Source organism: Mesorhizobium sp. M8A.F.Ca.ET.161.01.1.1, from assembly GCF_004792105.1.
Taxonomy (GTDB): Bacteria; Pseudomonadota; Alphaproteobacteria; order Rhizobiales; family Rhizobiaceae; genus Mesorhizobium.
In genome coordinates, this window is the sequence record NZ_SRTD01000003.1 from 352065 (window position 1) to 408792 (window position 56728).

At 63.9% G+C, this 56728-nt stretch carries 55 protein-coding genes and 2 pseudogenes (1 of these 57 running past the window's edge); 14 read left to right on the top strand and 43 right to left on the bottom strand.

The genetic code is table 11. The features are described 5' to 3' along the window. Positions 1 to 174: 174 nt before the first annotated feature. A complete protein-coding gene (locus EN804_RS10320) occupies positions 175 to 1164 on the bottom strand; it encodes a sugar-binding protein (RefSeq protein WP_127280594.1) in 990 nt (329 codons plus the stop codon). Between the two features lie 446 nt (positions 1165 to 1610). Between EN804_RS10320 and EN804_RS10325 the strand changes: the two genes are divergently transcribed. The 11 genes from EN804_RS10325 to EN804_RS10380 all read left to right on the top strand — a co-directional run bounded on the left by EN804_RS10325 (position 1611) and on the right by EN804_RS10380 (position 11895). After that, positions 1611 to 2354 carry an ATP-binding cassette domain-containing protein gene (locus EN804_RS10325; protein ID WP_135919313.1) on the top strand — a complete coding sequence of 248 codons (744 nt, stop codon included), beginning with the start codon at positions 1611 to 1613 and terminating at the stop codon, positions 2352 to 2354. A gap of 52 nt (positions 2355 to 2406) precedes the next feature. Continuing rightward, positions 2407 to 3405, top strand: a complete 999-nt coding sequence (locus EN804_RS10330) for an ABC transporter permease (RefSeq protein WP_135916686.1) — start codon at positions 2407 to 2409, stop codon at positions 3403 to 3405. A gap of 175 nt (positions 3406 to 3580) precedes the next feature. Further along, positions 3581 to 4408 carry an AraC family transcriptional regulator gene (locus EN804_RS10335; RefSeq protein ID WP_127278864.1) on the top strand — a complete coding sequence of 276 codons (828 nt, stop codon included), beginning with the start codon at positions 3581 to 3583 and terminating at the stop codon, positions 4406 to 4408. A gap of 113 nt (positions 4409 to 4521) precedes the next feature. Further along, positions 4522 to 4965 carry an SRPBCC family protein gene (locus EN804_RS10340; protein WP_127278865.1) on the top strand — a complete coding sequence of 148 codons (444 nt, stop codon included), beginning with the start codon at positions 4522 to 4524 and terminating at the stop codon, positions 4963 to 4965. An 11-nt stretch (positions 4966 to 4976) separates the two neighbouring features. Further along, positions 4977 to 5771 carry an FAD binding domain-containing protein gene (locus EN804_RS10345; RefSeq protein WP_135919314.1) on the top strand — a complete coding sequence of 265 codons (795 nt, stop codon included), beginning with the start codon at positions 4977 to 4979 and terminating at the stop codon, positions 5769 to 5771. A gap of 109 nt (positions 5772 to 5880) precedes the next feature. Further along, a complete protein-coding gene (locus tag EN804_RS10350) occupies positions 5881 to 6363 on the top strand; it encodes a (2Fe-2S)-binding protein (protein WP_135919315.1) in 483 nt (160 codons plus the stop codon). Positions 6364 to 6375: 12 nt separating this feature from the next. Beyond that, positions 6376 to 7743 carry a xanthine dehydrogenase family protein molybdopterin-binding subunit gene (locus EN804_RS38655; RefSeq protein ID WP_127278868.1) on the top strand — a complete coding sequence of 456 codons (1368 nt, stop codon included), beginning with the start codon at positions 6376 to 6378 and terminating at the stop codon, positions 7741 to 7743. Position 7744: 1 nt separating this feature from the next. Then, positions 7745 to 8746, top strand: a complete 1002-nt coding sequence (locus tag EN804_RS38660) for a molybdopterin cofactor-binding domain-containing protein (RefSeq protein ID WP_135919316.1) — start codon at positions 7745 to 7747, stop codon at positions 8744 to 8746. A 9-nt stretch (positions 8747 to 8755) separates the two neighbouring features. Beyond that, a complete protein-coding gene (locus tag EN804_RS10365; protein ID WP_135919317.1) occupies positions 8756 to 9637 on the top strand; it encodes a MoxR family ATPase in 882 nt (293 codons plus the stop codon). A gap of 234 nt (positions 9638 to 9871) precedes the next feature. Then, the gene (locus EN804_RS10375) at positions 9872 to 11008 is read left to right on the top strand and encodes a VWA domain-containing protein (protein ID WP_135919318.1); all 1137 of its coding nucleotides are present in this window, start codon (positions 9872 to 9874) and stop codon (positions 11006 to 11008) included. Then, positions 11008 to 11895 (top strand): amidohydrolase, encoded by an 888-nt coding sequence (locus tag EN804_RS10380; RefSeq protein WP_189524139.1) that lies wholly within the window; start codon positions 11008 to 11010, stop codon positions 11893 to 11895. Before EN804_RS10375 ends, EN804_RS10380 begins: the two co-directional genes overlap by 1 nt. Positions 11896 to 11948: 53 nt before the next feature. Here EN804_RS10380 and EN804_RS10385 read toward each other — a convergent pair whose 3' ends face one another. The 12 genes from EN804_RS10385 to EN804_RS10440 all read right to left on the bottom strand — a co-directional run bounded on the left by EN804_RS10385 (position 11949) and on the right by EN804_RS10440 (position 26747). Next, a complete protein-coding gene (locus tag EN804_RS10385; RefSeq protein WP_135919319.1) occupies positions 11949 to 13214 on the bottom strand; it encodes an ABC transporter substrate-binding protein in 1266 nt (421 codons plus the stop codon). Positions 13215 to 13240: 26 nt separating this feature from the next. Beyond that, positions 13241 to 14071, bottom strand: a complete 831-nt coding sequence (locus EN804_RS10390; RefSeq protein ID WP_135916696.1) for a carbohydrate ABC transporter permease — start codon at positions 14069 to 14071, stop codon at positions 13241 to 13243. Continuing rightward, entirely contained in the window at positions 14068 to 14991 is a 924-nt protein-coding gene (locus EN804_RS10395; RefSeq protein WP_135919320.1) for a sugar ABC transporter permease, read from the bottom strand. Before EN804_RS10395 ends, EN804_RS10390 begins: the two co-directional genes overlap by 4 nt. After that, positions 14984 to 16141 carry an ABC transporter ATP-binding protein gene (locus tag EN804_RS10400; protein WP_135919321.1) on the bottom strand — a complete coding sequence of 386 codons (1158 nt, stop codon included), beginning with the start codon at positions 16139 to 16141 and terminating at the stop codon, positions 14984 to 14986. The genes EN804_RS10395 and EN804_RS10400 overlap by 8 nt, the downstream gene beginning before the upstream one ends. After that, positions 16138 to 16974 (bottom strand): metallophosphoesterase, encoded by an 837-nt coding sequence (locus EN804_RS10405; RefSeq protein ID WP_135919322.1) that lies wholly within the window; start codon positions 16972 to 16974, stop codon positions 16138 to 16140. Before EN804_RS10405 ends, EN804_RS10400 begins: the two co-directional genes overlap by 4 nt. A 239-nt stretch (positions 16975 to 17213) precedes the next feature. Further along, complete coding sequence (locus tag EN804_RS10410; RefSeq protein WP_127873198.1) at positions 17214 to 17624, bottom strand: carboxymuconolactone decarboxylase family protein; 411 nt, start codon at positions 17622 to 17624, stop codon at positions 17214 to 17216. Positions 17625 to 18014: 390 nt separating this feature from the next. After that, positions 18015 to 19511 carry a sugar ABC transporter ATP-binding protein gene (locus EN804_RS10415; protein WP_127873199.1) on the bottom strand — a complete coding sequence of 499 codons (1497 nt, stop codon included), beginning with the start codon at positions 19509 to 19511 and terminating at the stop codon, positions 18015 to 18017. Then, a complete protein-coding gene (locus EN804_RS10420; RefSeq protein WP_127873200.1) occupies positions 19511 to 20566 on the bottom strand; it encodes a hypothetical protein in 1056 nt (351 codons plus the stop codon). Before EN804_RS10420 ends, EN804_RS10415 begins: the two co-directional genes overlap by 1 nt. Then, entirely contained in the window at positions 20563 to 22686 is a 2124-nt protein-coding gene (locus tag EN804_RS10425; RefSeq protein ID WP_127873201.1) for an SMP-30/gluconolactonase/LRE family protein, read from the bottom strand. The genes EN804_RS10420 and EN804_RS10425 overlap by 4 nt, the downstream gene beginning before the upstream one ends. A 256-nt stretch (positions 22687 to 22942) precedes the next feature. Further along, a complete protein-coding gene (locus tag EN804_RS10430; RefSeq protein WP_135919323.1) occupies positions 22943 to 23968 on the bottom strand; it encodes a sugar ABC transporter substrate-binding protein in 1026 nt (341 codons plus the stop codon). Between the two features lie 87 nt (positions 23969 to 24055). Then, on the bottom strand, positions 24056 to 25042 hold the full coding sequence (locus tag EN804_RS10435; protein WP_127278341.1) for an ABC transporter permease: 987 nt from the start codon (positions 25040 to 25042) through the stop codon (positions 24056 to 24058). Between the two features lie 271 nt (positions 25043 to 25313). Beyond that, positions 25314 to 26747, bottom strand: coding sequence for a DHA2 family efflux MFS transporter permease subunit (locus EN804_RS10440; protein WP_127278340.1), 1434 nt, complete (start codon positions 26745 to 26747; stop codon positions 25314 to 25316). 113 nt (positions 26748 to 26860) lie between these two features. Between EN804_RS10440 and EN804_RS10445 the strand changes: the two genes are divergently transcribed. Next, positions 26861 to 27862 (top strand): ornithine cyclodeaminase family protein, encoded by a 1002-nt coding sequence (locus EN804_RS10445; protein ID WP_135919324.1) that lies wholly within the window; start codon positions 26861 to 26863, stop codon positions 27860 to 27862. Next, positions 27859 to 29376, top strand: a complete 1518-nt coding sequence (gene hutH / locus EN804_RS10450) for a histidine ammonia-lyase (RefSeq protein ID WP_135919325.1) — start codon at positions 27859 to 27861, stop codon at positions 29374 to 29376. Before EN804_RS10445 ends, hutH begins: the two co-directional genes overlap by 4 nt. Here hutH and EN804_RS10455 read toward each other — a convergent pair. The 14 genes from EN804_RS10455 to EN804_RS10520 all read right to left on the bottom strand — a co-directional run bounded on the left by EN804_RS10455 (position 29341) and on the right by EN804_RS10520 (position 43590). Further along, positions 29341 to 30141, bottom strand: coding sequence for a 3-methyl-2-oxobutanoate hydroxymethyltransferase (locus EN804_RS10455; RefSeq protein WP_135866230.1), 801 nt, complete (start codon positions 30139 to 30141; stop codon positions 29341 to 29343). The two genes, hutH and EN804_RS10455, sit on opposite strands and share 36 nt — an antisense overlap. A 34-nt stretch (positions 30142 to 30175) precedes the next feature. Next, complete coding sequence (locus EN804_RS10460) at positions 30176 to 30490, bottom strand: MocE family 2Fe-2S type ferredoxin (RefSeq protein WP_127280341.1); 315 nt, start codon at positions 30488 to 30490, stop codon at positions 30176 to 30178. A 28-nt stretch (positions 30491 to 30518) separates the two neighbouring features. Continuing rightward, positions 30519 to 31601, bottom strand: a complete 1083-nt coding sequence (locus EN804_RS10465; protein WP_135866429.1) for a fatty acid desaturase family protein — start codon at positions 31599 to 31601, stop codon at positions 30519 to 30521. A gap of 85 nt (positions 31602 to 31686) precedes the next feature. Beyond that, positions 31687 to 32868 carry an aldose 1-epimerase family protein gene (locus EN804_RS10470; protein WP_135919326.1) on the bottom strand — a complete coding sequence of 394 codons (1182 nt, stop codon included), beginning with the start codon at positions 32866 to 32868 and terminating at the stop codon, positions 31687 to 31689. 10 nt (positions 32869 to 32878) lie between these two features. Next, on the bottom strand, positions 32879 to 33661 hold the full coding sequence (locus EN804_RS10475) for an ATP-binding cassette domain-containing protein (protein WP_127280339.1): 783 nt from the start codon (positions 33659 to 33661) through the stop codon (positions 32879 to 32881). A gap of 2 nt (positions 33662 to 33663) precedes the next feature. Continuing rightward, positions 33664 to 34668, bottom strand: a complete 1005-nt coding sequence (locus tag EN804_RS10480; protein ID WP_246693407.1) for an ABC transporter permease — start codon at positions 34666 to 34668, stop codon at positions 33664 to 33666. Positions 34669 to 34724: 56 nt separating this feature from the next. Beyond that, complete coding sequence (locus EN804_RS10485; protein ID WP_135919328.1) at positions 34725 to 35669, bottom strand: substrate-binding domain-containing protein; 945 nt, start codon at positions 35667 to 35669, stop codon at positions 34725 to 34727. Positions 35670 to 35725: 56 nt separating this feature from the next. Next, positions 35726 to 36640 (bottom strand): sugar phosphate isomerase/epimerase, encoded by a 915-nt coding sequence (locus EN804_RS10490; RefSeq protein ID WP_127279317.1) that lies wholly within the window; start codon positions 36638 to 36640, stop codon positions 35726 to 35728. A 75-nt stretch (positions 36641 to 36715) separates the two neighbouring features. After that, positions 36716 to 37813: a Gfo/Idh/MocA family oxidoreductase gene (locus EN804_RS10495; RefSeq protein WP_135919329.1), complete on the bottom strand. Its 1098-nt coding sequence runs from the start codon at positions 37811 to 37813 to the stop codon at positions 36716 to 36718. A 35-nt stretch (positions 37814 to 37848) separates the two neighbouring features. Further along, on the bottom strand, positions 37849 to 38919 hold the full coding sequence (locus tag EN804_RS10500) for an ABC transporter ATP-binding protein (protein WP_135919330.1): 1071 nt from the start codon (positions 38917 to 38919) through the stop codon (positions 37849 to 37851). 3 nt (positions 38920 to 38922) lie between these two features. Next, positions 38923 to 40014: an ABC transporter ATP-binding protein gene (locus tag EN804_RS10505; protein ID WP_135919331.1), complete on the bottom strand. Its 1092-nt coding sequence runs from the start codon at positions 40012 to 40014 to the stop codon at positions 38923 to 38925. After that, positions 40011 to 40970, bottom strand: a complete 960-nt coding sequence (locus EN804_RS10510; protein ID WP_135919332.1) for a sugar ABC transporter permease — start codon at positions 40968 to 40970, stop codon at positions 40011 to 40013. The genes EN804_RS10505 and EN804_RS10510 overlap by 4 nt, the downstream gene beginning before the upstream one ends. Continuing rightward, entirely contained in the window at positions 40967 to 41827 is an 861-nt protein-coding gene (locus tag EN804_RS10515) for a carbohydrate ABC transporter permease (protein WP_135919333.1), read from the bottom strand. The genes EN804_RS10510 and EN804_RS10515 overlap by 4 nt, the downstream gene beginning before the upstream one ends. Before the next feature lie 149 nt (positions 41828 to 41976). Then, positions 41977 to 43590: an extracellular solute-binding protein gene (locus tag EN804_RS10520; protein WP_135919334.1), complete on the bottom strand. Its 1614-nt coding sequence runs from the start codon at positions 43588 to 43590 to the stop codon at positions 41977 to 41979. A 357-nt stretch (positions 43591 to 43947) separates the two neighbouring features. Here EN804_RS10520 and EN804_RS10525 point away from each other — a divergent pair, with 357 nt between their 5' ends. After that, on the top strand, positions 43948 to 44976 hold the full coding sequence (locus EN804_RS10525) for a LacI family DNA-binding transcriptional regulator (RefSeq protein WP_135919335.1): 1029 nt from the start codon (positions 43948 to 43950) through the stop codon (positions 44974 to 44976). Between the two features lie 56 nt (positions 44977 to 45032). Here EN804_RS10525 and EN804_RS10530 read toward each other — a convergent pair whose 3' ends face one another. From EN804_RS10530 to EN804_RS10610, 16 genes and pseudogenes are all read right to left on the bottom strand, one after another. Further along, positions 45033 to 46052, bottom strand: coding sequence for an aliphatic sulfonate ABC transporter substrate-binding protein (locus tag EN804_RS10530; RefSeq protein ID WP_127873218.1), 1020 nt, complete (start codon positions 46050 to 46052; stop codon positions 45033 to 45035). A gap of 35 nt (positions 46053 to 46087) precedes the next feature. Further along, positions 46088 to 46993, bottom strand: coding sequence for an ABC transporter permease (locus tag EN804_RS10535; RefSeq protein ID WP_135919336.1), 906 nt, complete (start codon positions 46991 to 46993; stop codon positions 46088 to 46090). A gap of 12 nt (positions 46994 to 47005) precedes the next feature. After that, positions 47006 to 47842, bottom strand: a complete 837-nt coding sequence (locus EN804_RS10540) for an ABC transporter ATP-binding protein (protein ID WP_135919337.1) — start codon at positions 47840 to 47842, stop codon at positions 47006 to 47008. Between the two features lie 13 nt (positions 47843 to 47855). Continuing rightward, positions 47856 to 48182, bottom strand: a complete 327-nt coding sequence (locus EN804_RS10545) for a ferredoxin family protein (RefSeq protein WP_135866199.1) — start codon at positions 48180 to 48182, stop codon at positions 47856 to 47858. Then, positions 48179 to 49804 (bottom strand): FAD-binding protein, encoded by a 1626-nt coding sequence (locus EN804_RS10550; protein WP_135919338.1) that lies wholly within the window; start codon positions 49802 to 49804, stop codon positions 48179 to 48181. Before EN804_RS10550 ends, EN804_RS10545 begins: the two co-directional genes overlap by 4 nt. A 34-nt stretch (positions 49805 to 49838) precedes the next feature. Then, positions 49839 to 50435, bottom strand: coding sequence for a thioredoxin family protein (locus tag EN804_RS10555; RefSeq protein ID WP_135919339.1), 597 nt, complete (start codon positions 50433 to 50435; stop codon positions 49839 to 49841). 261 nt (positions 50436 to 50696) lie between these two features. Then, complete coding sequence (locus EN804_RS10560; protein ID WP_189524479.1) at positions 50697 to 51137, bottom strand: DUF126 domain-containing protein; 441 nt, start codon at positions 51135 to 51137, stop codon at positions 50697 to 50699. Then, positions 51134 to 52384, bottom strand: a complete 1251-nt coding sequence (locus tag EN804_RS10565) for an aconitase X (protein ID WP_135919341.1) — start codon at positions 52382 to 52384, stop codon at positions 51134 to 51136. Before EN804_RS10565 ends, EN804_RS10560 begins: the two co-directional genes overlap by 4 nt. A 237-nt stretch (positions 52385 to 52621) precedes the next feature. Next, positions 52622 to 52867 (bottom strand): annotated as a pseudogene (locus EN804_RS10575) (TOBE domain-containing protein); the annotation flags it as partial. Beyond that, positions 52758 to 53300, bottom strand: a complete 543-nt coding sequence (locus EN804_RS10580) for a hypothetical protein (RefSeq protein WP_245464536.1) — start codon at positions 53298 to 53300, stop codon at positions 52758 to 52760. The pseudogene EN804_RS10575 and the gene EN804_RS10580, both read right to left, overlap by 110 nt. After that, a pseudogene (locus EN804_RS10585) lies at positions 53300 to 53436 on the bottom strand (ABC transporter permease); the annotation flags it as partial. The gene EN804_RS10580 and the pseudogene EN804_RS10585, both read right to left, overlap by 1 nt. 270 nt (positions 53437 to 53706) lie before the next feature. Further along, positions 53707 to 53871: a DUF3309 family protein gene (locus tag EN804_RS10590; RefSeq protein ID WP_127280942.1), complete on the bottom strand. Its 165-nt coding sequence runs from the start codon at positions 53869 to 53871 to the stop codon at positions 53707 to 53709. A 232-nt stretch (positions 53872 to 54103) separates the two neighbouring features. Continuing rightward, complete coding sequence (locus tag EN804_RS10595) at positions 54104 to 54454, bottom strand: hypothetical protein (RefSeq protein ID WP_246693408.1); 351 nt, start codon at positions 54452 to 54454, stop codon at positions 54104 to 54106. A 118-nt stretch (positions 54455 to 54572) separates the two neighbouring features. Then, a complete protein-coding gene (locus EN804_RS10600; protein ID WP_246693409.1) occupies positions 54573 to 55394 on the bottom strand; it encodes an isoprenylcysteine carboxylmethyltransferase family protein in 822 nt (273 codons plus the stop codon). Positions 55395 to 55432: 38 nt separating this feature from the next. Continuing rightward, positions 55433 to 56449 carry an ABC transporter substrate-binding protein gene (locus EN804_RS10605; RefSeq protein ID WP_135919342.1) on the bottom strand — a complete coding sequence of 339 codons (1017 nt, stop codon included), beginning with the start codon at positions 56447 to 56449 and terminating at the stop codon, positions 55433 to 55435. Beyond that, positions 56442 to 56728 carry the final stretch of an ABC transporter ATP-binding protein gene (locus EN804_RS10610; RefSeq protein WP_135919343.1) on the bottom strand. The gene runs 481 nt beyond the window's last position, so the window shows 287 of its 768 coding nt (coding positions 482-768); the start codon falls outside the window, past its right edge; it ends in the stop codon at positions 56442 to 56444. Before EN804_RS10610 ends, EN804_RS10605 begins: the two co-directional genes overlap by 8 nt.

Sequence of the window (56728 nt, forward strand, 5' to 3'; positions counted from 1 at the left end):
GTCGGCCGTCTGTCGCCCGGATTGATCCGGAGCCGCGCGGCGTGCCGATCCCGTTGCCGAAAAACCAAACCATGGGCGCGACAAAGCCGGAGCCGCTGGCCCCTGAAGCGTCTGCCCAAATCATCCGACGAGGTGGAGGGGCGCCCGCTTGGCGGGCGCCCCTGATCGAAAACCCTACTTCTGGATGCAGGTGTCGACCGTGTCCTTGGTGCATTCGTCGAGGCCGGTGAACACCGGATCGTCAACCTTCTTGCCCGTGACCAGGTCGATCATCACCGATGGCGCCTTGTAGCCCATTTCGAAGGGCCGCTGGCCGACCAGCGCGGTGACAAGGCCGTCCCTGGCGATCGCCACCTCGTCGCCGATCGTGTCGGCGGCGCCGATGACGAAGTCGTTCTTGGCCAGCCGGTCCTTCAGCGGTCCGACCAGGTCGCGATAGGGCTGCGGCGCGCCGAACAGCGGCCAGCCGCCCATGATGCCGAACGCGTCGAGCTTGGGATTGGCGGCGAGGATGTCGGTCATCGCCTGAACGCCCTTGGCGCCGTCGTCATTGGTGAACACCGGGCAGCCGGCGACTTCCGTCCAGCCGCCTTCGCCGGCAAGGGCCGCGAGGCCCTCCTTGCCCGTCAGCGCGTCGCGCATGCCTTGCGCGCGGCGCAGGATGTTGTCGGCCGCCGGATTGCCCTCGATGGTGCAGATCGTGCCGCCGTTCGGCTTGGCCTTCTTGATGTACTCGCCGATCTTCTTGCCCATCAGATAGTTGTCGGTGCCGAGATAGGTCTTGCGCAGCGCCGCGTCTTCCTTGGCGAGGTCGGCGTCGACGGTCATGATCGGGATCGACGGATTGGCGCTCTTGATCGTCTGCGCGATCAGCGGCGCGTTGGACGGCGAGATCGCCATCGCCACCGTGTCGGCCTTGCTCAGCATATCCTGCACGATCTGCGCCTCGCCGGCCTCGTCGGAAGTCGATGCCGGGCCGGTGTAGAAGCATTCATATTCCGAGCTGGCGTTTTCCTTGTTCCACTTCTCGCAGCCCTGGTGGATGGCTTCGAAGAACGGATTGTCGAGACCTTTCACCACGATGACGAGCTGCTTCTTGGCCAAAGCCGGCCCGGCGCCCAGCGCCATGGCGGCGACGGCGGCGAGCAATACTGTTTTCCTCATGTCAGTCCTCCCTTGGAAACAGACGGACACGGCGTGCCCGCCACACAAACCAGCCAGGATGCGAGATGACTGAGACGCGTGCGCTCATTCAATCCGGCCAGGCCGATAAGCATTTTCAGATGCGACCAGTTCAGCGATGACGCCGCACGATCGCCAAAACCTTCCGAACGGTGGCGCCGCCGATGGCGTCGTCAAGGCCCGCATGTCTTCCTCCGACGCTCAACTAATAACGGCTTGCCGCCAACGTCAATTGCTATTTGTCCTACAAAACTGATTTTTCAAAAACAGCGCGCCACTATTCGTCTGACAATTGCCCGTCGACAATTGACGCCCGCGACGCCATTCGCGTAAATGACGGCATCGCTGTCCCGGGAGGAGTTGGGAAGGCGAATGGATGCCGTCGCCTGTCCGCGGGCGGATGGGCCTGATATGGGAGGCAAAGACTGGTGGCGGTTCTCGAACTCACCAACATCTCGAAGCATTTCGGCGCCATCCAGGCGGTCAACGACGTGTCGCTGTCGATCGAGCCCGGACAGGTTGTCGGCCTGATGGGAGACAATGGCGCCGGCAAATCGACGCTGGTCAAGATGATGGCCGGCAATTTCCGGCCGAGCCATGGCACGATGCGGATGGATGACAAGGAGCTGATCCTGCATAAGCCGGTCGAGGCGCGCCAGCACGGCATCGAGATCGTTCACCAGGACCTGGCGCTCTGCAACAATCTGACTGCGGCGGCCAACGTCTATCTCGGCCGCGAATTGCGCCGCGGCGTCGGCCCGTTCCGCATCCTCGACTACGCCGCCATGTACAAGCGCGCCGGCCAGATCTTCGCCGAACTGAAATCCGAGACCCGCCCGCGCGACCTCGTCAAGCAGATGTCGGGCGGCCAGCGCCAGGCGGTGGCGATCGCCCGCACCATGCTGTCTCAGGCCAAGATCGTGCTGATGGACGAGCCGACGGCGGCGATCTCGGTGCGGCAGGTCGCCGAAGTGCTGAACCTCATCCGTCATCTGCGCGACCAGGGCATCGCTGTCGTGCTGATCAGCCACCGCATGCCCGACGTCTTCGACGTCGCCGACCGCGTCATCGTCATGCGGCGCGGCCGGAAGGTCGCCGACAAGGCGATCGCGTCGAGTTCGCCCGAAGAGGTCACCGGGCTGATCACCGGCGCCATCGAGCAGGTGGCATGAGAATGGCGAACCCGGATTTCACCGCGCATCGGCAGCGCAGGAAAGGTCGATAATGGCAGTCACCCTTGACCAGACGATCGCGCAGAAGCAGCACACCTTGCTGTCGCGCCTGTTCTCCAGCCAGACTTTCTGGGTGGTGATCGCCGTCATCCTGGCCTGTATTTTCCTGTCCTTCGCCACCGACGCATTCGCCACCTCCAAGAACCTCTACAACATCACCCGCAACATCACCTTCGTCGCCATCGTGGCGCTCGGCATGACCTTCGTCATCATCACCGGCGGCATCGACCTGTCTGTCGGTTCGGTGCTGTGCCTGTGCTCGATGGTGCTGGCGGTCACCATGCATGCCGGTTATTCGATAGAGATCGGCATTCTGGCCACTATCGCCACCGCGCTCGTCATCGGCGCCTTCAATGGCATTTTTATCGCCTACCTGGGCTTTCCGCCCTTCGTGGTGACGCTCGGCATGCTGTCGATCGCCCGTAGCCTTGCCATGGTCGCCTCAAACAACACCGTCGTCTTCCAGTTCGGGCCGGACCACAACAAGCTGCTGGCGCTCGGCGGCGGCGCCTGGGTGTTCGGCATCGCCAATCCGGTGCTCTACATGATCATCCTGGCGCTGATCACCGGCTTCATCCTGCGCTGGACGAAGTTCGGCCGCCATATCTTCGCCATTGGCGGCAACGAGCACGCGGCGACGCTGACCGGCGTACCGGTCAAGCAGATCAAGGTCGCCGTCTACATGATCTCGGCGCTGTCAGCCGGCATTGCCGGCATCATCGAGACCGGGTGGCTCGGCGCCGTCACCACCAATCTCGGCAACGGCATGGAACTGCAAGTGATCGCCGCCACCGTCATCGGCGGCGCCAATCTGGCCGGCGGCGTCGGCACCGCCTTCGGCGCCATTGTCGGTGCTGCCCTCATCGAGGTGATCCGAAACAGCCTTGGCCTGCTTGGCATCAACGCCTTCTGGCAAGGCACCTTCATCGGCGGCGCCATCCTGCTGGCGGTTCTGTTCGACCGCATCCGCAATTTCAGGCGCAGCGACTGAGAGCACGTCGTCGAAGCGCAATTCGTTCTGGTTCCTATCGCTCAGTCTGAAAATCGGCTGAAGCCGACCGCCATTGGTTCCGGCCAACAACCGATGCCTTGACGGATACCGAAAACCGGCCGCACAATCCCCCTGCAGGCGAAGGGAGGCCAGTCGCCTGCGGGAGGATATACCCATGACGGAAGCGATCAGGCTCTACTGGGGCCGGTTCGGACATGTTTCTGTCCTGAATGTCGCGAGCGACTTCGTCACCCATGCCCATGTCGAGGCGCATCTGATCATCTGGCTCGAAGGCACCGCCGGCGAGATGACCATCGGCCGTGAGACGGTCCGCCTCGGCCCGGGTACCGCCGCCGGCATCAACTCGCTCCAGCCGCATAGCCACGTCCTGTCTCAGGACGGACGGCCGGGCCTGTTCCTGGCCTTCTACATCGACCCGGACTGGGCGCGCCGCCGCCGCGACCTGCCGTCCAGCGCGCCGCTGTTCTCACAGGCGGCGATCGCGCTCGAGCCGTGGCTGCACCAGGCCGCCGCCAGCCTGCTCGATCATCTCACCGACAATGAAAGCGTCGACGACGTCGCCAACTACGAGATCGAGCGCTTCATCGACTCGGTGCTCGATGCCGCCGACGCCTCGGCGCCGCAGGAAGCGCGCGGCCGCATCAGCACCATGCAGGATTTCCGCGTCCGCAAGGCGATCCAGCTGATGAAGGCCAATGTCTGCGAGCGCATCTCCTTCGACGATGTAGCCCGCAGCGTCGGCCTGTCGCGGCCGCATTTCTTCGCCTTGTTCAAGGAACAGACCAATCTGACGCCAAACGTCTACTGGAACACGCTGCGCATGGAGGAAGCGGTGCGGCAGCTGCAATGGTCGCAGGAGCCGCTGATCTCGGTCGCCTGCAATCTCGGCTTCACCACGCAGGGCAATTTCTCGCGCTTCTTCCGCGACCATGTCGGCGTGCCGCCGACGCTCTACCGCGAGGCCGCGCGGGCCACGGCCTGAGTCGGCGCCATCTGTTTTTCAGACTGGTTGATACGCGCTCAAGACGCATTGATAAGCGCTGCCCGCTCCAGCGCCCTACCCTTGCCGCAACGAACTCCGCAAGGGAACACCATATGCCCAAAGTCACCATCTCCAGCGTCATCGACGCACCGGTCGAAAAGGTCTGGGCGCGCATACGCGACTTCAACGGGCTGCCGGGCTGGCACCCGCGCATGGTCGAGAGCCATATCGAGGACGGCAAGGATGCGACCACGATCGGCTGCGTGCGCAACTTCCAGCTCGCCAGCGGTGCCCGCCTGCGCGAAAAACTGCTCGACTTTTCCGATGACGATTTCCTCGTCAGCTATTCCATCCTGGAGACGCCGCAGCCGCTCACCAACCACAAGGCGACGCTGCAACTCAGGCGCGTCACCGACGGCGACCGCACTTATGCCGAATGGACCGCCAGCTTCGACGCGGCCCCCGAGGATGCGGACAAGCTGGCCGAGGGCATGGGCGCCAATGTCTTCCAGGGCGGCTTCAATGCCCTTAAGACCCATTTCGCCGGCCAGAGCTGAAGGAGCGGGCCATGGCACTGGCGCTGCAGACTTTTACAACGGTAAAGGACGCCAATGCTGCGCTGACGGCGGCTGGCAGCCGCTATCTCGGCGGCGGGACGCTTGTAGTTCGAGCCGCCAATGAAGGCGATATCTCCGTCGCCACTCTTGTCCGCGCCACCGACCCAGCCCTGTCCACCATCGCCCTGTCCGGCGGCAAGGTCCGCATCGGCGCCTCGGCGACCATGGCGGAGATCGCCCGCCATCCGGAGCTTGGTACCCTTGCCAAGGCCGCGCGCGCCGTCGGCGGTCCGGCGATCCGCAACATGGCGACTGTCGGCGGCAATCTGTTCGCGCCGTCGCCCTATGGTGATTTTGCCGTAGCCCTGCTGGCGCTCGACGCAACGGTCGGCACCGATGACGGCGACACGCCCATCGAAACCTTCCTGGCCGGGCGGGACAACAGCCGCGCCATCGTCACGTCGGTCAGTTTCATGCTTCCGAGGGCCGGCAGTTTCCGCTTCCTCAAAGTGTCTCGGGTCAAGCCCAAGGGGGTCTCGGTGCTGAGCATTGCGATCGTTCTGGAACAGGCTGGAAACGGGACCGTCTCCTCGGCGCGGATCGCGCTCGGCTGCATGGCCGATCGGCCGGTGCGCGCCAGGGCGGCGGAAAACGCACTGCTGGGAAAAACGCTTGATCAAGACGGCATCGCGGCAGCGCTGGCCGCCGCCACCGAAGGCGCCGCGCCGATCACCGATCCCATCGCCAGCGCCTGGTACCGCGCCGAAGTGCTGCCGGTCCATCTCGGCCGGCTGCTGCTCGGCTGATGCCTGTCGCCCAAAAGTGTGAAGCGGTTCTGGGAGAACGACAAGCACAAAAATGAACACGTCGGGGGGCGCGCGCTTGCCCTGCGGGGCAGGCGCGCAAGGAGGAAGAATGGCAAAGGTCCCGGTTCAATTCACGCTCAATGGCTCTGAAAAGGCCGAATTCGTCGACAGCGGCACGACGCTGCTCAATGCGTTGCGCGACAAGATCGGCGACACCTCGCCAAAGGGCGGCTGCCACCAGGGCACGTGCGGCGCCTGCTCCGTCATCGTCGACGGCGAGTTGAGGCTCTCCTGCCTGACGCTGGCCCAAACCTGCAACGGCGCAACGATCACCACCACATCGGGCCTTGCCGAAGGCGGCGTGTTGCACCCGCTGCAGCGCGCCTTCCTCGACACTTTCGCCAGCCAATGCGGCTTCTGCACGCCGGGCATGATCATGGCCGCCAAGGTGCTGCTCGACCACACGCCCAACCCCAGCCGCGACGAGGTCGTCGAAGCGCTGTCCGGGAACATCTGCCGTTGCACCGGTTACGAGCCGATCATCCAGGCGGTGCTCACCGCCGCCCGCGCCAACTCGCAGAACGCGGCCTGAGGGACCAAAAGAATGGAACTGCGCAAGAGCTACTTCGCCGATGTCCGCAAGGACGATCTGCACGAGATCGGCCAGGCCCGGCCACGCTCGGATTCGCCCGGCCATGTCACCGGCAAAACCACCTTTTTCGCCGACCGTAACTTCCCCGGCATGCTGCATCTGAAGATGGTGCGCAGCCCGCACCACCATGCCCGCATCCGCTCGATCGACACCTCCGAGGCCGAGATGCATCCGGGCGTCGTCAAGGTGCTGACGGCCAAGGACGTGCCGCACAATGTCTACACCATCCTGATCCTCATCCAGATCGGTCCCGAGGATGAGACGGTCCTGGCCGACGGCAAGGTGCGCTGGAAGGGCGAGGCCGTGGTGGCGGTGCTGGCCGAAACCGAACGGGCCGCCCAGGAAGCCGCCGCCAAGGTCAAGGTCGACTACGAAGTGCTGCCGGCGGTCTTCGACATGGAGGAAGCGCTGAAGCCCGGCGCGCCCATCGTCAACGAATATCACGGCCAGAATTATTACCTCTATGATAGCGGCGAGTGCCGCAAGGTGCGCTTCGGCGATGTCGAGGCGGGGTTTGCCGGGGCCGATCACGTGCTGGAGCAAAGCTATCAATCCTCGCCCATCGAGCACGCGCCGACCGAGACCACCGGCTGCGTCGTGGCGCCCGAAGGCAACGACCGCTTCACCTGCTACACCAACACGCAGGCGATGTTCTTCACCTTGGACAACACTTCGATCATCCTGCAGATGCCGGGCTCGAAGCTGCATTTCGTCGGCGGCACCGTCGGCGGCGGGTTTGGCGGCAAGGTCGACGTCATCGTCGAGCCGATCGCCATCCTCGGCGCAAAATTAACCGGGCGACCGGTCTGTTTTATCTACAGCCGGGAGGAGGAGATGCAGATCTCCTCGCCGCGCGCGGCCGAAAAAGTCGTCATCAAGGACGGCGTCATGAAGGACGGCCGCATCGTAGCGCGCAAAGTCACAGGCTACACCGATGCCGGCGCCTACTCTCGCCACTCGCCCTATGGCGCGCAGAAGGGGGCCGGGCACTATCCCGGCCCCTACACCATCCCCAATGTCTGGATCGACACCTACTGCGTCTACACCAACCGCACACCGTCGTCGGCCATGCGCGGCTTCGGCGTCACCATCGGCGACTTCGCGCTGGAGGTGCAGATGGACAAGCTGGCCCGGCTGATCGGCATGGATCCGCTCGAATTCCGCTTCATCAACGCCTATCGCGACGGCGACATGAAAGCGCATCGCCAGCCGACCGAGGGCGCGGCACTGATCGAGTGCATGCAGGAAGCAGCGCGCGCCGCCAACTGGCCGGTGGCGGAGAAATACATGGCGATGTCCTCCTACAAGAAAGGAGCCTGAGATGGCGATCCGGCGTGGACGCGGCGTCGCCGCGATCAACTACCCCACGGGCATGAATCTCGGCGGCGATCCGACCCAGGCGCTGGTGCATTCGACCCCGACCGGCAATTTCATGGTGACGCTTTCCAGTGTCGATCTCGGCCAGGGCATGAAGCAGATCATGGCGCAGATCTGCGCCGAGACGATCGGCGTGCCGACCGACCGCGTCGTCGTCGACACCGCCGACACCGACACCGGCCCGCACTGCATGGGCACCTTCGCCTCGCGCGGCACCCACCGCGCTGGCAATGCCGTGATCCAGGCCGCCAAGGAGGCCCGTCAGGTGATGCTGGAAGTGGCCGCTGAAGAGCTGGAGGTGAATGCCTCGGACCTCGAAACCGACGGCCAGGGCAACATATTGGTCAAGGGCGCGCCGCAAAAGTCGATCTCGATCTTCGACGTCGCGCTGTCGGCGCATTTCAAACGCGGCCGCTCGATCTCCGGCCGCGGCATGTTTTTGATCCCCCGCTCCTATCCGGAGAAGGAAACCGGCGCGATGAAGCCGTCGACCTGCTACGCGCATGCGTGCACGGTCGCTGAAGTCGAGGTCGACGACGAGACCGGCGAAGTGACCGTGCTCACCGTGAAGAACGTCTTCGAGATCGGCCGCGCGCTGAACCCGAAAATGGTCGAGCAGCAGCTGGTCGGCGGCTCCTGGATGGGCATCAGCCACGCACTCTACGAGACGACCGAGCCCTATTATCCCAACCGCGACCATGGCGGCACCGATTTCAACCAGTATTTGATGCCCGGTCCCGGCGACCTCGCCGAGACCGAAATCATCGTTCTGGAGCGTCCGTCCGCCGACGGACCATATGGCGCCAAGGGGCCGGGCGAAATGTGCGCCAACCCGCAAATACCGGCGGTCGCCAATGCCGTCTTCGACGCCGTCGGCGTGCGCATCGACACGCTGCCGATCACGCCGGAGCGCATTTTGCGGGCGCTGAAGGCGCAAGCGAACTGAGTGCCGAAAATGCCCGAGGTGAACACCGAGACTGTCGCGACCTCGCCGGAGGCGGTGGCACAGCATCTCGCCGCCTCGCGCTATCTGGCCGACGAAAGCCTCGCCACCGCCATCTTTCTTGCTATCCGGCTCGGCAAGCCGCTGCTGCTCGAAGGCGCGCCGGGCGTCGGCAAGACGGAAGCGGCCAAGGCGATCGCCGCGCTGCTCGGGCGCGATCTGGTGCGGCTGCAATGCTACGAAGGCATCGACGCCGCGCACGCGCTCTACGAATGGAATTATCAGCGCCAGTTGCTCGCCATCCGTCATGCCGGCGAGCACGAGATCGACATCTATGACGACCGTTTCCTCATCGGCCGTCCCCTGTTGCAAGTGCTGAAGGCGCCGCAGCAGCGCGTGTTGCTGGTCGATGAGATCGACCGCTCGGACCATGAATTCGAAGCGCTGCTGCTGGAGTTCCTCTCCGACTTCCAGATCAGCATTCCCGAGCGCGGCACCATCCGTGCCGAGGCACAGCCGATCGTCGTGCTGACCTCGAACCGCACCCGCGAACTCGCCGAAGCGCTGCGCCGCCGCTGCGTCTATCACTGGATCGGCTATCCCGACGCCGAACGCGAGGCCGCCATCATCATGCTGCGCGCCGGCGATGTGGCGCAGGCCACTGCTCGCGCCGTGGCGGCGGCTGTACAGACCATCCGAGCACGCCCACTCGCCAAGCCGCCCGGCATCGCCGAGGCGGTCGAATGGGCCAATGCCGCGACCATTCTTGAAAAAGGCGGTAGCCCCTGGCCGGAAGCCTTCCGCCGCGCCATCGGCGTGCTGATCAAGGACGAGGAAGACCTGTCCTACATTGCTCCGGAGCTCGGCCGCATCGTCAAGGAGGCGCTGGCGTGATGCGGGGAGTCAACAAGCCTCTGTCTCTAACGTCGGCGGGACAGCGCCCCCCTCTGTCCTGCCGGACATCTCCCCCACAAGGGGGGAGATTAGCAACCTCGGCGCTTCGCTCAATCCTACTACGTTGGAGGTTGGCGAAAGCCGGGATGACATCCGATCTCCCCCCTCGTGGGGGAGATGTCCGGCAGGACAAAGGGGGGCGCGAAGGAACGCAACGGTCGGAATATTTCTGCCATGCCGCGCGACCGTAGCCTACCTCCGGCCTCGGCACCCTTCCTCGGCTTCGCCCGGCTGCTGCGCCAGTACGGTTTCGCCATTGCCCCCGAACAAGCCTCCGGCTTCATGCAGGCGATAACCTTGCTTGGCCCCCGCTCGATGGGCGACATCCGCGACGCCGCCCTTGCAACACTGGCGCCACCGCCCGACCGCCGCGACGAATTCGAAGCGCATTTCCAGAGCCATTTCTATGGCAACACTTCGGCCGTCACCGAAGGCGAGGCCGACGAGGAAACCCGCATCAAGGATGATGGCGGCGCCGACGACGAACGGATCGAAGCCGAGCAGCAACAGGAAGGCGGCGAACTGTCCTCGGCGCTGGAGCAGTTGAGCACCCGCGACTTCCAACGCGACGATGACAGGCTGACCGCCTTTCACCGCCAACTGTCATCCGCGCTCCCCGCGCGCCGCTCGTTCCGCACGGTGCGCACCCATTCACGCGGCAAGCTCGACCTGCGCCGCTCGCTCAGGGAAATCGTCAGCGCCGATGGCGATGTCCCCTCGCCGCTGCTGCGCCGCCGCCAGACCGTGCCGCGCAAGCTGCTGATCCTCATCGACGTTTCAGGCTCGATGAAGTTGCACACAGCGGACTATCTCAAGCTGGCGCATGCCGCCGTTCAGGGTGCTGACCGGGCAGAAATATTCACCTTCGGCACGCGTCTGACCCGCATCACCACGGCGTTGCGCGTCCGCGACCGGGACCAGGCGCTGGCGCGCGCGGCCGCCCAGGTCGACGACTGGGACGGAGGCACCCGCATGGGGCCGACGCTGCTTGCCTTCCTCTCCGTGCCGCGTTTCTCCTCCTTTGCGCGCGGTGCAGCCGTCGTCATCCTGTCCGACGCGCTGGAGCGCGGCGATCATGCCGAACTGGAAACGGCCATCCGCCGGCTGAGCGCCCGCGCCTTCCGGTTGTCGCTGGCGACCCCTTTGGCCGGCGACCCTCGCTTCCGGCCGGAGACCGCCGCGCTCGGCGCCATCCTGCCAGTGCTTGACGATCTGGTCGACGGCTCGTCACTTGCCGGTCTGACCGATTTCATCCTGTCGCTTGCCCGCCCCGCGCCCGTGGCGGCGGCAATCTGGAAGAGGGTATCGTGATGCAGAAAGCCATCGACGCGCATTTCCACATCTGGCGCCAGCAGGACCAGCCCTGGCTGGTCGGGCCGATGGTGCCGCGCATCTTCGGCCCTTACGAGCCGATCCGCCGCGATTATCCGATCGGGGAGTTTCTTGCCGACCAGCAGGGTTCCGGCGTAGAAAAAGCGGTCTATGTCCAGACCAACTGGGCCAAGGAGGATTTCGAAAAGGAAGTCGCCTTCCTGCAGAAAACGGCTGACGAGACCGGCTGGCCGCACGCTATCGTCGGCTATGCCGACATGACGGTCGACGATGTCAGGCCGCAGATCGACCGCTTGAAAAAATATCCGCTGCTGCGCGGCGTGCGCATGCAGCTGCACTGGCACGAGACGCCGGCCTTCCGCTTCGCTGCCTCGGCCGACCAGGTGATCGACCCGAGAGTGCGCGCCAATGTCGCGCGGCTGAAAGATTACGACCTGTCCTTCGACCTGCAGCTCTTCCCCGCCCAGATGAAGGACGGACTGGCGCTGGTCGGCGAGAATCCGCAAACCAAATTCATCCTCACCCATGCCGGCATGCTGACCGGCATGGACACGGAAACCACCGAGGCCTGGAAGGCCGGCCTGCGCACGCTGTCGGCTGCGCCCAATTTCTATGCCAAGCTCTCCGGCCTCGGCACTTTCGTCCACCGCAACGACCCGGCTCTCATCGCCTATATCGTCGACAACGCGATCGACATTCTCGGAACCGATCACCTGATGTTCGGCTCGAACTTCCCGATCGAAAAGCTGTGGACCAGCCACGCCGAACTGATCAAGGCGCACCGCGATGCGGTGGCGAAGCACGGTCCGGCCGCCGAGGCGGATATCTTCTGGAATACGGCGGAGCGGGTGTATCGGCCGGCTTAACGCAGCGGTCTTCCTTCCCCCCTTGTGGGAGAAGGAAGAGCCGCCGTGCTTCCTTATTGCGTGGGCAGCATGCCTTCGACGTCGCTTGCAGCGTCGCCGAGCGCCTCCTTGGGCGTTGCCGACTGGTCGACGATCCGCGACAGATTGTCGACGATGGTCTGTGTCACCTTCACACCGTTGGTGCCGGGGAAAGCATACCACGGAACCATCAGCGGCATTTGGCTCAGACCAGCCTGGAACAGCGGGTTCTTCTTGTAGAAATCGCCGAGATATTCCGGCGATTTCGCCGCCAGTTCGTTGTTGGGGACATAGCCCGTGCCGGGCACGACGACCGACGCGCCATAAGGACCAGCGGCGAACTTCGCGAACTTCCAGGCGGCGTCCTGCTTGGCCGCGTCCTTGGTCAGGATGACCGCGGCGTTGCCGCCGGTCGGCAGATGGCCGTTGATCGGATCGATCAGCGGGATCTTGGCCGTGCGCAGCGTGAACTTGTCGCCGACATTCTTGATCGTGTTGACCAGGGCGCCGGTGGTCTGGAATTCGAAGCCGACCTTGCCGGCCGCGAACGCTTGCTCGCCAGCCGGCTTGGTGAAGACCGGCATGCCGCCCTCCTTCACCATCCGCTCCAGGATCTCGACGGCCTTCTCGCCTTCCGGCCCATTGAAGGCGACCTTGCTTTCGTCCTCGTTCAGCATCTTGCCGCCGGCGCCGAACAGCAGCGCCGAGAACATCCAGTCGTCACCCTGCCAGCGGAAGTCGATGCCGTCGACGCCTTTGCCGAGCGCCTTGATCTTGCCGCCGAGCGCGATGACCTCGTCCCAGGTCTTGGGCGGGTTGTCCGGATCGCCGCCGGCGGCCTTCACCAGGTCGGCATTGTAATACATGATCGGGTTCGAGGTGGCGAAGGCGAGGCCGATCTGCTTGCCGTTGACTTGCGCCAGCTTCAGGATCGTGTCGGAAAAGCCGAGCTCCGCCATGTTGCCTTCCTTCTTGACCAGCGGGCCAAGATCGACGGCAACGTCGCGCTCGTTCAGCATGCGCAGGCGATTGAGGCCGATGAAGGTGATGTCGGGCATCTCGTCGGTGCCGGCCTGGCGAAGGATGGTCTGGATGCCTTCCTCATAGGTGGCGGACGGGCTGGCGAACTGGATCTTGATGTCGGGGTTTTCTGCCATGAACTTCTTCGAGATCGTGTCCATCACGTTCTTGAAGAAGCCGGGCATCGGATAATGAACCGTCAGCGTCGTGTCGGCATAGGCCGGAAGGGCGAAGGTCAGCGAGACCGCCGCCGCTGCAAGAATCCTGGGAAGTTGCTTCATGTGCTCGTGCTCCTGGTTCGACCCGGTCAGCCTTTGAGACCGGTCATGGTGATGCCTTCGACGAAGCGCTTCTGTGCGAACAGGAAGGCGACGACGAGTGGGAGGGTGATGATCAGCGTTGCGGCCATCAGTGCGCCGTAGTCGTCGCCCGCCTCCGCGGCGCGGAAATACATCAGGCCGAGCGGCGGCGTGGCGTAGGCCTGCTTGCTGACGACGATCAGCGGCCAGTAAAGGTCGTTCCAGTGCGCGACCACAGAGAAGATCGCGAAGGCGGTGACGGCCGGCCAGGCGTTGGGAACGATGACGCGCGCAACGATGCCCAGTTCTGACATGCCGTCGAGCCGCGCCGCGTGGATGAGATCGTCGGGCATGGCGCGGAAGAACTGCAGGAACATGAAGATCGCGAACACCGAAATGGTGAAAGGCGCCACCAGCGAGGTATAGCTGTTCAACAGCGACATCCTGTCGAAGGCGACATAGAGCGGCAGCGCCGTGGCGTGGATCGGCACCAGCAGGCCGAGCATGACCAGCACCATCATAAATCGCGCCGCGCGGAATTTCAGTTTGGCCATGGCGTAGGCGCAAGGGATGGCGACCAGCACCTGAAAGAAGAAGATCAGGCCGCACACGATGACGCCGTTCCACAGCAGCGTTGCCATCGGCACCTTGGCAAACGCCTTGGCGAAATTCTCGGCGAAGTAGAAATGCTCGGGGATGAGCGACAGCGACGAGGTGAAGATGTCGCTCTGCGTCTTGCCCGCCGTCGAGATCATGAAGATATAGGGGGCAAGGATCATCAGCGCGCCGAGCGAAAGCAGCGCGAAGCGGATGAGGCGGCCGGCCGGGATGCTGGTCATGTGTAGTGCACCCGTCGGTCGAGCACGCGGTACTGGAGAAGCATCAGCACGACCAGGATCGCCAGGAAGACGACCGTCATCGCCGAGGCATAGCCGACGCGCAGATAGACGAAGCCTTCCTGGTAGATGGTGAACAGCAGCACTTCGGACGCCTTGTTGGGACCGCCATCGGTCAGCATCTTCACGGTCTCGAAAACCTTCACCGCATTGGTGATGCTGATGGTGACGACGAACAGCGTCGTCGGTCCGAGCATCGGCCAGGTGACCAGGAAGAACCGATCGAGCGCCGATTTCGCGCCATCGACGTGGGCGGCGGCGTAGAGCTCGCGCGGGATAGCCGTCAGCCCCGCCAGGAACAGCACCATGTTGAAACCCACCGACTGCCAGATGCCGATGATCGACAGGCTGTAGAGCACGGTGTTCGCGGCCCCGAGCCAGTTCGGACCGGGAATGCCGGCGAGGGAAAGCAGCGCGTTGATCGGCCCGATCGTCGGGTGGAAGAGATATTGCCAGACCGTCGCCATGGCGACGATCAGCGAAGCCACGGGGAGGAAATAGACGGTGCGGAAGAAGCCGCGCGCACGCGGTTCACCTTCGATCAGCAAGGCGACGCCGAGACCGAGCCCGATCGAGACCGGTGCCACGATCGCCGTATAGACCGATGTGTTCCACAATGATTTGCGGAAGGTTCGATCGGTGATCAGATGCGCGTAGTTCTCGAAGCCGACCAGGCGGAATTTGCCATAGCCGAGTTCGAAGTCGGTGAAGCCGAGGAAGATGACGGCAACCACCGGCAGCAGCACGAACAGCAGCAACAGCACGATCGCCGGAGCCGCCAGCAGCCAGGCGGTGCGGTCTTCGCTGCGCCGATGAAGTGCCGCTGCATCCGAAGCGCGGCGCGCCAGCACGATGCTAGACATAGGCCGGCTCCTGCCGCGTTGGCGCGGCACTTGCCGTACGCAGCCGCCGTCCCTCCGGCCCGAAGACCATGGCCTGTTCGGGGGACAGAAGGATACCCACCGGCATTCCCGCAATCAGGTCCCTCGCCTCATGCGGCGCAAGCTTGGCGATGACGACGTCGCCGGAAGCGTCGAGCCGGCAATGGGCAATGACTTCCGACCCGAGGAATTCCAGGCGCTCGATGCGTCCGGCAAGCCCGCTCCGGCCGCTGGGCGACAGCTTGACGAATTCAGGCCGGATGCCGAGGCTGACCGGGCCGTTCGCCACTTTCTCCAGCAGGGCAAGCCGGATGCCCGAGAAATCGACGCGGCCATTCTCGGCGAGCGCCGAGATGATGTTGATCCTCGGCTGGCCGACGAAGCGGGCGACCTCGATATGAGCGGGATCGTTGTAGATCGCCTCGGGCGCGGCGAGTTGCAGCAGATTGCCGCCGATCATCACCGCCACGCGGTCGGCCATCGACAGCGCCTCCGCCTGGTCATGCGTCACATAGAGCGTCGGCACGCCGGCGCGCCGGTGCAGTTCGACGATCTCGCCACGGGCATGGACGCGCAGATTGGCGTCGAGGTTGGACAGAGGTTCGTCCATCAGGAAGATGCTGGGATGGCGCACCATGGCGCGCGCCAGCGCGACGCGCTGCCGCTGCCCACCTGACATCTGACCAGGCTTGCGGTCGAGCAGATGATCGATCTTGAGCACCGTCGCCATCTCGCGGACATCGCGCGAAATCCCGGCCCGGATCTCCTTCTGGCCCGGCAGGGCCGAGCCGACCAGCGGCAGGCGCTGTGTCCGGCTCAACCGCTTCATGGCCAGCGGAACGGCAATGTTCTGGCCGGCCGTCAGATGCGGATAGAGCGCGTAGGACTGGAACACCATGGCGATGTTGCGATCGGCCGCGGCGACCGCCGACATGTCCTTGCCGCCAACGAAGATCTCGCCGCTGTCGGCATGATCGAGCCCAGCAAGGATGCGCAGCAAGGTGCTCTTGCCGCAGCCCGAGGGGCCGACGAGAGCGATGAACTCGCCCGCTTCGGCATCGAGGCTGACGCCGTTCAGGACGGCGTTGCCGCCAAAGGCCTTGTTCAGGCCGCGAAGCGAGAGCGCGCTCATGACGCGACCTTCCCGCGGACCTTGCGCGCCTCGTGCGGGTAGACCTCCTCGACCACGTCATCGAGGACATGGACGGTCATGCCGGGAATTGCGACGATCTCGCTGGTGACCGTGTCGCCGAACTCAAGCACGACGGCGCCGAGCAACCGCTCGCCCGGCATGTCGCGCTCCATGTCCCCGACGACGAAGGCAGCCGACGGACCCCATATCAGCGAAGTGTTTTGGTATTTGCCTTGCCATGCCCGGTGCAAGTGCCCGCTGGCGAACAGCGCGACATCATGGGCGGCGATCAGATCGTAGAGACGCTGCCGCTGTGCCGGGCGGATGCTCCAGTAACCGGTGTCGCCCTCGCCCGGCTCATCGATGAACAAGGGCTTGTGGGCGAAGAGCGCGACGCGCCGGCCGCCTCGGCTTTCCAGCGCCGCACGCAGCCATTCGAACTGGTTCTCTTCTTCGGCATCATCAAAGCCCATCAGCAGGCTGTCGAGGCCGATGAGCCGCCAGTTTCCGGCGTCCTCCATCCAATAGTCGGGACCAACCAGCCGGCGCCAGCGCTCGAGACGTTCCGCATTGACCGGCTGCAAGGAGCCGGGCAGATGGCCGACATCGTGATTGCCGGGCACAAGCAGCATCGGGACTGAGATTTCCCGCATCAGGTCCATGCAGAAGCTGATGTCGGCATCCTTGTCTGCGCCATCGACGCTGAGATCGCCGGTATGGATGACGAGGTTCGCAGCGCTCTGCTCGATCCAGGCGGCGAGCGGCTGCCAATTGCCGTTGAAATGCGGCTTGGTCGGGCTGAAATGGGTATCGGTGATCTGGACGATTTTCATGCCGGCTCCACTGCGAGAGCCTGCTGCCGGAAAACCACCGGGCGACCTCGCGTGTGGCTTCCTTAGTGCCGTTACATGTCACTTCCTTAACAGCGTGGGGACAAATGTTCCCATCGCGCCGATGGGCCGGCTGGCCGCCGGCGCGGTTCAGCGTGCGATAGAATTGCCGAACCGCTCTAACTCTTTGTTTTTGCGTAATTTCAGATGGAAGGCCGCTATGCGCGTTTCCCGGAACGGCTCTAGCTTTTCACCTCGAATTGCGGATCGACTGGAATCTGCATCGCCGTAACCAGATGATTGGTCTGGCCGGCGAGCCCGATGATCGACACAAGCTCGCCGTGCTGCGCGTCGGTCATGCCCTTGGCGCGCGCCGCCGCCGTGTGCGAGTGGACGCAGTAGGAGCAGCCATTGGCCGTCGACACCGCGATGTAGATCATTTCCTTGGTCAGCGGATCGATCGTGCTGTCCGCCACCATCACCGCCTTCAACTGTTCCCAGATCCGCTTCAGCGCCGCCGGATCATTGGCGAGCCCACGCCAGAAATTGTTGACGAAATCCGATTTGCGCGTCGCCCTGATGTCGTCGAACACCGCCTTCACCGCCGGGATTTTCTCGACCTCGGCATCGCTGAGGAGCTTTGTGGTGGCCATGATCGGGTCCTTTCGTTTGGATGAATAAGGTCGTTGAAACAAGTTTCGAGCAAATGCGGCGGCTAACCAACTTTTTTGACTCGGTTTTTGGCGCTCAATGGCGTGGCGCCTTGAAGGTTGGCCGAAGCACTTAAACTTCGTCATCCCTGGGCGAAGCAGGCGCGAAGCGCCGTCGCGGAGACCCTGGGATCCATGCCGCGACTTTCACCGTAGAGTGCAGCGGAGCCAAATCCTGCACCATAGCAGCGCTTCTGAGTCTCGGCATGGATCCTCGGGTCTGCGCCGCGTCGCTACGCTCCTTGCTCCGCCCGTGGATGACGAAATGACGGATGCCTCGACTAGCCTCCGGTGTTCGATCCAATGGTGCGATCATCCACCTTGTCTCGCCACCTAATGCACCGCCGCGTACATGATCCTCTCCTCCGTCGCCTCCGCCGGCGAAAACTCCTCGACGATGCGCCCTTGGCGGCAGACCAAAATGCGGTCCGACAGGTTCATGATCTCCGGCAAATAGGAAGAGATCACCACCACGGCCAATCCCTCATCCGCCAGCCGGTTGATGATCTGGTGGATCTCGGCGATCGCGCCGACGTCGACGCCGCGCGTCGGCTCGTCGAAGATGACGATGCGCGGCTTCTGCACCAGCCCCTTGCCGATCACCACCTTCTGCTGGTTGCCGCCGGAGAGTTCGACGACTCGCGCATTGTCGTTGATCGCCTTGATGTTCAGCGTCTTGGTCCATTCCGCCGAAAGCTGCCGCATCTCCTGCTGGTTGATCACCCAGGCCTTTTCACGGCCCGCCGCCAGCAGCCCGCCGAACAGGTTCTCGGCGATGCCCATCGTCTCGAAGATGCCTTCGCTCTTGCGGTCCTCGGTGACATAGACAATGCCGTCGGCCACCGCTTGGCTCGGCACGAGATAGCGCACGGGCTTATCGTCCAGTTCGATCGCACCGCCGCGCAAAAAATCGCGCTTGTAGATGCCCGACACGATCTTGAACGTCTCGGTGCGGCCCGAGCCGATCAGCCCGAACACGCCGGTGATCTGGCCCTCGAAGATCGAGAAGGAATTGTTGCGCACGACGTTGCTCATCGAAATGTCCTGCACCGACAGCACTTTCTTGCCGGCCTTGCGCAGCCTGGCCTCATCGCGCTGGCGGTAGATCTGGCCCGACAGCGTGCGCCCGACCATGGCGGCGACGATCTTGTCGCGGTCGAAGGCCGACGCGTCGTCGGTGACGACCAGTTCGCCGTCGCGCAGGATGGTGATGCGGTCGGCAATCATCAATGCCTCTTCCAGCGCGTGGCTGATGAAGACGATCGAGACACCGTTCGCCTTCAGCCGCCGGATGAGCGCGAAAAAGTGGCGCTTCTCCTCCGGCGTCAGCGTCGCTGTCGGTTCGTCGAAGATGATGATCTCGGCATTGTGGTGCACGGCGCGCGCGATTTCGACCATCTGCCGCTTGGCGGCGCCCAACGTCGCCACCATGGCGTTCGGATCGACCGGAAAATTCAGCGACTGCAGGAACTGCTGTGCTGAGATATACGTGCCGCGCAGCCGGTTGAGGAATTTTTCAGTACCGAGATAGAGGTTCTGCGCCACCGTCATCGACGGCACCAGGCTGGTCTCCTGGAACACCATGGCAATGCCCGCTTCGAGCGCGGCATGCGGTGAGGCGTAGGCGATCTCCTGGCCCTTATGGAACATCTTGCCCGAGGTGGCATCGACCACTCCGGCGATGATCTTGGTCAGCGTCGACTTGCCTGCACCGTTCTCGCCGAGCAGCGCATGGATTTCGCCCTTGCGTAGCTCGAAGGTGACGTTCTTCACCGCAGGCACGCCGCGGTAATTCTTGGTGACGTTCTCGAGGCGAACGATCGGTTGCATCAGAAACCTCCCGAGGCAAGGTCGACGGCCAGCACGCAGTCGCCGCCCTTCGAGGCGATCAACAGCCCTCCGTCCCTTTCCGCCACGCTGCAGATGCCGTGGCGCGTGCCGTTGGCGCGGCTGTGCAGGCTGAACCGCGGCTGCATGTTTTGGTCGAGCCTGACCACCAGCCCGTAGGAGCGGCTCGGCGACCATGGCTTGTGGATGCCCATGGTTCGGATGCCGCCGCATTGCAGCGGCTCGAGGAAACTGCGGTTGGAGGCCAGCGCCGGCGCGATCCAGTAGGCCGGCGGCACCTGTCCGATCATATCCTGGCGATAGTGCGTTTCCTGCAGCACGAATTCGATCAGCCGGTTGCGCGGCGCGAACAGGGTCAGCCACGCTCCGCCATCGCCGGCCGGCGACAGCCGCGCGGGATAACCGGGCAGATGCGTCAGCACGGTCGAGCGATTGCCGGTTGTGCCATCGAAACGGACGAGCTGGTGGCGCCAGCTTTCACTCACCAGCACATCCTTGCCGATCGGATGCAGCCCATAAGGGAAGGCGATGTCGCCGGCCAGCTTGCGGAACTCACCGCCTGCCGCATCCCGCTTCCAAAGCGAACCGGAGGCGCCCTTCTTCATCAGATCGGCGGCCCATTGCGACGGCGTGTGCTCGGCCGACCCATTAGCCAGCCAAAGCCCGCCGTCCTCGGCATAGGCAAGAGCGGTGATGCAACGGATTCCGGCTGGCAGCGACACCTCCCTGCCCGCGATGAACAGCTTGCCGCTCTCCAGCCCTACCGTGAGTTCGCCTGAAGGCGACAGCGACAGCGCCGTGACAGGAGACGGAAAGGTCTCGACCACGACGGGTTCCACACCGACAGCAATCCCAAGGACGGCGTTGCCGCTTGAGGCGAGCAGCCGGCCACCGGCAACCAGCAGATTGTCGGGCTCGGTCAGTTCGGCGAAAGCCGGCGCATCATCGAGCCGCGTGTTCGGCCGGAAGGCGCCGTCGAGCGGCGGGATGGTCACTGCCTTGCCGCGAAACATATCCAGGATCGGATCGAGGATCATGGTTGCGCCCCCCAATAGGAAGCGGGGCTGGTCCAGTTCGGGTCGGCACCCCTGATCTTGTAGCGGCCGATGCGGTTGTTGAGGATGCCGCCGACGAACAGATATCCCTTGTGTTCGCGCATCGAGGTGACCATCGGGTGCGCGCCGCCCGTCAAGTCGCCCATCGCCTCGACGATGCCGCCCTTCTCGTTGAATTTCACCACGCCGCCGGTGTTGATGTTGGGAAACAGCCATTCGTCCTGCGGCAGCCGGCGCGTCATGCGCTTGCGCATGTCGGGATGGCGCAGCGAAAGGTCGAAGCTCGGCGTGCGCATACCCAGCCACGCCATCCAGTAATTGCCGTCCGAGGCCCGGTTGATGTTGTCGGGATACCCCGGCATGTCGCGGATGACACATTCGGCGGTGCCCGCCTTCGGCCCTTCCAGCCAGTAGCGATGCACGCGGCAGGCCCAGCTTTCGGCGAAGAACAGCGACTTGCCGTCATGCGCCATGCAGACGCCATTGGTGTAGCGGTAGCCGTCGAGCAGCGTCTTCGTCGAGCCATCCCGGGGATCGTAGACCAGCAGGCGGCCGGTGGCGCGGTTCTCGATCGAGTCCAGCGCCCAGTCATGCGCATCATAGCGCTTGGTCGAGTCCGTGAAATAAATGCGGCCGTCCGGCGCGATATCGCAATCATTGGGATCGCGCAGCCGTGCATCGTCGACGATCGACGTCCAGGAACGCGACGTCTCGGCGGATAGACGCTTGACCTCGCGCTGCGGTGAAACCGAATACAGCCCCATGGCGCCAACGCAGCTGATCAGGTTGCCCGATTTATCGAAGGCGAGCCCCAGCGGAAAGCCGCCAATATGGGCAAACACTTCCGACCTGACATAATCGGGCGCGAAGAAGCGGACGATCTCGCCATGGCGGGTGCCGCAATAGAGATTGTCGTCGCGGTCGAGGATGACGTCTTCAGGCCCCTCCAGTTCGCCAAGCCCGATATGGTCGGCTGAAGACAACCGGTTGTCGAGCGCGTAAGGCGTGCCGGAGCCCGGCACCGCGGACTGTGTTTCGCCCATCTTGAGATAGACCGGCGCGACATAGACCTCGTTCAGTACCTTGTGGCGGTTCTTCAGCCAGCGGATGTCGATGGTCACAGCCACCGCAAGCATGATGCCCAGAACCATCTGGTTGGTGCCGGTGCCGTAGCCGAGCCGGATCAGCCCGTTGGTCATGGTGAGCACAATGATGGCGCCCATCAGGCCCTTGATCACCGAACCGCGCCCGCCGCCGAGGCTGACGCCGCCGACCACCGCAGCGGTCAGCGCCATGATCTCCAGGTTGAGGCCGGTGCCTGGCCCTGCCCCACTCAACCGGCAGGCGATGAGAAAGCCGCCGATCGAGGCGCAGAAGCCGGAAAAGACATAGGTCATGAACACGGTGCGGCGCACCCGGATGCCGGCATTGTGCGCCGAGCGGCGGGAACCGCCGACCGCCAGGACATGCCAGCCGGGCCGCGAGCGCGTCAGCGCGATATGGGTGACGATGGCGAGGATGATTGCCAGCCACACCGAGACGGAGAGCCCCCAGAAGGTGCTGTCGCCGATGAAGTCGAGCACATCCGATGTGGCCGTCGAAAGCTGCACATCGGCTGCATAGGTGGTGACCAGGATGTCGAACAGCGCCCGCCCGAAGATGAAGGTCACCAGCGTGGTGAGGAAGGCGCGCAGCCTGAGGTACCCGACGAGGTATCCATTGATGGCACCGAAGATCAACCCAGTGGCGAGCGAGGCGGCCAGCGCCAGCCAGATCGACTGTTCCAGGATGAAGAAGACATAGACGGCGGAGAAACAGGACAGCGCGAAGATCGAGCCGACTGAGAGATCGATGCCGCCGCCCAGCATCACCACGGTCATGCCGGTGACCACCATCGAGAACTCGCCGAGCTGGCGGGTCGATTCCTGCAGCGAGGAGAGCTTGAAGAAGCCCGGAATGAGCGAGCCGAACGTGGCCAACGTCACCACCAGCGCCAGGAAAGGAATGGCGTTGTCGGTCCAGCGCTTGGTCAGGATCTCGCCGACCAGATGGTCGGGCACGAGATTGTAGCGCCAGGACTGAAGGCGTTCGCGAAAGGTCATCGGCTGCTGCTATTCCATGAGAAAAAGGGCCGGGTTGTTCCCGAGGCATGGCTTCGGGTAATTCTCGATCTCGCCGCTGCCCTCATCCGCCTGCCGGCACCTTCTCCCCGTATAGAGACGGGGAGAAGGGAAGCGCACCAACGTCGGCGTCCCCCTCTCCCCGTTCTTCACGGGGAGAGGGTAAGGGTGAGGGCAGCGCAAACCGCTAGCGATTAGAGATGGCCCAAGCCACCTCGCTGACATTAACCGCGCGACACTATTTCGCCGCCGCCTCGGCCTGCAGCGCCTTCAGGTCCCAGCAGCTGTCGGGCCTGAGGTCGGCCTTGGTCGTCGCCTTCTCCAGCGTGTAGATGTAGGTGTGCGAGGTGCCGGCCGGCTGGCCGCTCTGCAGCAGGAATTTTATGATGGCGTTCATGTCGCCCGACTGGCGTGCAAGATCGGTCATCACCACGGCGCCATAGGTGCCGTCGTTCAGCTTGTCGCAATCGGCCGCCTTTTCGCCGCCGCCGGTGGTGACCAAAAACACCTTGCCGTCGAGCTTGGCGTCGCGGATCGCGGCGGATGCACCGGTCGCGTCACCATCCCAGAAATCGATGATCGAGCAGATGTCGGGGTTCTGCTGCAGCATGGTCGTGGTCACATTGCGCGAGGTCGTGGCATCCCAGTTGGAGTCGGGCTTTGCCACGACCTTGAAGTCGGGATGCTTGTCCAGCACCTTCATGATGCCGGCATACTGGTAGAGGCTGGAAGAGTTGGCCTGGTCGCCCTGCACCAATCCGATTTTCTTGGACGAGTTCTCGCCGCAACCCTTGATCGCCGCTTCAGCCTCGAGCTGGCCGAGCCGGTCCCAGTCGCTGCCGACAAAGGCGTCGGCGGGAAAATTCGCCGGATTGTCGACGAGGATCACATAGGTGCCGGCCGCCTGCGCCTTCTTCATCAGCTTGGAATAGGAGTTGAGGTCCGGCGCATGGATGATCAGCACATCTGGTCTTGTGTCCGACGAGATCGCATCGGTGATCGCCTGCGCGCCGGCATCGACCACCCAGTTCGGATCGCGCGTCTCGAACGTGCCGCCCCAGGCCTCGACCTCCTTCTTCAGGTAATGCGCCCAGCCCTGCGCCAGGTCGAAGCCCATCGCCAGCGGTACCAGCATGACGCGCTTGCCCTTGAGTGCCTGGGCGTAAGCCGCCGGTCCCGGATCGTCAGCGGCGAAGGTCGGCGCCACGAAAGCGGTCATGGCGAGGGCCGTGGCCGCGGCCATCAATGTTCTGATCAGCTTCATCTCATATCCTCTGGTTCGGTTTTCATTGCCGGCCGATCGTCACGATCGCGCCGGGTACCCCGAGCAGGATGGGCTAGCCCATCTGCTCTAAATGTCGCCCTGCTGCGCTGTCTGTTCGTCGCGCGGATTGATGATGCCGTCGACGATGATGGCGCCGAGCAGGATCGCCGCCTTGATCAGGTTCTGGTAGAGCAGCGGAATGTCGATGATGGTCATGGCGTTGAGCAGGATGCCGATCAGTGCTGCGCCCACCAGCACGTTGCGCACCCCGCCTCGCCCGCCCGACAGTCCGATGCCGCCGATCACCGCCACCAGCACGATGTCGTAGAGCAGCGTCGAGTTGACGACCCGCGTGTTGATCGAATGCAGGCTGGCCGCCGTCAAAAGGCCCGCGATCAGCGCCACGAAAGCGGACAGCACATAGCGCAGCACCAGCATCGGCCGCACCGGAATGCCGATGTTGCGCGCCGCCACCGGATTGTCGCCAGCGAAATAGATGTAGCGGCCCCATTTGGTGTAGCGCAGGAACAGGAAGAACAGGAAGGCGAGCCCGGCGAAGACGAACACCTCGATCGGAACGTCGAGAAAGCGCAGACCGCCGAGCAGTTCCACCCAATGGCCCTGAGGCACCGGCACCGCGTCCTGCGTGATCAATTGCGAACGCACATAGCCGAAGACGAAGGAGCCGGTCGCCAGCGTGACGAAGATCGCCGGCACATCGGCATAGGCGACGAGAAAGCCGTTGAGCAGGCCGATGGCGAGCACGCCGGCCAGCACATAGGCGAAGGCCAGCCCGTCCGGCGTTCCGGTGTTGAGCAATTGCAGGTACCAGGCGACCGACATCGCCATGATCGCCACCGCCGACAGGTCGATGCCGCGGCCGATGATGACGACGGCCATGCCGAGCGCCAGTATGCCCAGCACCGACACCGAGCGGACAATGGCGACGAGATTGTTGGGATCTATGAAACCCGGCAGGCCGATTGCGGCGGCGACGAACAGCACCACCGCTATGGCAAAGACAATGCCTTCCTGATTCAGGCTCCTGAAGTTCAGCCAGCCGGCCATGTTCATTGTCTGCTTTCACCCCGATGGCAGCGCTGCCATCCCTGGGTCGGAAAACTAATCGGCTCAGCGTCGCTTCGTCAAATGAAACCGCGTTCAAAACGCGGCTTGCGATGAGATTCGCAAAGTGGACGCATTGATTGCCGAACCTGGCGCAATGCCCGGAAACTTAAACGCTTTTGGCAATTGTTTGCACCATCGCAGCCATTCGCGAAAGCGTCACACCAAGGCGAAAGGCGAAGACGGAATTTAACCTCGCCATGGGCGGGAAAATTCGATTTCAGTTCCCGGCAATATGGCCCGAGACCTCGGCGCCGGCGGTCCTCGGCAACACCAGGAAACGAAACGACGCCACCAGCCCGATGACGGCGATCACCAGGAAGGCTGCTCGAAAATCGACGAGATCGAGCGCCGGCCGGCCTCTCGCGATCTGCGACAGGTTGAGGATCGCCGCCGCCACGGCAACGCCGAACAGCATCGCCACCTGCTGCAGCATCGAGGACAAGGTCGCAGCGGAGCTCCGCTGCCCGGCGGCGATATCGGCGAAGGCCAGCGTGTTGAGCGCGGTGAACTGCATCGAGCGCGACAGGCCGGCAATCAGCATCAGCGCCACCACCAGCGCCTGCGGCGTCTGCGGCGAGATCGCCGCGCAAGCCATGATCGATGCCGACGCGATGATGCCGTTGACGACCATCACCGAGCGAAAGCCGAAGCGACGCAGCATCGGCGTCGTCACCGTCTTCATGCCGAGATTGCCAAGGAAATAGGCCAGGATCATCATGCCGGCGTCGACGGGCGAGAGGCCGAAGCCGACCTGGAACAACAGCGGCAAAAGAAACGGCGTGGCGTTGATCGCAACCCGGAAGATGGTGCCGGCGGCAAGCGTCGAGATGGCGAAGGTCTGCACCTTGAACGACGACAGGTCGAGCAGCGGATGCGGCGCGCGATGGAGATGACGCACCGCCAGCCATCCGACGACGATCCCCGCCGCGATCAGCCCCACCGTCGGCAAGGCGCCATCCTCCGGATGCGCGATGCGCTCCAGGCCATAGAGCAGGCAGGCGAGCCCCAGCGACGTCAGGAAGAAACCCGGCCAGTCGAGCGGCTTGGGATCGGCTTCACGGTCACCGGGGATGAAGCGGGCGACCAGCGCCAGCCCGATCATGCCGAGCGGAATGTTGATGAAGAAATTCCAGTGCCAGGACAGATAGGTGGTGATGAAGCCACCGAGCACCGGCCCGACGACAGGCGCGAACAGAGCCGGCCAGGTGATCAGCGCCGTGGCGTTGAGCAATTCGGATTTCGACGCGTTGCGCAGCACCAGGATGCGGCCGACCGGCGTCATCAGCGCGCTGCCCAGCCCCTGCACGGCACGGGCAATGACGAATTCGGTCAGGTTCTGCGAAAAGCCGCAGGCAAGCGAAGCCAGCGTGAACAGCGCGATGGCGACGAGGAAGATGTTGCGCGCGCCAAAGCGGTCGGCGAGCCAGCCCGACAGCGGCACGAACACCGCCATGGTCAGCATGTAGACGGTGATGCCGATGCTCATCGCCACCGCCGGCACGCCGAACGATTCCCCCATCTGCGGCAGCGAGGTCGAGATGATGGTCGAATCCAGCAGTTGCATGAAGAAGGCGATGGCGACGATCAGCGCCACGCGCCGCGAATTCCCGGCTGGGTCGGCTGAAGCTTCGGTCTCGGAAATGGCAGTCATGACGGACCGCTTGAACAGCATTTGGCCGATGGCGTCCAGACAACAGCCAACAAACTTTCGTGTCGCGCCGCGGCCTGTTATGGATGAGCGGGGTGGCCGAGGAACGCAGACGCATGAAGCCTATCTATATCGACTACCTCAATGCCCTCGACATCGAAGCCCTTGCCATGACCGATGCCGAGATCATCGGTGCGGTCGAGGCCGGGCTCATCGCACAAGGCAAGGGCCAGACGGTGATCGAGCCGCGTGTCCACCTCGAACCCGACCCGTCCTTCCACGGCCATTTCAATGTCCTGCGCGGCTACGTCGCGCCGCTCGATACCGCGGGCGTCAAGATCGTCGGCGACTATGTCGACAACTACCTTCACGGCCTGCCTTCGGAATTCGGCATCCTCAATTTGTTCGATCCGCGCACCGGTACCCCACGCGCCATCCTCGACGCCACCGTCATCACCGACATGCGCACCGGCGCCGTCACCGCCATCGGCGCCAAACATCTGGCGCGCAAGAACTCGAAGGTGCTGGCCCATATCGGCGCGCGCGGCACCGCCTACTGGAACGTGCGCCTGCTCGACCATCTCTTCGATTTCGACGAAATCCGCGTCCACTCGCGCCGGCCGGAAAGCCGCGACCGCTTTGCCGCCAAATTGTCGGCCGACCTCGGCAAGACGGTCACTGCCGTGGCCGACTGGAAAAGCTGCGTCGAAGGGGCCGACATTGTCGTCGAGGCCTCGCGCCTGCCGGAGCCGCAACCGCTGCTCAAGACCGAATGGATCAAGCCCGGCGCGCTGGTGGTGCCCTATGGCACGATGAGCGCGGTGGAGCTGTCGCTGACCGACATCATGCAGAAGATGGTCGTCGACGATTGGGGCCAGTGCAAGGGCGGCAAGTTCGGCTCGCTGCGCGCCCATGTCGAGACCGGGCGGCTGAGCGAGACGACGCTGCATGCCGAACTCGGCCAGATCGCCGCCGGCCTGAGGCCGGGACGGCAGAGCGACGACGAGACCATCCTGTTCTGGCACCGTGGCCTGTCGCTGTCCGACATCGCGCTTGGCAAGGCGATGCTGGCCAAGGCACAGGCGCAAGGCATCGGCCAGAGGCTACGCTTCGCATGAGCGCGCTCGTCCTCACCGGGGCCGGCGTCAGTGTCGGTGATGTCGCCGCCGTCGCCCGCCAGGCGCGCAAGGTGGAAATCGGAGCCGATGTCATCGGCAGGCTGGAGAAGGCGCGAAAGGTGCTCGACCAGGCCGCGGCCTCGGGCCAGCAGATCTACGGCCTGAACACCGGTCTCGGCGCCAATCTCGGCACATCGGTCGAGGGTGACGCCAGCGCCTTCCAGCGCCAGTTGCTCGAAGGCCGCAGCGGCGCGGTCGGCGGGGCCCTGCCGGTCGAAACCGTGCGGGCAACCATGCTCGCCCGCCTGACGATGCTGTCGGCGGGCGGCTCCGGCCTGTCGCCCGCAGTGTTCGTTGCCCTGGTCGATGTCCTCAACGCCGGCGTCCATCCGGTGATGCCGTCGCTCGGCTCCATCGGCGCCGGCGACCTGGTGCTGATGACCGCGATCGCCCGCCTGCTGATCGGCGAAGGCGAAGCCGATTATCAGGGAAGGCGCATGCCGGCGGTCAAGGCGCTGATGATGGCCCGTCTCGGCCCCATCGGCCTGGCGCCCAAGGATGGGCTGTCGCTGATCAACGCTTCCGCCGTCTCCGCTGGCGGCGGCTCGCTTGTGGTCACGGACGCGTTGTCGGCCCTTGACCAGCAGCAGCAGGCCGGCGCGCTGACCATGGAAGGGTTTGGCGCCAACCGCACCATCCTCGACCCGCGCCTGCACATGGCGCGGCCAGCCGCTGGCCAGCAGGAAGCCGCCAAGGCGCTGCACGATCTTCTCGCCGGCGACGAAGCGCCGGCGCCCACCACCCTACAGGATCCGCTGTCGATCCGCTGCATGCCCTCGATCCATGGCGTGCTGATCGAGGCGATCGGCCAGGCAAAACGCGCCGTCGAGATCGAACTCAATGCCGCCGCCGACAACCCGCTGGTTCTGAGCGACGACGGGCTGGTGCTGTCGACCGGCAACTTCCACACCGCTTCGCTGGCGCTCGCCTTCGAGGCGCTCAGCCTGGCAATCGCTCAATGCGCGGCCGCCAGTGCAGCCCGCTTCGTCCAGCTCACCGGCTCGGGCCGCAACAGCCTGCCGAAATATCTGTCGCCGGTCGGCGGCGCCTCGGCCGGTTTCGTGCCGCTGCAGAAGACGGTGACATCGATCCTGGCTGCCATCCGTCACAAGGCCAATCCGGTGATGCTCGACTTCCTGCCCGTCTCGGAAGGCGTCGAGGATCACGCCACGCAGACGCCGCTGGCGGTTTCGAAATGCGCTGACATGATCGTGCTGTGGCGGCGGTTGATCGCTTTCGAACTGATGGCGGCCGCCCAGGCCGTCGACCTGCGTGAAGGGTTGACGCTGGCACCAGGCACGTCAGCCGTCCACACGGCGATACGCGCGCTGGTCCCTTCCCTGAAGGAGGACCGGCCGCTCGGCGTCGATGCGGAAGCACTCCACGCCGCGCTGGCCGGCAATGCGTGGCGGCCGGCCCTAGCTCCGGCCGACCTTGTCGAGAAACAGGCGTAGCTCGGTCGGGTCCATGTGCACGATGTGCCTGTCCTCGGGATAGGCGCCGCTGTTGACGTCGGCGACATATTCGGAGAACGCCGCCACCCGCTCGGCCTGCAGCCGGTCATACTCGGCGGCGAAGTTGCGGTAGACCTTGGAGTGGCGCGGCATGTGGCCTCTGTTCTGGCCAAGGATGTCGTCGGCGAATAGATATTGCGCGTCGCAGCCGGTGCCCGCGCCCATCGACAGCATGATCAGCGACGTCCGCTCCGAGATCGCCTTCGCCACTTCGACCGGCACAACTTCTATTTCGGCGCCGATGGCGCCCACTGCCTCCAGTTGCTTCACCGCCTCGAACACCTGCATGGCCGTGTCGGCGGACTTGCCGACAGCCTTGAAGCCGCCTGTCCAGGTCGCGCGCGATGGAATGAGGCCGACATGGCCGATGACGGGAATGGCATCGTCCGCCATCCGCTTGATGGTGGCATAGCCGGCGCTGCAATAGACCGCGTCGGCGCCGGCCTTGTAGAGCCGAAAAGCCCAACGCAGGAAATCGTCCGATGTGCCGATCTCGTAGAAATTGTCGCCCGGCATGGTGAACAGGCTGGGCGCCGCATCGCGGTATTGCGGATTGAGCACCAGTTCGGGCGGCACCGAGACGATGTCGACCCCTGCCCGCTCGGCGGCTTCCGCTTCATCCAGTGTCAGCACGCGCAGCATGGTCAGCTGCCGCCTGCCCTTCATGGCGCGCAGATCGGCGACGGTCGGTCTCTTTCGGCTCATTGAACTCTTGTCCCTGTTTCTGGATGGCGGCTCGTCAGCCGATCTCGATCATCACCTTGCCAGCTTCGATTCGGACTGGATAGGTCTTGAGGTTGACGCAGACCGGCGCGCCCTTGGCCTGGCCGGTCTTGTAGTTGAAGCGGCCATTGTGCTTGGGACATTCGATGATGTCGTCCATGACAAGCCCGTCGGCCAGATGCGCCTTTTCATGCGTGCAAAAACCATCGGTAGCGAAGAACTCGTCATCCGGCGAGCGATAGATCGCGAAGCTCCGCCCACCATGGTCGAAGCGGATGACATCCTCTTCCTCGACATCGTCCACGGCGCACGCTTCCAGCCACTCGGCCATCTCAATCTCCTGCGGACATTATCGATCGCTATTCGGCCGCCGCCGACATATCGACCTCGTGGAACTCGCCGCGATAGGGCCTGGCCGTCGGCGGCAGTTCGCGCTTGAGGTAATAGTCCTCGTATTTCAGCTGCCGGAGCAGCACCGGCCAAACCTCGCGGTAGGCATGCCACATCGACGGGTTCGGCTGGGGCAGATCATGCTTGATCAGTTCGTGCAGCCTGGGCAGCGCGTGATAGGGCACCATCGGGAACATGTGGTGCTCCACATGGTAGTTCATGTTCCAGTAAATGAACCGGCTGATCGGGTTCATGTAGACGGTGCGGGTGTTGAGCCGGTGGTCGACGACATTGTCGGCCAGACCGATATGCTGCAGCAGGCCGGTCGTCACCATGTGCCAGGTGCCGTAGAGGCGCGGCAGGCCGATCAGCACCAGCGGTATCCACGACCTCAGCGCGATGGCAAGCGCGATCGTCCCGACATAGATGGCGACGTGCCAGCGGGCGGCGACGACCGCCCTATGCTGTTCCATCTCGGGGATATAGCTCTTCTCTTCATCCGACAGCCTGCCGAAGGCCTGTCGCACCAGCGTCGGCAGCGAATAGCGGAAATCGAGAATGCCGGTGAACGCCAGCCCCGCCTTCAACAGGTCGGGCGGCCGCATGACCGCGATCTCGGCGTCGCGGCCGACGATGATGGTGTCGGTGTGGTGGCGGGCATGGCTCCAGCGCCATTGCACGGGATTGCGCATCAGCATGAACGAGGCGATGTGATAGACGACATCGTTCATCCAGCGCGTGCGAAACGCCGTGCCATGGCCGCATTCGTGCCAGCGCGAGTCGCTCGACGAGCCGTAGAGCACGCCATAGACGAACAGGAACGGCACCACCCACCACGAACCCCAGAACCAGACGATGCCGGCGGCCGAACCCAGGATCGCGACAATCCAGATCACCGTGTCGCGGATCGCCGGACCGTCGGAACGCTGCATCAGTTCCTTCATCGCCTTGCGCGAGACGTCGGTGTGATACCACTCGGCCGAGGCGAGCCCGGTCTCGATCGCCGCCCTGGTGCTTTCGCCGACCAGGCTGTAGTCGCGCTTCTTTGCCATCGTCGTCACACTGACCTCCAATCGTCGCGCACCGCTGGCAATCCGGTCCGCCGGCCGGAGGGCTTGCTTTGGATGAATGTCGCGCTCATGTCCTGCCGGCCAGTCTTGGAAAGTTTCCGGAAGGCTCAGGATAATCCTGCTCGGGCTGTCGGGCGATAGCCGCGATCCTGGCTTCGGCCGCCGCGATCTCACCGGCGCCGTCGAGAACCCGGAACACCGCGTCGTAGGCCCGGCTTTCGCCATGCTCCAGCCAGATCATCTCGCCGCGCTCGCGGGCGGCGAGATCGCCCAGCACATGGTGGGTCGAAGGCTCCATCCCCAGCGCGTACTGCCCGGCCTGGAAATTCTGCCACTGGTAGGCACACGGCAACTGGTCCTTGCGCGTCACCAGTTCGAGACCGAGCCCGATGCGGTCGTTGACGACGGCCACCGGCACCTCGCCATTGGCATCGGCAGCCATCTCATGCTGCCAGACCTGTTCGCTGAAGCCCGGTTGCGGCGCAGGCGCCGTGCGATAGCCGACCTTCTGCGCCGCGTAGCGCTCGCCGGCATGGCCGGCCCAGACGACGTCGCGGATCGGCGCCAGATAACGCGAGCCCTCATCCAGCAAGGGATGGCTGATATTGACATGATAGAAATACATATGCGGCGTGCGGTTGAAGCCGTGATTGACGACATGGTCGGAAAGCCGGATCTCGTTGCCGCCGACATCGGCCTCGATGCGGCGGATGAGATGGAGGTCCTCGCCGAATACCGCCGATTGCTGGACGATGCCTTCGGCCCACAGCACGCAACGGTCGCCGTCCCAACGCTCGCCATAGCCGGTCAGCCGCGCCGGGATGGTGCCGACACGGCCATGCAGCGAATGGAGCACCGTCTTCCTGCCGGGGTAGTTGTAGCTGTCGGCGGGTACGGTCTCACGGCCCAGAACATGGTCGAGGCCGCAGGTGACGAGCAGGCCGGAGAAAGAGCGCGCCCAGGCCAGCCCCCCTTCCCCTTCATACTCGTGCAGGCCCGGATGGCGAAAGCCGCTCGGTGAATGCCAGCCGATCGCCTGGCCCTTGAAGTCGCAATCGGCGATGTCGAGCGCCCGGTCGACCTGCGCGGTGAAGCGCAGGCCCGAGCCGGTGCGGAATTCGAGCATACGGATGCCGCGCTCCACACCGTCGCCGAGCGTCATCAGCCGCACGCCGGCGAATTGCGACAGCATGCCGGATCGCTCGGCCACTTGCCGGCGTGACAGCGTCTTGCCGTATAGCTCTACCATGCGACGCCCTTCACTTTGCCCTCGCCTCCTTGAGCAAGGCCGACATGTCGGCGCCGGTGATGATGCTTTCCACGGTCAAGAGGTCGGTGTCGGCGACCGTCTGTTCGGCGACGATCTCACCGCGCCGCATCACGACGATGCGGTCGGCGACCTGGAAGACATGGTGGATGTTGTGGGTGATGAGCAGCACCGAATGGCCCGCATCGCGCACCTCCTTGACGAAACGCAGCACGCCATGGGTCTCCTCGACGCCGAGATTGTTGGTCGGCTCGTCGAGGATGATGACCTTGGCGGCAAACTGCATGGCGCGCGAGATCGCGATCGACTGACGTTCGCCGCCAGAAAGTGTGCTGACCAGCGCGTCGGCGTCGAGCTTTTTCGAGATGCCGACGCGCTTGAGCAGTTCGGAGGCGGCCTTGCGCAGCTTGGCGAGGTCGAGCGGCGCGAACACGCCGAGCCAACCGAAATTGACCGGCTCCCGGCCGAGGAAAAGATTGCGCGCGATGCTGAGGTCCGGCGCCAGCGACGTGTCCTGGTGGATGGTCTCGATGCCGAGGTCCATCGCATCCCTGGTCGAGCGGATCGAGACCTTCTCGCCGCGCACATAGATGTCGCCGCGATCGACCGGAAACACACCCGAGATCGCCTTGATCAGCGTCGATTTGCCGGCGCCATTGTCGCCGAGCAGCGCCACCACCTCGCCTTCCCGCAGTGTCAGCGAGGCGTTCTTCAGCGCCCGCACGCTGCCGAAGGACTTTTGCAGGTTCTGCAGCCGAAGTACTTCTTGCGTCATCGTCAGCCCCTTGCGGCGTTCTTCTGCAGCAAAGCGTGCAGGATGAGCATGGCGAGGATGATCAGGCCGACAAAGATGTTGTATGCGAGCCCGGGCACGCCGATCAGCACGATGCCGTTTCGGATGGCGCGCAGCATCAGCGCGCCGACGATCGTGCCGAGGATAGTGCCGCGTCCGCCGGTCAGCGCCGTGCCGCCGACCACCACCATGGCGATCACTTCCAGCTCATAGCCGGTGCCGGCCACCGGCGAGGCGGCGGAGATGCGGAAGGCGCTGATCATGCCGGCAAGGCCGGCCAGCACCGAGGTCGCGATGAAAAGCCAGATCTTGACGCTATCGGCCGGCACGCCGCGCGCCACCGCCGCGTTGCGGTTGGAACCGATGGCGCTGATCCAATTGCCGAGCTTGGCGTAGCGCAGGATGTAGATGGCAAACAGCGAAAGACCGATGAACCACCACAGCGATGTGTAGAAGCGGAACGAACCGACGTTGAAGCTGCCCGCGAGCAGTGTCACGAAGAAGCCGGGCTGGTCCCAGGATTTCAGCGGAAAGCCCTGCGTGATGTAAAGCGCGGCGCCACGCACGACCAGCAGCATCGACAGTGTCACCAGGAAGGACGAGATGCCGATCTTGGTGACGATCAGCCCGTTGATCGCGCCGATTGCGATGCACAGCACAAGTCCGGCCAGCAGCGCGACACCTATATCCACCCCGCCATTCTGCACCAGCAGCATCACCACCACAGGCGCCAGCCCGAACACCGCGCCGACGGAAAGGTCGAATTCGCCTGCCGTCAAAAGCAGCGTCATGCCAAGCGCGATGATGCCGAGCTCGGGCAGGAACGCCATCATGTTGGAGATGTTGAGCGGCGACAGGAAATTGGCGTCGGCGACAGCGAATACCGCCAGCAGCACGAGGAGGATGATGAAGGAGGAGAATTGCGGCGAGCGCATCAGGCTGGACCTGCCTTTCGCCCTCGGCGCGTCGTCTTCTGCGGCAATTGTCATGACTGCTTGGACCATGCTTGGAAAAACGCCCGCCGCTTTAGGCGGGCGCCGGCTTCTCATTTCTTGTCGTAGAGCTTCAGGATCGGCTCGACGCTGGCGGCGTCGTAGAGACCGAAAGTATGGATGTCGTAGCCGATCGGTTCGCCCGAGGCAGCGAGCCCGAGCAGCGCCACCGGCATGAAGCCCTGCGCGGACGGGTACTGCCAGGCGGCGGCGTTGACGAAGCCATCCTTGACGGCCTGCGCCGTCTCCTTGGAATTGCCCCAGCCGACGACGGGGATTTTGCCCGCCGGCACACCGGCGCCATCGAACACGCGCTTGACGCTGGCCGCCACGGAATCGCCGAGCGCGATGATCGCCGGCGGATTGTTGGCGACCATGTAGTCGGTCATCTTGGCGATGATGCCGGCCGGATCGGTGCCGCAATCGACCACGTCATATTTGATCCCCAACGGATCGAAAACGCTGGCAATGCCCTCAGTCTCGAGCTGCTGATAGCTGGCGCCGGGAACCTCGACCGGCAGGAACACCTTGTCGCCCTGCTTCACCATCTTGTGGTCGACGAGGTATTTGGCCCAGGTGACGCCCGCGTCCTTGAGATCCGCGCCGACATAGGCCTGCCGTCCGGTCGCCGGATCGTCGGTGTTGAAGAACACGATCGGGATGCCGGCCGCCTTTGCCGCTTTCACCTCCTCGGTCCAGAGGCCCGGCTGCGCCGAGGTGGTGGCGATGCCGTCGGGCTTGGCGGCAAGCGCCGAATTGAAGGCCTCTTTCTGTGCCGCCATGTCGCCGCCGCTGAAGGAGATCTTGCAGGTCACCTTGAGCTGGTCGCAGGCCTTGGTCGCGCCGGCGTTCCAGTCGATCCAGAACGCATCCGACGGGCCGCCATGCGACAAGAGATAGAAGGTCTTCTGGCCGTCCTGCGCCTGCGCCGTCGTGCCAAGGGCGACGCCGGCGAGCACTGTCGCGGCGGCAGCCAGTTTCCAAGCGAATTTCAACATTCTTTCCTCCCTTGTTTGACGCCGCGCCGCCACGCACCGGGCGGCGCGGCTAGCCGTCACAGGCCGTTGGCGCGGAACTTCCCGTCGAGGAACGTCTTGGCGCGCGGCACGTCGTCCTCCGACAGATGCTCGATGATCACAGGGATGTTCGGATGCTTTTCAGCCAGCCGCTGGAGATAGAGGTCGTAGTTCAGCGAACCGAGGCCGGGCGCCGGCAGTTCGATTTCACCAACCCCACGGAAGGTGTGGCTTTCCATCGCGTCGGCGTCACCGATGTCGGCATGCTTCTCCGACTTGTCGTCGCCCGAGCGCTTGACGTCCTTGGCATGCGCGATCTTGATCTTGTCGGTCAGCGTGTCGAACACCTGGTTCAGGATCTGGTCCATCCGGTCGATGTTGTGGGTCTCGAAATAATTGGTCGGATCCATCAGCAGGCCGAGACCGGGATGATCGACCTGCGCGAACATCCTGACCGTCTCCTCGACCGAGCCGACGACGTTGTTGACATAGGTTTCGAGCAGGAACACCGCGCCGTGGTCATAGGCCGTCTGGGCGAGGTCGGCGATCACCTTGCGGCATTCCTCGAACCCTTCCTCGGTCTTGTTCTTGGGATGATGCACCCAGTCGGACTCGGTGTTGTAGGTGCCGGTTTCCGAGATCACGTAAGGCGAGCCGAAATGACGGGCGTTACGGATTATCTCCTTGAGATAGCCGACGCGCTTGTCACGCTCGGCTTTGTCAGGATGAATGATGTTGGTGTAGCCCGACACGCAGCAGACCGGCAGATTGTTGTCGCGGAAGACGTCGCGCACCTTCTTGGCCTTGTCCTTGGTGATCTGGCCGGCCGACAGGTCGACATCCCTGAAATGCAGGTCGAGCTGCACCGTATTGAAACCGAGCCCGCGGATCTTCTTCGCCGTCTCTTCAAGGCCGTACGGGAAATAGCCCGTGAAAATACCTGCCTGCATCATGATGTGAATTCCTCCCTGTAAGCGATTCAGTTGCCAGTGATTTCAGCTGCCGGTGATTTCAGCTGCCAGTGATTTTCAGTTGATCGAGTTTGTCGAGATTTCGGAAAGCTTGACGGTGCGGCCCAACGCGATGGAGCGGTAGCCCGCCTCCACCAGCGCCATGGTCTTGACGTTGTCGGCAACAGTGAGCGCCGGCGGCGTGCCGGTCTTCACCGCATGCTGCAACTGCTCCATCACCCCGATGAAGGCATGCGGGAACCACATCGTCTCCCAGCTCGGGCTGACCCACTCGCCCCCGGTCGTCTCCGCCGAGGCGTAAGTCAGTGTCGAGGCGGCACCCGTCGGCCAGCCGATCGTGCCCTTGGCGACGCCCTTGGTGCCGTCGACGCGCCAGTTGATGTGCTGGTCGTCGCGATAGCCCTCCTGGCGCGGACCGGACCAGACGTCCTCCAGCGACACGGCGAGCACGCCTGTGGGGAAACGCAGCGTCGAGACGGTGATGCCGTCGGAATGTTCGAACTGCGTGCGCGGATCCTTACGCGTCAGCGTCGTGATCTCGTCGGGATCGCCGAACAGGAAGCGCAGCACGTCGAGGTGATGCACGCTCATATTGGCGAGCGTCAGCCGGTCGTAACCTTGAAGGAAAGTCTGCCAATGCGGGATGGCATGCATGTCGATCTGCGCGAAGACGATATCGCCCAGCGCGCCGCTGTCGATGATCTGCTTCAACACGCGCATCGACTGGTCGTAACGCATGTTCTGATTGACCGAGAGGATCTTGCCGGCCTTCGCCGCCTCGTCGCGCAGCTTGACGGCTTCCTCGACCGACAGCGCCAGGGGCTTCTGCGCCAGGATCCCCTTGATATGCTTCTGCTTCAGCGCATGGCGGATCAGCGCCGGCTGCTGGTCGGGCGGAAAGGCAAGGTCGATGATCTCGATATTTGCGTCCTCGATCAGTTGTTCAGGCGTGTCGTGGACGGTCGGGATGCTCCAACGGTCGGCGACCTTTTGCGCATTCGCTTTTGTGCGCGAAGCGATCGCCACCACCGGGAACCCCGCCTCCTTGTAAGCGGCCAGGTGGCACTCGGCCATGATCATGCCGGCGCCGACGCAGCCGATCCTGTATTCCTTCGTGCGGACCTTCACATCCGGCTCGAAGCTCTTGCCTGTCATGCCTTCCTCCCGAAATTCTGTCCTCGCGGCCGCATTCATCTTGCCAACGCGCCTCCGCCCTGTCCGAAATAATGCACGCGTGCCGGCTCGCAGGATATCGCCACCATCGCATCGGGCCTGATATCGGGCTGGCCGCGCAGCAATGCCTTCAGCCGCGCCTGCCCGGCGGCGAGCGTCACCACGGTGTAGCCGCCAAGCGGCTCGACCTCGAACACCCGCGCTGGGCGGCCCCGGCCCGCCTTCTCGTTGTCGCTCCAGGGACTGACCTTGATGTCCTCCGGCCTCAGTCCGATCTCGACTGCGTCGGCCGGAGCCGCGCGGTCGGCGATGCTGAGCGCGCCTTCGGCGGCTTCGACGCCGCTCTCGCCGCGAACGGATTTGAGGATGTTCATGACAGGCGAACCGAGCAGCCGCGCCACATAGGTGCTGACGGGGCGGTCATAGATCTCGGTCGGCGCGCCGATCTGCCTGATCCTGCCATTGTCCAGGATGGCGATGCGGTCGGCGATCGACATCGCCTCTTCCTGGTCATGGGTGACATAGATCAGCGTCTTGCCGAGGTCGCGCTGGATGCGCTTCAACTCGACGCGCGTTTCCTCGCGCAGCCGCGCATCGAGCGCCGAGATCGGATCGTCCATCAGGTAGGCATTGGGATCGCGCACCAGCGCCCGTGCGATCGCCACGCGCTGCCGCTCGCCGCCCGAAAGCTGTGCCGGCGGCTTGTGCAGGATATGACCGATATGCAGCTTGGCCGCGACATCGGCGACGCGCCGCTTGATATCGACGTCGGCGACCTTCCGCTCGACCAGCGGAAAGCGGACATTGTCGAGCGCGCTCATATGCGGGAACAACGCCAGGTTCTGGAACACCATCGCCACGTTGCGCTCGGCCGGCGACACGGTGTTGACCGGCCTGCCACCGATGAGGATTTCGCCGGCATCCGGCGTCTCCAGCCCGAGCACCAGCCGCAGGATGGTCGACTTGCCCGACAGCGGCGGCCCGAAGAAGCAAAAGAACTCGTTGTCGTTGACGGTGAACGAGGCATCGTCGACGGCGAGTGTGTCGCCGTAGCGTTTCGTGACATTGCGGAAGACGATATCGGCCATGGCTCAGCCCGCCCCCATCGCAAGGCCGCTGACGGCGTCGAAGACGCGCACCGATGGCGCCGCGGGTGCGACGACGGCGGCCTGCCCGATCGACAACCCGACATCATTGTCGAACACCGCTTTCACGGCGCCCTCGCCCTGTCCGAGATGAACGATGGTACGTGCACCGATGCGTTCGACGAAGGTGACAGGCATGGCAAGCCCGCGCCCGTCTTGCGCCAAGGCCACCTGTTCCGGCCGGAAGCCGTAAAGCACCTCGCCGCCTGCGCCGCGCACGCTGGCCGCCAGCTCATCCGGCAATGGCGGCGTGATGCCCAGCGGCCCGAGATCGACGACCAGACCCCGGTCGCTCTCCGCCGGCCTGCCCTTGAGCAGGTTCATGCCGGGCGCGCCGATGAAGCGGGCGACGAAGACATTGGCCGGATTGTTATAGACCTCCAGCGGCGTGCCGACCTGCTGCAGCACGCCATGGTCCATGACCGCGATGCGGTCGGCCATGGTCATCGCTTCCAACTGGTCGTGGGTGACGTAGACCATGGTTTGCTTGAACTGGCGCTGCAGCTGTTTCAGCTCGGTGCGCATGACCGCGCGGAAGGCCGCGTCGACATTGGACAGCGGCTCGTCGAGCAGGAATATCGCCGGCTCCATGATCGCCGAGCGGCCGATCGCCACGCGCTGCAGGATATTGACCGAAAGCCTGTCGGCCTTGCGGTCGAGCAGCGGCGTCAGTTGCAACAGCTCTGCGATGGCGCCGACGCGCCGGTCGATCTCGGCTTTCGCGGCACCGCGCATCCTCGGCCCGTAGGCAAGATTCTGGCGCACCGTCATATGGGTGAAGATGGCATAGTTCTGGAAGACGAAGCCGACGCCGCGCCGGCCCATCGGCACCCCGGCCATGTCGCGCTCGCCGAACAGGATCTTGCCGCTGCTCGGCTCTTCCATGCCGGCGATCATGTTCATCGTCGTCGACTTGCCGCAGCCGGACGGCCCGAGCAGCGCCATGAACTCGCCATCCGATATGTCGAGGTCCATGGTCTTCAGCGCCGTGAAGTCGCCGAATGTCTTGGTGAGGTGCTTGAGTTGGATCGCGCTCATGCCGGCACCTGCCTTGCCCGCGCCATGCGCTTCATGGCGAACACGGCGACGATGGAGAGCACGACCAGGATGGTCAGCGCGATCGCCGCGACATAGCCCCAGATCAGATCCTGCGTGATGACCTTGTAGATGTAGACGGAGATGGTTTCGGTGGCGACGCCGGGGCCGCCGCCGGTCATGATGTAGAGCGTGTCGAAGATCTTGAAGTTCTCGATCACCCGGATCGCCAGCGCGATGATGATGATCGTCTTCATCTTCGGCAGCACGATGGTGGTGAAGCGCTGCCAGGGATTGGCGCCGAGCAGCGTCGCCGCCTTGATCTGGTCCTCCGGCACGCCGACGAGGCCCGCAAGCAGGATCAGGAACATCAGCGGCGTCCACTGCCAGATATCGGCGATCATCACCGCGATCAGCGCCAGCGTCGGGTCCGACAGCCAGGCGATGGTGACTTGCGTGCCGGTGACTGCCGACAGGATGTCGTTCACCGGGCCGCCCGACTGGAACAGCATGAAGAACATGTAGCCGGCCACCGCCGGCACCACCATCATCGGCATCAAGAGGATCGAATAGAAGATGCGCTTGCCGGGAAAATCGTCGGCGAACAGCGTCGCAAGTGCCAGGCCGAGCAGGAACTCGGCTGGCACGCAGACGATCATGACGATGGCAGTGCGCTTCAGCGCGCTCCAGAAGCGCGCGTCGGCGGCGAGGTCGGTGTAGTTGGCGAAGCTGTTCCACATCTCCCAGGCGTTCCACCAGCCGAGGCCCGAGAGCGGCGACCAGTCGGTGACGCTGATGTAGAGCTGCATCAACAGCGGAAAGGCCGAGATAAACAGCACCAAGATCTGCGCCGGCAAGGTCAGGCGAAAGCCCAGCCGTGTGCCTTCGTCGCGCAGGACTGGCTTGCCGCGCACGGCGCCCATCTCGTCCTCCGAAATCGTTGCGGTCAAGGCGCTCATTGCTTGAGCGCCCCGAAGGTCAGCCCGCGCACCAGGTGGCGCTGGATGGCGATGCCCATGATGACTGGCGGTACGGCGGCGATCAGCCCGAGTGCTGCCTTGGCGCCATAGAGCTGGCCGGTCATCGAGGATGACAGCGAGGCCATGTAGACAGGGATCGTCACCCATTCGCGCGTCGTCAGAAGCAGCGCGATCAGATAGTCTGACCAGTTGAGGATGAAGACGAAGAGTGCCGCACTCGCCAGCGGCGCACGCATCATCGGCAGCGTGATGCGGGTGAAGACGCGCAGCCGCGAGCAGCCCTCGACCAAGGCGGCCTCCTCGATCTCGCGCGGCATGTCGTCGAAGAAGGTCTTCATCAGCCAGAAGGCGAACGGCAAGGTGACGATGCCATAGATCAGCGCCAGCCCCCACCAGCTGTCGGTGAAATTGAGGAAGGCCCACATGATCATCACGGGGATCATGACGGCCATCGGCGGAAACAGCCTGAGCTGGATCAGCGCCAGCGGCAGGTTCTGCCCCGAGCCGAAGCGCGACAGGCCATAGGCGGCGGCCGTGCCCGCCGACATGGCGATCGCGGTGCCGAACACCGCCGACAGCAGCGACGACAGGATCGGCTTTAGCGCGGTGCGGTCGAGCGCCACGATCAGATTGTTGGTGGATTCGCCGAACACGAACTGGAAATTGCTGAGCGTCGGGTTCTTCGGCCACCATGCCAGGTCCGCACCCGTCGCCGACCATTCGGCGATCGGCTTGAAGGCCATCGAGACCATCCACAGGATCGGCACCAGCGTGACGGCCATCGCCGCCAGGATCGCGGCGTAGCGGAATATCTCGAAGGGGACGGAACGCTTCATCTGGCTGCTTTTGCTGGTGGCGTTAGATCTAACTCTTTGTTGGAGCATGATCTTTTCCGAAAACCGGGTCCCACTTTTCGGGATCATGCTCCAGTGCGGAGGGGAAGAGCTTTCGCGCCTCCCCTCCGGATCTGATCCAGGGAGATGGATTAGCTGATCGGATCGAGAACGGTCGGCCAAGCCTCCTTGTTGGTCCTGATGGCTTCGAGCAATTTGTCCTCGCCGATGCGCCGGGCGATCTTCTTCCACTCGGTTTCGGTGTCGGCCATCGCCTGCTCCGACGTCTTGGCCTTGGTCAGCGACGCCATGAGGTTTTCGTCCAGCGCGTTGTGGAAGGCGGTGGCGCCGGGATAGTTGATTGTCGGCACCGTGCGGGCGACCGTCTCGCGCACGACGTCCATGTGGTAGGCATGATAGGTCTGGCGCACCAGCGGATCGGAGAAATCCGAAAGCCGGAACGGGTCGAGATAGCCGCCGGGATTGGCGCTCATCCAGGCGTAGATGCGCGCCGAGCCCAGCCATTGCAGCAGGAAATAGGCGGCCTCCTGGTTCTTCGACTGCGACGAGACCATGCCGGTCAGCGAGAACCAGAGCACCGAGCGGCTGATCAGCTTGCCGTCGATCTCGCGGCCGGGTGGCAGCATCGTGCCGATCTTGCCGGTGACCTTGGAGTCCTTGTTGCCGGCATTGTCGAGGAATTTCGGCAGGTTGGAGAAGGCGCAGGTCATCGCCGCGCCGCCCTTGGCGAAATTGCCGTACTGCTCCGGCCAGCCCCACGAGATCGCATCCGGCGAATGATGGGCGAGCGATTCGACATATTCGTTGGTGGCCGCGATGCCGTGTTCGGAATTGATCAGCGGCTTGCCGTCATCGCCGAACAGGAACTGGTTGGGCGAGGCCATCGACACATAGCGCTGGTACCAGTTGGTGTAGCCCCAGCCCTGGTTGCGCAGGTCGGTGGAGCCGAACAGACCCTTGTCCGGGCGCTGGAAGAAGGCCGCGATATCGCCGTGCTGCTTCCAGGTTTTCGGCGGCACCAGATCGTAGCCGTATTTGTCCTTGAAGGCCTTCTTCTCGGCTTCGTCGCCGAACAGGTCGGTGCGGTAGACCCAGGTCTGGAAGTCGCCGTCCAGCGACACGCCGTAGTTCGAGCCGCGATATTTGTTGAGCAGCGACACGCCCTTGGCGCCGTCGACATAGCCGGTCTTGGGATCGTCCCATTCGGGCTTGTACTGGGCGACGAAGTCGTCGAGCTTGGCGATGCCGCCGGTCTCGGCGAGATCACCAAGGCGGTTCCACTCGGTCGAATAGATGTCATAGGCTCCACCCTTGGTGGAGATGTCCTGCATGGTCTTGGTGAATTCCTGGCCATTCGGCAGACCGACGATCTCGATCGGGATGCCGGTCTCCTTTTCCCAGAGCTCCTTGATCGATGGCGCGCCGGCCGGGAAAGGCTGGGTGAGCTGGCCGATTGAGCCGTCCGAGAGGCCAAGCACGATCTTGGCCGGTGCCTTGCCGGCGCCCTTCAGCGCCTTGGCGGCCTCGACGGCACGGCCCTCGGGCGTGTCGGGGCCGTATTGATAACGCTCGGCGCCGTCGAAGCCGGTCGGCCCGCCGATCATGCCGGGCGCCAGTGCATCGGCTGCAAAAGCGCGGCCGGGACGAATGAATTGCGGTGCGATACCGGTCGCGGCGACGAACACCGCGGCCTTTCCTCCGGACGCCAACAATCGGCGCCGCGAGATGCGGATCAGATCAGACATTGGAATTCCTCCCTCAGGGCCAACGTTTCCTCCACGAGCCCATGAGGGATATTGACGGCAGTATCGGAAGGCTGTCAACATCATAAATGATCAAAATACCTCACAACATCGCAACGAGGCGGGGGAATGCGTCATACCGGAGTTCATACACCTCTCCAGATGCCTCGATTTGATGGGAAATGTGTTTTCCCTTCCCGGCACGATCGCCCCGGGCGACTTGATTTAGCCTGGCGGCTTGCGCATCGGCCAAGGCCGGATACATCATTTCCCATCAGAATCGCGGATAGCGAGGCGTTGGCAGCATCGGGCCGGCAGCCCGCATTGCGTGATCCTGATGCATTGAGGAGATGAAAGACGGTGCGTTCCACCCTGACTGACATAGCCCGGGAAGCCGGCGTCTCCGCCGCCACCGTCGACCGTGTGCTCAACAACCGCCCCGGCGTGCGGGCGCGTACACGCGAGATCGTGCTCGAAATGGCGCAGCGCCTCGGCTACATCGCCGAGAGCCCGAACGGCGCGCCGCCCAGGCCCCTGCCCGGCGAGATCATCCGGCTCGACTTCGCCCTGCCGGCGGGCACGAATTCCTTCATCAAGATGCTGCACCGCCATATCGAGGCGCAGGCCTTGGCCCGCCCCGATCTCGACGTTCACATCGCCACCACAGAGGGCTTCAATCCCGACCGGCTCGCCCGCTTGCTGCAGGATCTGCGCGGCCAGACGCAAGGCGTCGGCGTCATCGCGCTCGACCATCCGACGGTGCGCGAGGCGATCCGCTCGCTGTCGGCCAACGACGTCAAGGTGGTGACCATCGCCTCCGACATCCTGCATGTGCCGAGAGTCGCCTATATCGGCATCGACAACCGCGCTGCCGGGCGGCTGGCCGGCTATCTGCTCAACCGTTTCATGGGGTCTGGACGCCCCGGCAAGGTGGCACTGTTCGCCGGCTCGCTGTCCTATCGCGGCCATGAGGAACGCGAGATGGGATTCCGGCACATATTGACGGAAGAGTCACCCAACCTGCAGATCGTCGAGATGCGCGAAATGCTCGACGACCGCGAAAAGGCCTATTCGGAGGCGTCAGCCCTTCTGGAGCGGCACCCGGACCTTGCCGCGATCTACAATGTCGGCGCCGGCAACACCGGCATCGCGCGCGCGCTCAAGGAGCGCGGCCGAGCGCGATCCATGGTTTTCCTCGGCCATGAGGCGACGGACGGCACCAAGGAATTGCTGCTCGACGGCACGCTCGACGCGGTCATCGACCAGAACCCGCGCGTCGAGGCCCGCGAGGCGCTCAACATCCTGACCCATGCCGTCCGGGGGCTGCCCTATGAATTGCACCAGCCGAGGCTGCAGGTGATCTTCAAGGAGAACATCCCGGAGATTTGATATCCTCGGACGAACGGGACAGCGCCGCGAACGCGCGCTGCCCCGATCACTCCGGCTTACTGGACAGCGGCGACTTCCGCCGCGGCGGCGTCGACAAAGCTCTTGTCGATCCATTTGCCGTAATCGATCGAGCCTTTCAAAAGCCCGGCGCTGGCCATGAATTTTTCCTCGCCCTTCAGGGCCTCGATCGCATCGTCGGTGAGTTTCGGGTCCTGGTGAAACGCCCCATCGGCATAAGTCTTGCGCACCGATTTTTCCGACGACTTGGTCGCCTCCACGAAGGTCTTGATCGTCTCATCGGGATGAGCGTCGGCCCAGCGCGAAATCTCGATATCGACCTTCAGCAGGCGCTTGACCAGATCGGGATATTTCGCCGCGAAGGCGCCGTTGACCGAGATGACATTGGGCACGTTCCATTCCGGATGGGTGCCGGTGTCGAAGAGGATGCGGGCCTCGCTGGTATCGACCAGCTTGGCCGCCGTCGAATCCGTCTCGACGATGGCGTCGATGTCGCCGCGCAGCAGTGCCGGGCCGGATGCCTCGAAAGGCAGGTTCAGACCCTCGACATCATTCGTCGTCAGGCCGACGCTGTTCAACGCCTTGCTGAAATTTGAATGCCGCACCGTGCCGGTAAGATAGGCGACCTTCTTGCCCTTGAGGTCCTGCAATGTCTTCAGCGGAGAATCGGTCTTGACGACGATGTAGGAGCCGCCTGTCCTGACATAGCTCGACAGGCCGATCAGCTTGACGTCGGCGCCGGAGGCGGCGACACGCAGCGCCGGGTTGTTGCCGGTGTAGGTGAACTCGATCGCTCCGGTCGCCAGCGCCGTCGTTGCCTCCGAGCCGCCATTAAAGGTCACCAGTTCGACCTTGATGCCGTCCTTGGCGAATTCCTTTTCCCACCAGCCATCCTTCTGGGCGAGGATGAATTTGAGATGCCCGGGCGCGGTGCTGCCGATGCGGATGACATCGGGCTTGTCCTGCGCGAAGGCCGGCATGCCGCCAAGGCCTATGACGACGGCAATGGCGCCCTTGAGGAGCAGCCGGCGAAATCCATCGAATGCGATGCTGGTCATGGAAAAATCCTTCCTGATTGGTATGAATGGATGGCTTAAATGAGCGAAGACTCGGACTGCCCCTTCCAGGCCGTGGCCCAGCGCTCGAACCAGACGAGCAGGTAGTTGACGGTCAGCCCGATGACAGTGAGCGTCAAAATGCCGGCATACATGTCGGCCGTTTCCATCATCAGCTGCGAGTTCTGGATGAGGAAACCGAGACCGGATTTGGCCGCCAGCATCTCGGCGCCGATCACCGCGAACAGCGAGGATTTGACCGCCAGCCGCGCGCCGGCGACGATCGAGGGAATGGTCGCCGGCAGGATGACTTTTCGAAACAGGTCGAAGTCGGACGTACCCATCGAGCGTGCCGCCTTGATAAGCAGCGGATCGACCGACTTGACCCCGCTGATAGTGTTGACGAGGAGAAAGAACACCGAGGAGTAGAAGGTGATCGCCACCTTCGATTCCTCGCCAATGCCGAGCAACAGGATGAACACCGGCAGCAGCGCGAATTGCGAGGTGTTGCGCAGCGTCTGCACCAGAAGATCGCTGACCTTCTCGAACAGCGCATAGCGGCCCATCAAGAGGCCGAGCGGTATGGCCACCACCACACCGAGCGCAAAGCCGATCGCGGCGCGCTGCAAGCTGATGCCGATATGTTCGACCAGCACGCCCGAGGCGAGCAACGCCCACCAGGCGATCAGCACCTCGCTCAATGGCGGGAAGAAGATGCGGTTCAGCCAGCCGAGCCGCGGCGCGATCTCCCAGGAGAGAAAGAACAGGCCAAGCAGCGGCAAGCCATAAAGGAAGGTGCCGGCATGCGCTCCCTTCCCGCGAACCTTGGCACCTGCGGCGACACCGCGCGTCTTGATCGCAGGGACGTTCGTCGAAACCGCAGCCTCGCCGGCAGCGCTGCGAAAGCCGATGGCGGGGCCGAGCTTTTCGGTCAGATAGGCCATGGGTCTAGCTCCTCAATGGCTGAAGGCCGGCGACAGCGTCCAGTCCTTCTGCGCCTTGTTGACCTCGTCGCGCAGCACGTCCCAGACGCGGGCGCGATACAGGTTGAATTCGGTGCTGGCGCGGATATCGCCGTCGCGTGGCCTTGGCAGGTCGATATCGATGATCTCCTTCACCGCGCCGGGCCGCGCCGTCATCACCACCACGCGGTCGGCCAGGAAGATCGCCTCGTCGATCGAGTGGGTGACGAAGATGACAGTGGTCTTGATCTTGCCCCAGATGCGCAACAGCTCGCCCTGCAGCAGCTCACGCGTCTGCTGGTCGAGCGCGGCGAAGGGCTCGTCCATCAACAGCACTTCCGGATTGCTGGCCAAGGCGCGCGCGATCGCCACGCGCTGCTGCATGCCGCCGGAGAGCTGATTGGGAAAACGGTCCTCGAAGCCGGCAAGGCCGAACAGCGACAACAAATGCCGGGCCGTCGCCGTCCGCTCGGCCTTGGCGACGCCGCGCACTTCCAGCGCATATTCGATGTTTGCCAGTGCCGTGCGCCAGGGAAACAGCGCATATTGCTGGAAGACATAGCCGGTCTTCGGATCAGGCTTTGTAATCCGCCTGCCGTCGAGCTGGACCTCGCCACCCGTCGCCTGCGTCAGCCCGCCGATGATGTCGAGCAGCACCGACTTGCCCGAACCACTCGGACCGACCAGCGTGATGAACTCACCCTTGCGGATGGCAAGATCGACCCCGTCGAGGACGGTGACGCGGTCGCTCGCCTCGCCGTCGACAGTGACGAACTGCCCCGGCTTGAGCTGGAAGATCTTGCTGATGTCGTTGACGACGATGCGGTCCATGGTCCCTCGCCTCCTATTGCGCCACGCGGATGCGGTGCGTCGGGTCGAACTGGGAGCCGCCGGCCTTGCCGCGCGCCCAGCCGAGCGCGCGGGCATAGCTGCCGAACAGAAGACGTTCCTCGACCTCCACCTCAGTGATGCCGGTCGGCCCTTCGGCGAACTCGGCAACGTAAAGCGCGTCGGTCGGGCAATAGATTTCACAGAGGAAGCAGGTCTGGCAGTCGTCTTGGCGTGCGATGACGGGGGCACCATGCTCGGTCGCGTCGAAGACATTGGTCGGGCACACCTTGACGCAGATGTCGCATTCCACGCAGCGCGTGGCCGAGACGATCTCGATCATGATGCCAACTCCGCCGGCCGCTCAGGCGTCCCTTCGATGCGGAACGCGTCGACACCGGTGATGATAAGGCGGCGCGCCAAGGCTGGGCTCTTACCCGGCAGATCGGTGCGGCGGTGCATGCCGCGGCTCTCGGTGCGGTGCAACGCCGAGGCCACGGACCAGCGCCCGGCAGCGGCGATCGATGCCGCCTCGCGTGCGCGGACTTTGTCCGCGCCCTCGCCCCGCAGATGGTCGCGCACAGCGCGCCAGACGCTCTCCAGCCGTTCGCTGCTTCTCTCCAGGCCTGCGCCGCTGCGGAAGAAGTTCTTGTCGAGTGGCGTCACTTCGTTACGCACCGCCTCGATGACCTCGCCCGCCGCGATATCGGCGCGCGGCGTTGCCGCAGGACGCAGCCCGGCCTGACCGAGCGGTTGCACGGTGCCCCGAAACGCCTTGCCGGCGCGGCGCTTGGCATGGGTCGATGCGCCCTTGCCTGCCCACCAGCCACTGGCCAGCGCCCAGGAGGAATTGACGGCGCCCCCGCCCGACACCGCCCCGGTCATGATCTCGCGGCTTGCGGCGTCACCGGCGACATAGAGGCCAGGCACGCCTGTGGCGCAATCGTCGGAGACAATGTCGATGCCGCCAGTGCCGCGCACCGTGCCTTCGGCACGCAGCGTGATGCGGAACAGATCGCTGAACGGATCGATACCGGCCCGGTCATAGGGAACGAAGCAGTTCGGCTGACCCTGACGCAGCCAGCCCTGCAGCGCCGGTTCGGCCTGGTCGAGCCGCGCATAGACCGGCCCGTCGATCAGCGCGCGCGCCACCTCGTCCTCGCGGTCACCGATGCCGTTGCGCAACGGCTCGCCCGTGGGGCCGAGGATCGGCGAGCCATCCTCGCGATGGAACGAGGCCCAGCGAAACGGCAACCCCTTGTTCAGCGAGGAACCGTACGGCGCCAACGTGTACTTGCCGGTAAATTCCATGCCGGAAAGGCTGGCGCCGGCCTCAGCCGCCATCAGATAACCATCCCCGGTCAGCCCTGTCCCGCCGAGGATGCGCTCGCGGAACGCACAGCCGCCGGTCGCCAGCACCACGGCCTTGGCGTCGACGCGCCAGTCATGGCCCGCCTGCCGGGCGACACCGCCTGCGCCAACGATGGCACCGCCATCGAACAGGAGTTCGAGCGCGGGATGATGGTCGAGCACGGTGACTCCGGCCAGCAGCACGCGGCGGCGCATGAAGCGCATGTAGTCCGGCCCGCGCAGATTGGCGATGTAGAGCCGGCCGTCATCCTCGCTCGGAAAAGGATAGCCCCATTCCCAAAGCCGGAGCAGATTGCGGAAGGCGGTGTCGACGCAACGCAGCATCCATCGCTGGTCGGCGAGTTCGCCGGTGCGCTGCCAGCGCCGCTCCACCACGGCATGCCTGTTGTCGCCCGGCGGCACGCACCAGGTGCCGGTGTTGGAAGGCGCCGTGGCGCCGCTGGTGCCGAGATAGCCCTTGTCGGCCAGCACCACCTTGGCGCCGCTGTCGGCCGCCGCCACCGCCGCCCAGGCCGCCGACGGACCGCCGCCCAGCACCAGCACGTCGGCCTGGAGATGCAAGTTGTCGGAAGCTGATTTTTGCGACTTGGGCATGGATGCTCGGCGAAGGAGTGCGACGTGGCCGGCGCTATGCGGCGCGGGCCGCACCGGAGAACCACACCGGCTCATTGCCGGCGCTCCATTTGATGTTGCAGCCGATCGACGGCACTTGGCTTGCGGCGGGCCTGCCGCCTTCCAGCACCGTGTCGACAGCCGCGCGCAGATCAGCACCGGTCACCGGCTTGCCATTGCCTGGCCGCGCGTCGTCGAACTGGCCGTGATAGGCGAGCCGGCGATCGGCGCCGAACAGGAAGAAGTCGGGCGTGCAAGCCGCGCCATAGGCTTTCGCCACCTGCTGCGAGGCGTCCTTCAGATAGGGGAAGGAATAACCGACCTTTTCAGACTCCTCGCCGATCCGCGCCAGTGTCTCCTCGGGATGCTCCAGATGGTCGTTGGCGTTGATCGCCACCACCTGCAACCCTTTGGCCGCGTAGTCTCTCGCGAATGCGGCGAGCTGTTCGCGGATCAGCACGACAAAGGGGCAACGGTTCGAAATGAAGGCAACGAGCAAGGCCGGCCTGACATCGAAGTCGGCCAGCCGGTGCAGCACGCCCTGTGCGTCCGGCAACAGGAAGTCGGCGGCCCTGGTGCCAAGCTCGATCGGATTGGATTCTGTCTTCGGCATCGATGCTCTCCCTTCAGCCGGCTTTCTCAGGTCAAGCTGCAAGCGCCCAGGCACCGGCAGTTAGTCTATGAATTTAGTAGAATTATACGCCTGAGGGCACGTTCACGGTCAACCGCGCAGCTTAGAATATCGTGCCAATGTTCGGCGCCGCGCCGGCAGGTTTGTTCGAGAGAAGGCTGCCTTGGAAGAAATGAGACTTGGGAAGCAGCGGCGGTTTCCATCCGCGATGTGCGCGCTGAGCTTGATTAGGAACGCATGTTCCTAGACCTTGCGAACGATCGCAGCGCCATCCGCACCAATACCGATGAAAATCCGTCCACCGGAACCAATGCCGGAAATATCGCACACCACAAGCGGCATGCGAATGTCGTAGAGAAACTCGGCGACGATCGCGCCCACCGCCAGGATCGGGTCCGGCCGCTCCAGAAGAATACCCGCCGGCGCCGTGCCTCTGCGGATCGCCTCGGCCAGCACCGAGGACGAGGATGACGATCCCCGGCCGCTCGGCATGACAAGGATCTTGCCGGCGACATTCTGGCCAAGACCTGGATGCGAATGATCTGTTATGTCGCCGGTCTCGGCATCGATGCCGCCCCAGAAACTGAGCGGCTGCGAGAACACTAAGGCCTGCCCTTCGGCGGCGCCGGTCAGTTGGAAAGTGCCCAGCCGGTCAGCCGCGCCCGTTTCAATCCGCCGCGTCACGACACACCCCGCACGACGTGGCCAACCGCGGCGGAGCGGATGCAGTCCCTCATCTCGGCGAAGGCGACGGTCACGCCGATATTGCCCGGCGCGTAATGCGCCCATTTGCCGGAATTGGTCATCACCACGCCGTCGAGACGTTCGAGGATCGAGGTGACATAGGTGCAGGTATCGGCAACCGGGATCAGGCCGAATGCCTCCATGCCGTCGAGCGCCCCCTCCTCCTGCAATCGCGTCAGCGTCGCGCGTCCGGTGTTGACGTAGATCGGGATGCCCTTCCCGGGTGCTGCCTCACGCAGCAGCGGCAGCAGGCGCATCCATTCCTCATGCGAGAAATGCGGCGTGCCCAGCGACACGGCGCGGAGCGGCGCACCGTCAGGCACCATCGACAGCCTGGCCAATGCATGGTTGATGTCGGCACGGCTGACGCGGACGATCTCCTCGGGCACCATGCCTTGAAACGCCTCGTCGCCGGTTCCGGCCTCCGGCGTGATGCCAACCGCATGGAACAGCGCCACCGCGCCTGTGGTTGCCGCCGCGGCACCGAGCGCTTTCAACTGGTCCTCGTCGCGCGGCCTGGGCAGGCCCGCAATCACCGGAACGCGGTCGCCGCTGGCTTGCCCAATGATCAGCCCGACGCCGACGAACAGGCTGTCAGTCGGTTCCAGCTCGGCAACGTCCAGTTCGAACAGGACACGGCCGCGCCGGTTTTCGCTGAGATGCAGGCCCCAGGCCGGTGCGCGCCCTGTCATGGCGCAGCACAGATCGATGAAATCGCCGTAGCGGTTGGTGCGCGCGCCGATCACCGAATTGGCGAAGACAATGGCATTGGATTCCCCCCAGGCGATCTGCTGGCCGAATTTGGGTCGGAACCGCGTTTGGTAGGGTGCGCAGGTGAATGTCGCCTGACAGCCAAGCTCGAGATGCGCCTGCATCAACCGCCGCGCCGGTGCTTCCTCCGCCGCCGGGATCTTCACCATGCCGGGATGGATGAGGTCGAACGACCCGACATTGAGCGTCGTCGGCACTTGAACACGGCCGCCGCCTTCGACCAGCCGTTCGACGAAATCGAGCCCTACCTTGCCGTGATAGAGGCAACCGTCGATATGGGCGCCGGTGATGTCGAGCAGGCTGTTTGCCCCGATCGCGTTGGAAAAAGCGGCCAGGATTTTCATGGCCGCCGCAGCGGACGGGCCGTGCTCGCCGTCGAGCATGGATTGGTCGCGGGCATCCAATTCAAGCGTCATCGATGTGCTCCTAGGCCTACCCGACCGTATGGCGGGACAGCGCCCCCCTCTGCCCTACCGGGCATCTCGCCCACGAGGGGGGAGATCGGCGGCTTCAGCCTTGGCGCTCGTTTTTTGCGACGTGAGAGATTTGCGAAACCGGCGATGACAGTCAATCTCCCCCCTCGTGGGGGAGATGTCCGGTAGGGCAGAGGGGGGCGCCAAGGAACACCAACCATCCCAATCGTCGACTGCATCCTAACCGCCAATCAACACCGTGCTCTCCGGCGACCATCGCAGCACCACATCCTGCCCCTCCGCCAGCCTGTCGGCACCGGTATTTTGCACGATGACCTTCAGCGTCTGTCCGGCGCGCTCGACGAAATAGGTGCTGTTATTGCCGGCGAAGATGGACTTCGACACCTGCCCCTCGAGCATGTTGACATTGGCGGCATCCACGGGCCCGGCATCGGCGGCAATGCGGATGCGCTCGGGCCGCACGGCCCAGCCTGCCCCTGGCCAGCGCGACATGGCCGAGCAGGATGGCGAACAGGCCGCGCCCGACGCCGAAGAAGAAGATCAGCATCGCCGTGCCGGTGATCAGCCAAGGAATGGCGATCGGCGGAAACAGCAGCGCCTGCAGGAATTTCTTGCCACGAAACTCATGACGAAAGAGCGCCAGCGACGCCGCCGAGCCGAGCACGGTTGAAATGATCGTGGTGATGACCGCGATCTCGATGCTGTTCCAGGTCGCCGCGATCAGCTGGTCGTTCTGCCACAGCGAGGCGTACCACTCGGTCGTCCATTCGAACGGCAGCTGATAGAAGGGCGAGACGTTGAACGACATCAGCGCCATGATGATAGGCAAATAAAGGAAGGCGAGCAGCAGCCCGACATAGAGGCGACCCAGCCATTCGAGGATGCGCGTCGTCGCCATCACGCCACCCTCCGCAGCAGCGGCGAAGCCACCGCCAGGATGACCAGCACGACGGCGAGCAGGAAGAAGGACAGTGCTTCCCCGAGCGGCCAGTGAACACGGCGACGAACTGGTCCTCGATGACCGTGCCAAGCCAATTCTGTCAACCACCAGCGCAGGGACGCTTCATCGCAATTCGCCCGGAGCCGCCCTTCGAGGAACCGCTTTGACGAAAAAAGGCCCGCTCCGGGAAGCCGGAGCGAGCCTTGGGGAGGATGAAGGGGTGGACCCTCTCCTCTTGTTTTCACGGGAGGTGTGGACCGCGATCACCATACCTGAACCCCGCGAAATGCCTGATGCATCACAATCCGGTGCTCGGCAACGTAAGCGCGGTCACGCGATCGCGATTGCTCCCGTGATCGAACTGCTAAATGCGGCCCAGGACGACAAGAATGATGATGATGATCAGCACAAGTCCGAGACCACCGCCACCATAATAACCGGTTCCGTAGAACGGACCACCACCGATACCGCTGAAGCCGCCAAGCAGCGCGAGGATTAGAATGATGATAAGTATTGTTCCGAGACCCATGACTTTCCCAGCTCCTAAATGCGCGCTTTCGCGCCGTTTCAACATCGCGCTATTTCAGATGTTGTAAGGTATGAACGTTTTAGGGGAGCTGGCGTTCCGCCGGGCCATCCCGGCTACGGAGCATCCAGCCCGCAAAGCAGAAAGCCCGCCTGGACGGCGGGCTTTCCGACCGGTCGGGGGCCAGGAGAGTGCGGTCAAAGCCTCAGGGCTGGTTCCGCAGCCTCCTTCAACCTCAGCGGCGTGCGATCAGCAGGCAGAGCTGGCGCAGGTCGCGGTCATAAGTCCCCTCGCTGCCGAGAACGTCGACGCAGCGCTTCTTCATGCGCCTCAGCTGGGAGCTCGACATCTGGGCCACGGCACGCGGACCGTTGAGGTGGCTAGGGTTGGGCGATATGCCCACGTTCGACGGGTTGCTGGGATTGGTTACGTTGTCGATGCCCACGCCGACGCCGACACCGACACCGACACCACTAGTACCGCCAACATTGGCGCCAAGCCCCGCGTTGATACCGCCTGTTCCACCAGCATTGGCACCGAGCCCGGCGTTGATGCCGCCCGAATCTCCGATATTGGCGCCGGCCACGGCATTCGCGCCGTTGCTGCCGCCGACCGAAGCGCCGAGCTACAGCGCCCTCGCCTAGGGAGCAGCTCCGACCACTGGACGCTGATGAGCCTGTTGGCCAACCCTCACAGCCTGGCCTTCAGAATAACCGGTAGAACAGCCGGTAGTGTACATGTTCCATGTAAGCGCGATACTCCGGCTCGGCGGCCAGCAAGGCCTCCTCGCGCAGGATTCGATACAGCTGCATGTAGGTGATGACCGCATAGACAGCGAGATTGTGGAAGGAAAAGGCCGACAGGAGGTAGAGCACATGGCCGGCGAGGTAGCCGGCATAGATCGGATGCCGCACCAGCCGATAGGCACCGCCCGTCATCACACCGCGATTGGCCGGCAGGATCGCAAAAGAGCGCCCCAGCGAGATCTTGCCCCAGATAACGAACAACAATGCGATGATCTGTAACGGCGCGGCGACGTAGAGAGGAATCAGCGCAATGCCTGGCTTGAGACTGATCAACGCAACGCCAAAACTGGCTGTCACCGAAACGATGACGGTAACCAGATTCCAGTCACGCGTGACCGGACGCCGCGACAGAAGCAGCCAGGTGAAGGTGAGTATCTCGGAAATCGCCACCAGCGCGGTGTTGAGCCGGGTCGGATCCTCGAGAAGCTGATAGACGCCGCGATAGACGAACAGCCCCGCGCACAGCAGCGCACAGGCGCGAAAGAAGCCTTCGCGCAAGTCGAGCATGATCTCGTGCTTGCGCGCCGCCGACAAAAGCCTTTTGTCTGGCGCACGCGAAAGCGCTTCACTTTTTGACATGAGCAAGGCAAGCATCCCGATGATCCCTCGGGGGCGACCTTTGCACGTAACCATTGCCGTGCCGTTAACCGAGAAGATCAGATCGGCATCAAACCGGGTCAAAGCCGCCGAACGGCAAGGCCGTACCCGGTCTTTCAGCATCTCGCGATATGACCTTTCGCGGCCTCTGCACCGACGCCCTATTTGAGGTACTCATTGCTGAAATATCCCGCAAAATCCGGACGTTGCGCGACAACCTTGCCATCGGCATCGTGCAGGATACCGGCGGCGAGGAGATAGGAGCCGATCGCTTCCATCTTGGCGGGATCCATGATGCCGATGGTGCCGTCTTGCCCGCGCAGATAGTGCCCGTCGATCAGTGCCTTCAGCGAAGCCTGGATCAACGCCGGATTGGTGAGGGCATCCTTGTTGGCGGCTATCAGCAGCGTGGCGGCTTGCTCTGGGTGATCCACCGCGAACTGATAGCCGCGCCGCGTTGCCTGGATGAAGGACGACGCCAGTTGGGGATTTGCCTGGAGAAACGCTTCGCTCGAAGAGATGAGCGTCGTGTGCTCGTCGGGGACGCCATAGTCGGCATAGACGAAGCTGCGTTGCTTGACGCCCTTGAGCTCGGCTTCGACGCCCTCCCAGGTCGACACTTCGAGCGTGAAGTCGACCGAACCGTTGGCCAGCGCCTCATAGGCGGAAGTGCCGAGCGTCACCGTTTCGAAATCGCCCTTGCCGCCATCATGCCGGATGATGGTCGAGATCAGTGCGTTTTCCCAGGCGCTGCCGAAACCGCCATAGGTCAGGCCATCCAGATCCTTCGGGCTCTTGATCTCGCTGCGCGCCGCATTGAACACCAGCCGACCAGTTTCGGACTGCACGACGGCATAGACGGCCTTCAAGTCGGCGCCGGCGGTCTTCTGGGTGAACAGGCTGATGGTGCCGCTGATGCCGAAATCGGCGACGCGGTTGGCGACAAGCGTGCCGGCGCCGGTGTCGCTGTAAGGCACGATATCGACCTCCAGACCGGCCTCGCGATAAAAACCCTTTTCGCGCGCGACGAACAGCCCGATGTGGTTGGTGTTGACCGTCCAGTCCAGCGCGACAGTGACTTTTTGCGTTGCCGCGAAGGAGCGGCTCGATCCGGTGGCCAGCGGTACGCTAGCGGCAAGGGTGAGCAGCAGAGCCTGCCTTCGCGTCAAGTCAGTCATGGTCATGTCCTTTGGTTGGCTGGAGGTTGAGCAGAATGTCGAGGATCTCGGCCTCGAGTGCCCCGGCCTGCCGTGTGGCGGCGCTGGTCGGATCGCGCGGGCGCGGCAGTGGCACCTGGATCTCGCGCACGACACGGGCAGGCCGGGCCGACAGCACATAGATGCGGTCTGACAGGAACACGGCTTCGCGCACGTCATGGGTGATCAGCAACGCCGTCCATCGATGGTGCCGCCACATCTGTTCGAGCCAGCGCTGCATGGCCGCGCGCGTCAGTGCAT

Excerpts from the sequence above, each read along its gene's own strand:
- EN804_RS10320 (WP_127280594.1), bottom strand. The coding sequence starts at position 1,164 with ATGAGGAAAACAGTATTGCTCGCCGCCGTCGCCGCCATGGCGCTGGGC.
- EN804_RS10330 (WP_135916686.1), top strand. The coding sequence starts at position 2,407 with ATGGCAGTCACCCTTGACCAGACGATCGCGCAGAAGCAGCACACCTTG.
- EN804_RS10335 (WP_127278864.1), top strand. The coding sequence starts at position 3,581 with ATGACGGAAGCGATCAGGCTCTACTGGGGCCGGTTCGGACATGTTTCT.
- EN804_RS10340 (WP_127278865.1), top strand. The coding sequence starts at position 4,522 with ATGCCCAAAGTCACCATCTCCAGCGTCATCGACGCACCGGTCGAAAAG.
- EN804_RS10345 (WP_135919314.1), top strand. The coding sequence starts at position 4,977 with ATGGCACTGGCGCTGCAGACTTTTACAACGGTAAAGGACGCCAATGCT.
- EN804_RS10350 (WP_135919315.1), top strand. The coding sequence starts at position 5,881 with ATGGCAAAGGTCCCGGTTCAATTCACGCTCAATGGCTCTGAAAAGGCC.
- EN804_RS38655 (WP_127278868.1), top strand. The coding sequence starts at position 6,376 with ATGGAACTGCGCAAGAGCTACTTCGCCGATGTCCGCAAGGACGATCTG.
- EN804_RS38660 (WP_135919316.1), top strand. The coding sequence starts at position 7,745 with ATGGCGATCCGGCGTGGACGCGGCGTCGCCGCGATCAACTACCCCACG.
- EN804_RS10365 (WP_135919317.1), top strand. The coding sequence starts at position 8,756 with ATGCCCGAGGTGAACACCGAGACTGTCGCGACCTCGCCGGAGGCGGTG.
- EN804_RS10375 (WP_135919318.1), top strand. The coding sequence starts at position 9,872 with ATGCCGCGCGACCGTAGCCTACCTCCGGCCTCGGCACCCTTCCTCGGC.
- EN804_RS10380 (WP_189524139.1), top strand. The coding sequence starts at position 11,008 with ATGCAGAAAGCCATCGACGCGCATTTCCACATCTGGCGCCAGCAGGAC.
- EN804_RS10385 (WP_135919319.1), bottom strand. The coding sequence starts at position 13,214 with ATGAAGCAACTTCCCAGGATTCTTGCAGCGGCGGCGGTCTCGCTGACC.
- EN804_RS10390 (WP_135916696.1), bottom strand. The coding sequence starts at position 14,071 with ATGACCAGCATCCCGGCCGGCCGCCTCATCCGCTTCGCGCTGCTTTCG.
- EN804_RS10395 (WP_135919320.1), bottom strand. The coding sequence starts at position 14,991 with ATGTCTAGCATCGTGCTGGCGCGCCGCGCTTCGGATGCAGCGGCACTT.
- EN804_RS10400 (WP_135919321.1), bottom strand. The coding sequence starts at position 16,141 with ATGAGCGCGCTCTCGCTTCGCGGCCTGAACAAGGCCTTTGGCGGCAAC.
- EN804_RS10405 (WP_135919322.1), bottom strand. The coding sequence starts at position 16,974 with ATGAAAATCGTCCAGATCACCGATACCCATTTCAGCCCGACCAAGCCG.
- EN804_RS10410 (WP_127873198.1), bottom strand. The coding sequence starts at position 17,624 with ATGGCCACCACAAAGCTCCTCAGCGATGCCGAGGTCGAGAAAATCCCG.
- EN804_RS10415 (WP_127873199.1), bottom strand. The coding sequence starts at position 19,511 with ATGCAACCGATCGTTCGCCTCGAGAACGTCACCAAGAATTACCGCGGC.
- EN804_RS10420 (WP_127873200.1), bottom strand. The coding sequence starts at position 20,566 with ATGATCCTCGATCCGATCCTGGATATGTTTCGCGGCAAGGCAGTGACC.
- EN804_RS10425 (WP_127873201.1), bottom strand. The coding sequence starts at position 22,686 with ATGACCTTTCGCGAACGCCTTCAGTCCTGGCGCTACAATCTCGTGCCC.
- EN804_RS10430 (WP_135919323.1), bottom strand. The coding sequence starts at position 23,968 with ATGAAGCTGATCAGAACATTGATGGCCGCGGCCACGGCCCTCGCCATG.
- EN804_RS10435 (WP_127278341.1), bottom strand. The coding sequence starts at position 25,042 with ATGAACATGGCCGGCTGGCTGAACTTCAGGAGCCTGAATCAGGAAGGC.
- EN804_RS10440 (WP_127278340.1), bottom strand. The coding sequence starts at position 26,747 with ATGACTGCCATTTCCGAGACCGAAGCTTCAGCCGACCCAGCCGGGAAT.
- EN804_RS10445 (WP_135919324.1), top strand. The coding sequence starts at position 26,861 with ATGAAGCCTATCTATATCGACTACCTCAATGCCCTCGACATCGAAGCC.
- hutH (WP_135919325.1), top strand. The coding sequence starts at position 27,859 with ATGAGCGCGCTCGTCCTCACCGGGGCCGGCGTCAGTGTCGGTGATGTC.
- EN804_RS10455 (WP_135866230.1), bottom strand. The coding sequence starts at position 30,141 with ATGAGCCGAAAGAGACCGACCGTCGCCGATCTGCGCGCCATGAAGGGC.
- EN804_RS10460 (WP_127280341.1), bottom strand. The coding sequence starts at position 30,490 with ATGGCCGAGTGGCTGGAAGCGTGCGCCGTGGACGATGTCGAGGAAGAG.
- EN804_RS10465 (WP_135866429.1), bottom strand. The coding sequence starts at position 31,601 with ATGGCAAAGAAGCGCGACTACAGCCTGGTCGGCGAAAGCACCAGGGCG.
- EN804_RS10470 (WP_135919326.1), bottom strand. The coding sequence starts at position 32,868 with ATGGTAGAGCTATACGGCAAGACGCTGTCACGCCGGCAAGTGGCCGAG.
- EN804_RS10475 (WP_127280339.1), bottom strand. The coding sequence starts at position 33,661 with ATGACGCAAGAAGTACTTCGGCTGCAGAACCTGCAAAAGTCCTTCGGC.
- EN804_RS10480 (WP_246693407.1), bottom strand. The coding sequence starts at position 34,668 with ATGACAATTGCCGCAGAAGACGACGCGCCGAGGGCGAAAGGCAGGTCC.
- EN804_RS10485 (WP_135919328.1), bottom strand. The coding sequence starts at position 35,669 with ATGTTGAAATTCGCTTGGAAACTGGCTGCCGCCGCGACAGTGCTCGCC.
- EN804_RS10490 (WP_127279317.1), bottom strand. The coding sequence starts at position 36,640 with ATGATGCAGGCAGGTATTTTCACGGGCTATTTCCCGTACGGCCTTGAA.
- EN804_RS10495 (WP_135919329.1), bottom strand. The coding sequence starts at position 37,813 with ATGACAGGCAAGAGCTTCGAGCCGGATGTGAAGGTCCGCACGAAGGAA.
- EN804_RS10500 (WP_135919330.1), bottom strand. The coding sequence starts at position 38,919 with ATGGCCGATATCGTCTTCCGCAATGTCACGAAACGCTACGGCGACACA.
- EN804_RS10505 (WP_135919331.1), bottom strand. The coding sequence starts at position 40,014 with ATGAGCGCGATCCAACTCAAGCACCTCACCAAGACATTCGGCGACTTC.
- EN804_RS10510 (WP_135919332.1), bottom strand. The coding sequence starts at position 40,970 with ATGAGCGCCTTGACCGCAACGATTTCGGAGGACGAGATGGGCGCCGTG.
- EN804_RS10515 (WP_135919333.1), bottom strand. The coding sequence starts at position 41,827 with ATGAAGCGTTCCGTCCCCTTCGAGATATTCCGCTACGCCGCGATCCTG.
- EN804_RS10520 (WP_135919334.1), bottom strand. The coding sequence starts at position 43,590 with ATGTCTGATCTGATCCGCATCTCGCGGCGCCGATTGTTGGCGTCCGGA.
- EN804_RS10530 (WP_127873218.1), bottom strand. The coding sequence starts at position 46,052 with ATGACCAGCATCGCATTCGATGGATTTCGCCGGCTGCTCCTCAAGGGC.
- EN804_RS10535 (WP_135919336.1), bottom strand. The coding sequence starts at position 46,993 with ATGGCCTATCTGACCGAAAAGCTCGGCCCCGCCATCGGCTTTCGCAGC.
- EN804_RS10540 (WP_135919337.1), bottom strand. The coding sequence starts at position 47,842 with ATGGACCGCATCGTCGTCAACGACATCAGCAAGATCTTCCAGCTCAAG.
- EN804_RS10545 (WP_135866199.1), bottom strand. The coding sequence starts at position 48,182 with ATGATCGAGATCGTCTCGGCCACGCGCTGCGTGGAATGCGACATCTGC.
- EN804_RS10550 (WP_135919338.1), bottom strand. The coding sequence starts at position 49,804 with ATGCCCAAGTCGCAAAAATCAGCTTCCGACAACTTGCATCTCCAGGCC.
- EN804_RS10555 (WP_135919339.1), bottom strand. The coding sequence starts at position 50,435 with ATGCCGAAGACAGAATCCAATCCGATCGAGCTTGGCACCAGGGCCGCC.
- EN804_RS10565 (WP_135919341.1), bottom strand. The coding sequence starts at position 52,384 with ATGACGCTTGAATTGGATGCCCGCGACCAATCCATGCTCGACGGCGAG.
- EN804_RS10580 (WP_245464536.1), bottom strand. The coding sequence starts at position 53,300 with ATGGCGACGACGCGCATCCTCGAATGGCTGGGTCGCCTCTATGTCGGG.
- EN804_RS10590 (WP_127280942.1), bottom strand. The coding sequence starts at position 53,871 with ATGGGTCTCGGAACAATACTTATCATCATTCTAATCCTCGCGCTGCTT.
- EN804_RS10600 (WP_246693409.1), bottom strand. The coding sequence starts at position 55,394 with ATGCTGAAAGACCGGGTACGGCCTTGCCGTTCGGCGGCTTTGACCCGG.
- EN804_RS10605 (WP_135919342.1), bottom strand. The coding sequence starts at position 56,449 with ATGACTGACTTGACGCGAAGGCAGGCTCTGCTGCTCACCCTTGCCGCT.